This window comes from Paenibacillus gorillae, assembly GCF_000513275.1.
Taxonomy (GTDB): Bacteria; Bacillota; Bacilli; order Paenibacillales; family Paenibacillaceae; genus Pristimantibacillus; species Pristimantibacillus gorillae.
Window position 1 is genome coordinate 1 of sequence record NZ_CBVJ010000116.1, and the last position, 48,011, is coordinate 48,011.

At 51.8% G+C, this 48,011-nt stretch carries 44 protein-coding genes and 3 pseudogenes; 14 read left to right on the forward strand and 33 right to left on the reverse strand.

Translation table 11 applies throughout. From position 1 onward, the window contains the following. The 17 genes and pseudogenes from TY10_RS22020 to TY10_RS22100 form a co-directional block, all read right to left on the reverse strand. Positions 1 to 889: UDP-glucose dehydrogenase family protein (locus TY10_RS22020; RefSeq protein ID WP_042168341.1), on the reverse strand; the 889-nt coding region annotated here is incomplete at its 3' end. Next, complete coding sequence (gene galU / locus TY10_RS22025; protein WP_042168343.1) at positions 890 to 1,792, reverse strand: UTP--glucose-1-phosphate uridylyltransferase GalU; 903 nt, start codon at positions 1,790 to 1,792, stop codon at positions 890 to 892. Next, positions 1,779 to 2,918, reverse strand: a complete 1,140-nt coding sequence (locus TY10_RS22030) for a DegT/DnrJ/EryC1/StrS family aminotransferase (RefSeq protein ID WP_052350708.1) — start codon at positions 2,916 to 2,918, stop codon at positions 1,779 to 1,781. The genes galU and TY10_RS22030 overlap by 14 nt, the downstream gene beginning before the upstream one ends. A gap of 212 nt (positions 2,919 to 3,130) precedes the next feature. Continuing rightward, complete coding sequence (locus tag TY10_RS22035; protein ID WP_238327887.1) at positions 3,131 to 3,808, reverse strand: acetyltransferase; 678 nt, start codon at positions 3,806 to 3,808, stop codon at positions 3,131 to 3,133. Next, a complete protein-coding gene (locus tag TY10_RS31810) occupies positions 3,805 to 4,413 on the reverse strand; it encodes a sugar transferase (protein WP_272945320.1) in 609 nt (202 codons plus the stop codon). The genes TY10_RS22035 and TY10_RS31810 overlap by 4 nt, the downstream gene beginning before the upstream one ends. A gap of 129 nt (positions 4,414 to 4,542) precedes the next feature. After that, a pseudogene (locus TY10_RS31815) lies at positions 4,543 to 5,595 on the reverse strand (glycosyltransferase family 4 protein); the annotation flags it as partial. After that, positions 5,592 to 6,629: an NAD-dependent epimerase gene (locus TY10_RS22045; protein WP_042168347.1), complete on the reverse strand. Its 1,038-nt coding sequence runs from the start codon at positions 6,627 to 6,629 to the stop codon at positions 5,592 to 5,594. The pseudogene TY10_RS31815 and the gene TY10_RS22045, both read right to left, overlap by 4 nt. Beyond that, on the reverse strand, positions 6,626 to 7,861 hold the full coding sequence (locus TY10_RS22050) for a glycosyltransferase family 4 protein (protein ID WP_042168349.1): 1,236 nt from the start codon (positions 7,859 to 7,861) through the stop codon (positions 6,626 to 6,628). The genes TY10_RS22045 and TY10_RS22050 overlap by 4 nt, the downstream gene beginning before the upstream one ends. Then, the gene (locus tag TY10_RS22055; RefSeq protein WP_081735425.1) at positions 7,839 to 8,489 is read right to left on the reverse strand and encodes an acyltransferase; all 651 of its coding nucleotides are present in this window, start codon (positions 8,487 to 8,489) and stop codon (positions 7,839 to 7,841) included. Before TY10_RS22055 ends, TY10_RS22050 begins: the two co-directional genes overlap by 23 nt. Next, positions 8,473 to 9,780: a hypothetical protein gene (locus TY10_RS22060; RefSeq protein WP_052350705.1), complete on the reverse strand. Its 1,308-nt coding sequence runs from the start codon at positions 9,778 to 9,780 to the stop codon at positions 8,473 to 8,475. The genes TY10_RS22055 and TY10_RS22060 overlap by 17 nt, the downstream gene beginning before the upstream one ends. Beyond that, the gene (locus TY10_RS22065; RefSeq protein ID WP_042168350.1) at positions 9,770 to 10,930 is read right to left on the reverse strand and encodes a glycosyltransferase family 1 protein; all 1,161 of its coding nucleotides are present in this window, start codon (positions 10,928 to 10,930) and stop codon (positions 9,770 to 9,772) included. The genes TY10_RS22060 and TY10_RS22065 overlap by 11 nt, the downstream gene beginning before the upstream one ends. Before the next feature lie 5 nt (positions 10,931 to 10,935). Next, a complete protein-coding gene (locus TY10_RS22070) occupies positions 10,936 to 12,333 on the reverse strand; it encodes a flippase (RefSeq protein ID WP_042168351.1) in 1,398 nt (465 codons plus the stop codon). 18 nt (positions 12,334 to 12,351) lie between these two features. After that, positions 12,352 to 14,187, reverse strand: a complete 1,836-nt coding sequence (locus tag TY10_RS22075) for a polysaccharide biosynthesis protein (RefSeq protein ID WP_042168354.1) — start codon at positions 14,185 to 14,187, stop codon at positions 12,352 to 12,354. A gap of 23 nt (positions 14,188 to 14,210) precedes the next feature. Then, positions 14,211 to 14,891, reverse strand: coding sequence for a CpsD/CapB family tyrosine-protein kinase (locus tag TY10_RS22080; protein ID WP_042168357.1), 681 nt, complete (start codon positions 14,889 to 14,891; stop codon positions 14,211 to 14,213). A 9-nt stretch (positions 14,892 to 14,900) separates the two neighbouring features. After that, positions 14,901 to 15,674: a YveK family protein gene (locus tag TY10_RS22085; protein WP_042168359.1), complete on the reverse strand. Its 774-nt coding sequence runs from the start codon at positions 15,672 to 15,674 to the stop codon at positions 14,901 to 14,903. Positions 15,675 to 16,433: 759 nt separating this feature from the next. Continuing rightward, complete coding sequence (locus TY10_RS22095; protein WP_155986016.1) at positions 16,434 to 16,706, reverse strand: hypothetical protein; 273 nt, start codon at positions 16,704 to 16,706, stop codon at positions 16,434 to 16,436. A gap of 127 nt (positions 16,707 to 16,833) precedes the next feature. Next, entirely contained in the window at positions 16,834 to 17,898 is a 1,065-nt protein-coding gene (locus TY10_RS22100; RefSeq protein WP_042168366.1) for a lactonase family protein, read from the reverse strand. Positions 17,899 to 18,159: 261 nt separating this feature from the next. Between TY10_RS22100 and TY10_RS22105 the strand changes: the two genes are divergently transcribed. From TY10_RS22105 to TY10_RS22115, 3 genes are read left to right on the forward strand one after another with little or no spacing between them, the layout of a single operon-like run. Further along, on the forward strand, positions 18,160 to 18,375 hold the full coding sequence (locus tag TY10_RS22105) for a hypothetical protein (protein WP_042168370.1): 216 nt from the start codon (positions 18,160 to 18,162) through the stop codon (positions 18,373 to 18,375). 24 nt (positions 18,376 to 18,399) lie between these two features. Then, positions 18,400 to 19,095 (forward strand): futalosine hydrolase, encoded by a 696-nt coding sequence (locus TY10_RS22110; protein ID WP_042168373.1) that lies wholly within the window; start codon positions 18,400 to 18,402, stop codon positions 19,093 to 19,095. Positions 19,096 to 19,112: 17 nt separating this feature from the next. Continuing rightward, positions 19,113 to 19,952 (forward strand): 1,4-dihydroxy-6-naphtoate synthase, encoded by an 840-nt coding sequence (locus TY10_RS22115; protein ID WP_042168435.1) that lies wholly within the window; start codon positions 19,113 to 19,115, stop codon positions 19,950 to 19,952. Between the two features lie 562 nt (positions 19,953 to 20,514). Here the strand turns inward: TY10_RS22115 and TY10_RS32155 are convergent. The 4 genes and pseudogenes from TY10_RS32155 to TY10_RS22130 all read right to left on the reverse strand — a co-directional run bounded on the left by TY10_RS32155 (position 20,515) and on the right by TY10_RS22130 (position 23,640). Continuing rightward, entirely contained in the window at positions 20,515 to 20,637 is a 123-nt protein-coding gene (locus TY10_RS32155) for a hypothetical protein (RefSeq protein ID WP_272945319.1), read from the reverse strand. Positions 20,638 to 20,824: 187 nt separating this feature from the next. Next, complete coding sequence (locus TY10_RS22120; protein ID WP_042168376.1) at positions 20,825 to 21,655, reverse strand: sugar phosphate isomerase/epimerase family protein; 831 nt, start codon at positions 21,653 to 21,655, stop codon at positions 20,825 to 20,827. 20 nt (positions 21,656 to 21,675) lie between these two features. After that, on the reverse strand, positions 21,676 to 22,560 hold the full coding sequence (locus TY10_RS22125) for a sugar phosphate isomerase/epimerase family protein (RefSeq protein ID WP_042168379.1): 885 nt from the start codon (positions 22,558 to 22,560) through the stop codon (positions 21,676 to 21,678). Positions 22,561 to 22,562: 2 nt separating this feature from the next. Beyond that, positions 22,563 to 23,640 (reverse strand): annotated as a pseudogene (locus tag TY10_RS22130) (Gfo/Idh/MocA family protein). Positions 23,641 to 23,733: 93 nt separating this feature from the next. On the opposite strand from TY10_RS22130, the gene TY10_RS22135 reads away from it, so the two are divergent. After that, complete coding sequence (locus TY10_RS22135) at positions 23,734 to 24,600, forward strand: helix-turn-helix domain-containing protein (protein ID WP_042168380.1); 867 nt, start codon at positions 23,734 to 23,736, stop codon at positions 24,598 to 24,600. Between the two features lie 110 nt (positions 24,601 to 24,710). Here the strand turns inward: TY10_RS22135 and TY10_RS31105 are convergent, their stop codons facing one another. Then, positions 24,711 to 24,872 (reverse strand): hypothetical protein, encoded by a 162-nt coding sequence (locus TY10_RS31105; RefSeq protein ID WP_202903218.1) that lies wholly within the window; start codon positions 24,870 to 24,872, stop codon positions 24,711 to 24,713. A 282-nt stretch (positions 24,873 to 25,154) separates the two neighbouring features. Here TY10_RS31105 and TY10_RS22140 point away from each other — a divergent pair, with 282 nt between their 5' ends. Then, positions 25,155 to 25,982 (forward strand): hypothetical protein, encoded by an 828-nt coding sequence (locus tag TY10_RS22140; RefSeq protein ID WP_042168382.1) that lies wholly within the window; start codon positions 25,155 to 25,157, stop codon positions 25,980 to 25,982. A 59-nt stretch (positions 25,983 to 26,041) separates the two neighbouring features. On the opposite strand, the gene TY10_RS22145 is transcribed toward TY10_RS22140, so the two are convergent. Continuing rightward, a complete protein-coding gene (locus TY10_RS22145) occupies positions 26,042 to 27,250 on the reverse strand; it encodes an RDD family protein (protein WP_052350706.1) in 1,209 nt (402 codons plus the stop codon). 230 nt (positions 27,251 to 27,480) lie between these two features. On the opposite strand from TY10_RS22145, the gene TY10_RS22150 reads away from it, so the two are divergent. Beyond that, a complete protein-coding gene (locus TY10_RS22150) occupies positions 27,481 to 30,207 on the forward strand; it encodes a TPM domain-containing protein (RefSeq protein ID WP_042168384.1) in 2,727 nt (908 codons plus the stop codon). Positions 30,208 to 30,421: 214 nt separating this feature from the next. Then, positions 30,422 to 31,099: a DUF2306 domain-containing protein gene (locus TY10_RS22155; protein WP_052350707.1), complete on the forward strand. Its 678-nt coding sequence runs from the start codon at positions 30,422 to 30,424 to the stop codon at positions 31,097 to 31,099. Between the two features lie 504 nt (positions 31,100 to 31,603). Here TY10_RS22155 and TY10_RS22165 read toward each other — a convergent pair. Beyond that, entirely contained in the window at positions 31,604 to 32,443 is an 840-nt protein-coding gene (locus TY10_RS22165; protein WP_042168388.1) for a protein-glutamine gamma-glutamyltransferase, read from the reverse strand. Between the two features lie 246 nt (positions 32,444 to 32,689). On the opposite strand from TY10_RS22165, the gene TY10_RS22170 reads away from it, so the two are divergent. Then, positions 32,690 to 33,262 carry a MerR family transcriptional regulator gene (locus tag TY10_RS22170; protein WP_042168392.1) on the forward strand — a complete coding sequence of 191 codons (573 nt, stop codon included), beginning with the start codon at positions 32,690 to 32,692 and terminating at the stop codon, positions 33,260 to 33,262. 29 nt (positions 33,263 to 33,291) lie between these two features. Here TY10_RS22170 and TY10_RS22175 read toward each other — a convergent pair whose 3' ends face one another. Further along, positions 33,292 to 36,435, reverse strand: a complete 3,144-nt coding sequence (locus TY10_RS22175) for a choice-of-anchor A family protein (protein ID WP_042168395.1) — start codon at positions 36,433 to 36,435, stop codon at positions 33,292 to 33,294. Positions 36,436 to 36,674: 239 nt separating this feature from the next. Here TY10_RS22175 and TY10_RS22180 point away from each other — a divergent pair, with 239 nt between their 5' ends. Continuing rightward, positions 36,675 to 37,265, forward strand: a complete 591-nt coding sequence (locus TY10_RS22180; protein WP_042168397.1) for an ankyrin repeat domain-containing protein — start codon at positions 36,675 to 36,677, stop codon at positions 37,263 to 37,265. A gap of 77 nt (positions 37,266 to 37,342) precedes the next feature. Here TY10_RS22180 and uxuA read toward each other — a convergent pair whose 3' ends face one another. Both uxuA and TY10_RS22190 read right to left on the reverse strand, forming a co-directional pair. After that, positions 37,343 to 38,410: a mannonate dehydratase gene (uxuA, locus tag TY10_RS22185; RefSeq protein WP_042168399.1), complete on the reverse strand. Its 1,068-nt coding sequence runs from the start codon at positions 38,408 to 38,410 to the stop codon at positions 37,343 to 37,345. Between the two features lie 27 nt (positions 38,411 to 38,437). Next, the gene (locus TY10_RS22190; protein WP_042168402.1) at positions 38,438 to 39,166 is read right to left on the reverse strand and encodes a GntR family transcriptional regulator; all 729 of its coding nucleotides are present in this window, start codon (positions 39,164 to 39,166) and stop codon (positions 38,438 to 38,440) included. 167 nt (positions 39,167 to 39,333) lie between these two features. On the opposite strand from TY10_RS22190, the pseudogene TY10_RS22195 reads away from it, so the two are divergent. Then, a pseudogene (locus TY10_RS22195) lies at positions 39,334 to 40,594 on the forward strand (Rossmann-fold NAD(P)-binding domain-containing protein). Positions 40,595 to 40,601: 7 nt separating this feature from the next. Here the strand turns inward: TY10_RS22195 and TY10_RS22200 are convergent. The 5 genes from TY10_RS22200 to TY10_RS22220 form a co-directional block, all read right to left on the reverse strand. Next, complete coding sequence (locus tag TY10_RS22200; protein WP_042168404.1) at positions 40,602 to 40,796, reverse strand: hypothetical protein; 195 nt, start codon at positions 40,794 to 40,796, stop codon at positions 40,602 to 40,604. Then, the gene (locus TY10_RS22205) at positions 40,786 to 41,280 is read right to left on the reverse strand and encodes a hypothetical protein (protein WP_042168406.1); all 495 of its coding nucleotides are present in this window, start codon (positions 41,278 to 41,280) and stop codon (positions 40,786 to 40,788) included. The genes TY10_RS22200 and TY10_RS22205 overlap by 11 nt, the downstream gene beginning before the upstream one ends. 137 nt (positions 41,281 to 41,417) lie before the next feature. After that, the gene (locus tag TY10_RS22210) at positions 41,418 to 41,744 is read right to left on the reverse strand and encodes a DMT family transporter (RefSeq protein ID WP_042168408.1); all 327 of its coding nucleotides are present in this window, start codon (positions 41,742 to 41,744) and stop codon (positions 41,418 to 41,420) included. Continuing rightward, the gene (locus TY10_RS22215; protein ID WP_042168410.1) at positions 41,741 to 42,298 is read right to left on the reverse strand and encodes a TetR/AcrR family transcriptional regulator; all 558 of its coding nucleotides are present in this window, start codon (positions 42,296 to 42,298) and stop codon (positions 41,741 to 41,743) included. Before TY10_RS22215 ends, TY10_RS22210 begins: the two co-directional genes overlap by 4 nt. 154 nt (positions 42,299 to 42,452) lie before the next feature. After that, positions 42,453 to 43,202, reverse strand: coding sequence for an SDR family NAD(P)-dependent oxidoreductase (locus tag TY10_RS22220; protein WP_042168412.1), 750 nt, complete (start codon positions 43,200 to 43,202; stop codon positions 42,453 to 42,455). Positions 43,203 to 43,323: 121 nt separating this feature from the next. On the opposite strand from TY10_RS22220, the gene TY10_RS22225 reads away from it, so the two are divergent. After that, positions 43,324 to 44,229 (forward strand): LysR family transcriptional regulator, encoded by a 906-nt coding sequence (locus TY10_RS22225; protein ID WP_238327889.1) that lies wholly within the window; start codon positions 43,324 to 43,326, stop codon positions 44,227 to 44,229. A gap of 14 nt (positions 44,230 to 44,243) precedes the next feature. Beyond that, on the forward strand, positions 44,244 to 44,858 hold the full coding sequence (locus tag TY10_RS22230) for a cyclase family protein (RefSeq protein ID WP_042168414.1): 615 nt from the start codon (positions 44,244 to 44,246) through the stop codon (positions 44,856 to 44,858). A 62-nt stretch (positions 44,859 to 44,920) separates the two neighbouring features. Here TY10_RS22230 and TY10_RS22235 read toward each other — a convergent pair whose 3' ends face one another. Then, entirely contained in the window at positions 44,921 to 45,157 is a 237-nt protein-coding gene (locus TY10_RS22235; protein WP_042168417.1) for a DUF6953 family protein, read from the reverse strand. A gap of 106 nt (positions 45,158 to 45,263) precedes the next feature. On the opposite strand from TY10_RS22235, the gene TY10_RS22240 reads away from it, so the two are divergent. Continuing rightward, the gene (locus TY10_RS22240; RefSeq protein ID WP_042168444.1) at positions 45,264 to 45,626 is read left to right on the forward strand and encodes a DUF1304 domain-containing protein; all 363 of its coding nucleotides are present in this window, start codon (positions 45,264 to 45,266) and stop codon (positions 45,624 to 45,626) included. Positions 45,627 to 45,824: 198 nt separating this feature from the next. Then, on the forward strand, positions 45,825 to 47,225 hold the full coding sequence (locus tag TY10_RS22245; RefSeq protein ID WP_042168420.1) for an aldehyde dehydrogenase: 1,401 nt from the start codon (positions 45,825 to 45,827) through the stop codon (positions 47,223 to 47,225). Positions 47,226 to 48,011: the final 786 nt, after the last annotated feature.

The following is a 48,011-nucleotide window of genomic DNA, read 5'->3' on the forward strand; positions in this document are numbered from 1 at the left end:
CGAAACGCTGCTTCTGGTTCGTACGAATGACCGATTTCAGCAAATCAAATTCATAGCCCGCTTTATCCGCGATATGAGCCAGGGCGTACGTATCCTTAGGGAAGCAAGAGCCGCCATAGCCGATGCCGGCTTGCAAGAACTTGCCGCCAATCCGGCTGTCGAGACCCATACCCGCCGCTACATCCTCTACGTCAGCGCCTACCTTTTCGCAAATGTTGGCGATAGCGTTGATGAACGATATTTTGGTAGCGAGGAATGTGTTCGCCGCGTATTTGATCATCTCGGCGCTCTCTAGATCCGTCTTGAACACTTTAGTCTTGAACGGAGCATGCAGTTCCTCGATAACAGACGCCGCCTCCGGATTATCCGAACCGATAATGGCGCGGTCCATGTTCATGCAGTCAGAAAGTGCGGAGCCTTCACGCAAAAACTCCGGATTGGAGACGATATCGAAGCCAATCCACGGATATTTCTTATTCGCCTGCACAACCTCTCGGACAAGCTCGCCTGTACCAACAGGCACAGTGCTTTTGTTCACGATGATTTTATGCCCATTCAGATGCTCGCCGATTTTGCGCGCCGCCGACATGACGTAACGCATATCCGCTTCACCCGTCTCCGACATCGGTGTGCCTACCGCAATATATACGATATCCGAAGCTTCGATCGCCTCGCCGACCTCCGTCGTAAACAGCAGCCGCCCTTGCTCCTTGTTGCGGGTTACCATTTCCTGCAGCCCCGGCTCATAGATTGGAATCTCGTTCCGGTTGAGCAGGTCGATTTTACGCTGATCGACATCGCAGCAGATAACCCGATTGCCGATTTCTGAAAAACAAGCACCCGACACTAGACCGACATACCCTGTTCCGATTACCGTTATTTTCTTCATCTATTTCGCCACCTTATTTAGAATGGGAAAATGTTTCTCATAGACGTTCTGCACATAATTGAGCACATCCGCTTGCAAATCTTCGCGCTGCAGGGCGAAATCGAGCGTCGCTTTAATAAAGCCGAACTTGTCACCCACATCATAACGTACGCCGTCGAAGTTGTAGGCTAAGACGTTACGCAGATCATTCAGCTTCTTGATCGCGTCGGTCAATTGAATTTCATTGCCCGCTCCCGGCGCCTGATGCTCCAAAATATCGAAGATTTCCGGCGTCAGCACGTAACGGCCCATAATCGCATAATTCGACGGTGCCGCTTTACGCGAAGGTTTCTCCACAAGGCCATCCAGGAAAAATACCGAGGGCTCAATCGAGGAGCCGCGCGGCGCGATGATCCCGTATTTGGACACATCGTCGTCGCTCACGCGTTGAACGCCAACGACCGAGGAGGAATAGCGGTTATAGACGCGAATCAGTTGACTGAGGCACGGCTCCTCCGACTGCACGATATCGTCGCCAAGCAGCACAGCAAAAGGCTCATCGCCTACAAAGCTTCGTGCGCACCAGATCGCGTGGCCGAGGCCCTTTGGCTCTTTTTGCCGGATATAATGGATATTGGCCATTTCGGAAATGTGGCGGATCTGGTCAAGCTCCTTCGTTTTCCCTTTTTTGGCCAGCATATCTTCGAGTTCGAACGTTTTGTCAAAATGGTCCTCGATTGCCCGCTTGCCGCGGCCGCTGACGATGAGAATGTCCTCGATGCCGGAAGCGATCGCTTCCTCGATAATGTATTGGATGGTCGGCTTGTCTACAATCGGAAGCATTTCCTTCGGTTGAGCTTTCGTTGCCGGCAAAAACCGGGTGCCGAGACCTGCGGCTGGAATAATCGCTTTACGCACTTTCATGAGACATCCTCCTAGTCGTTTGGTATAAGCTGTCTTGAATTACTTCGATAACCCGATCCTGCTCTGCAATCGTAAGACTGGAGCCGGAAGGCAGGCACACGCCCTGCTGGAACAAACTCTCGGAGACACTGTCCCCGTCCGCGTGCGGATAGTAAGCGTACTGCTGCAGCAACGGCTGCATATGCATCGGCTTCCATACCGGACGCGCCTCGATATTGGCCTTCGACAGGCGATCGATGAGCTCTACAGGTGTCAAACTTGTCTCATCAGCGTTCAGCGTCAAAGTTGTCAGCCACCGGTTCGTCCGGCCAAACTCCGCTTCAGGCATCATTTCCACGCCGTCCAGCTTCGTCAGTGCATGCGCATACCGTTCAAATACAGCGCGGCGGGCGTTCACCCGCTCCTCCAGCACCTTGAGCTGACCACGGCCAACACCGGCTAAAATATTGCTCATCCGATAGTTGAAGCCGACCTCGGTATGCTCGTAATGCAGCGCCTGCTCGCGTGCCTGTGTTGCATAAAAGCGGGCTTTGCCCAGCGCCTCCAGGTCGTCGGATACGAGCATGCCGCCTCCGGAAGTCGTAATGATCTTGTTGCCGTTGAACGAGTAAATGCCGAACTTGCTGAGCGTACCGCTTGCCCGTCCCTTGTAAGTAGCGCCAAGAGACTCGGCAGCATCCTCGATGACCGGAACGTCATAGCGGCTGCAAATTTCATTAATCGCATCCATGTCGGCGCTTTGGCCGTATAAGTTGACAACGATGACCGCTTTCGGCATGCGGCCGATGCGCTGCGCATCCTCGAACGCACGCTGCAACGCGACCGGCGACATATTCCAGCTGTCGCGCTCGGAGTCGATGAATACCGGCTCGCCGCCCTCATATAGAATCGGGTTGACGCTGGCAATGAAGGTCAGCGTCGATACAAAAACGCGATCGCCTCTTTCCACTCCGAGCAGCCGAAGCGCCATATGAATGGCGGCTGTACCCGATGACAGCGCCACAGCACCTCGCGAACCAACATGCTCGGCCAGCTCACGCTCGAATTGATCCACATTGGGACCAAGCGGCGCAATCCAGTTGGTGCGGAACGCTTCCTCCACATATTCGCGTTCCAGCGACCCCATGTGAGGGGGGGATAATAATATCCGTTGATCCACGTCGAAGCAGCTCCTTTTCGGTTGCAGGTGTAAACGGCCCTCTGCCGCAATTGCAGCTATAGTGCGCGTTTCGCATTTCATGTGTATATATAGGGGCAAGAATTACATGCCGATTCCTCTATGTCTCTATTCCACCCTGTAATAACTTAACAAGTCTGTACTGTATCCGGCGCTCCCGCTCATCGAATCGCTTTCGCCGGCACGCCGACCGCGGTTACACCGTCCGGCACATCCCGGACGGCGATGCCGCCTGCGCCGAGCACCGACCAGCTCCCGACTCTTACGCTCGGGATTAACACTGCGCCGCTGCCGACATGTGCGCCCTCTTCCGCGACAGCCGCTCCGGCCATCGTCGCATTGGGCGATACATGGGCGAATGCGCCTACGATCGCATCATGGTCGACAACTGCGCCGGAGTTCACGATGGCATGTGCACCGATTGCTGCACCGGGGCCGATAACGGCTCCCGGCATAACGACGGTGCCGAGGCCAAGCCGGGCATCCTCAGAGACGCATGCCGCCGGATGGATGAGCACGGCATATGCTGCTTCCGGCAGCGCCAGCCGTTCCGCAATAGCACGGCGTGTACGATTATCGCCGATGCCGATAACGACATGTATATCCGGCTCATCGGCCAGAAAATTATGAAGTTCAGCGATCGGGCCGTAAGGCAGCCCGCCGCGCAGCTCCACGGCCGCAAAGCGATCATCAAGCACAGCCGCCAGCCTGTAGGAAGGCGATACCCGCGCGATATCCATCAGCACGCGGCCATGACCGCCAATGCCGACGACGATGAGCGGACGCCGGACCGGCGGCTCCAGCTCCATCCCGCCGTAAAGGCTGTCCCGGTAATTCATGACGCATTCCCCATTTCCCGGCTGCCGGTAAATTTATGGACGGTTGCTTGCCCCTGTTGGGAAATACCGTCTCTCTTTAACACCTTCACGACCGTCTTGACCAGAATTCGCAGGTCAAAACCTAGTGATTGCTTCTCCACATACTCAATATCCAGCTTAAATTTATCTTCCCACGACACCGTATTGCGGCCATTCACCTGCGCCCAGCCGGTAATGCCTGGCCGGACGTCATGACGGCGAGCCTGCTCCTCGGTGTACAGCGTTAAATATTCCATGAGCAGCGGTCTTGGCCCAACGAGGCTCATGTCGCCGCGAATGACATTGAACAGCTGCGGCAACTCGTCCAAGCTCAGCTTGCGCAGCAAGTGTCCGACCTTCGTCATGCGCGCCTCATCGGGAAGCGGCTGGCCGTTCCGGTCGACCGCATCCCGCATCGTGCGGAACTTCAGCACATAGAACGGATTGCCGTATTTGCCCGGCCGCTGCTGCTTGAACAGTACAGGCGAGCCTAGCTTCAAGCGCACCACCAAGCCTACGGCTGCCATGACAGGCAGCAGCAGCAGCGCCGCCGGCACGCTAAGCACTAGATCAAACAACCGCTTCACGAAAGCGTTCAGCTTCACGCCAGCCTTGCGCGACGTCACGGCTCTGCGCGCCGTCTCCCGATACAGCCTCTGAAGCCGCTCGACTACGCGGGCTTCTGTAAACTCAGCATCGATCCGGCGTTGGCCGGCTTCTCCGTAACGCTCGCGCACCGCAGCGTCGCCCATTACTGAAGCCAAAGCCTCGCTCAAAACAGCCGCATTCCGATAAGGAACGAGCAGTCCCGTCTCCTCATGCGCCACTAGCTCCCTGGTGCCGAGCACATCGGTTGCCACAATGGGCTTGCCAAGCGCCATCGCTTCCATGAGCGATCTTGGTATGCCTTCCTTCTCCGAAGTAAGCGTTACGGCGTTGGCCATCACAACCCAAGGAATAATCGAAGGCTGCTGGCCGATGAAGACCACATCCTCCTTCATCCCATTGCTCTCCACATACCTCTGTACAGCTGCTTCCAGCGGCCCTTGGCCGGCAAGCACTGTCACCCAGTTAAGCTTGCCCTCCCGCTTCAGTCCAAGCAGCGATTCCATCAGCAGAAAATGATCCTTCACCGATTCGAATCGTGCAGCCATCAACAGCAGCGGCTTACCTTCGGCAATACCATGCTTGCTGCGCAGCTGCTCCAACATCTCCGGCGTTACGGATAAAGCCCGTCTCTCCAGCCGCTCTTTATCAACGCCGTTGCCTTCGATGTATACCGGCCGCCACGGTGCAAGACGCTTAAGCACCTCTGCATCCTCCGCATTTTGCGAAGCGAGCGCGTGGCAGCAGAGGGCTCCAACCTTCTCCAGCGTACGGTATAGCTGATAAGCCCGCTTAGGCTGTCCTTCATAGAAAGGCAGACCATGGCTCGTATGAATGACCGTTGGCACACGGGCCAGCATTGCTGCTACACGGCCGATAATGCCCGCTTTAGCCGTATGCGTATGTACGATGTCGTAACGCTCCTTGCGGAACAGCCGGTACATCGCCCAGATCGAACGCAAATCTTCAACGGGCTTGATCGAACGCTCCATTGAAATCATCTTCCACTCGAAAGGGTAGGCCTGCATCGCCTGCTCGTCTGCCCCTTCCGGCGACGAGATGAAGGTCACCTGATAGCCTGCCTGCTGCTGAAGCAGACGAAGCTTGTCGCCCATAATTTTGTGGCTGATGCCAGAGGTGCATATATGGGCTACTTTCGTCATTTGCTCGCCGCCTTTTCCAGCTGCTTTGCCTCGCCATAATAAGCGCGATACCACTCGGCGAACCGGGCGATTCCTTCTTCAATCGTCGTGTCCGGCTTGAAGCCGACATCCTTCATCAGCCCGTCGATGTTCGCATACGTCGCAGGCACATCGCCCGGCTGCATCGGTTTATATTGAATGACCGCTTCGCGGCCCAATGATTTCTCGATCGTACGGATAAAATGCATAAGCTCAACCGGCTGGTTGTTGCCGATGTTGTAAACCTTGTAGGGCGCATAGCTTCCGGATGGATCCGGACGGCTGCGGTCCCAGGACGGGTCTGGCTGCGGCACATGGCCGATCAGCCGGTAAATACCTTCTACAATGTCGTCGATATAGGTGAAATCGCGCAGCATCCGGCCTTCGTTGAATACGTCGATCGGCTCGCCCGCCATAATTTTTTTCGTAAAGCTGAAGTAGGCCATATCCGGCCGGCCCCAAGGCCCGTATACGGTGAAAAACCGCAGCCCTGTCGTCGGCAAGCCATAGAGATGGCTGTACGTATGAGCCATCAGCTCATTTGCTTTTTTCGTTGCCGCATACAGGCTGACCGGGTGGTCGACGCTGTCGCTGACGGAGAACGGCATCTTCTCATTCGCACCGTACACCGAGCTGGACGAAGCATAGATCAAGTGCTTAATGCCCGCATGGCGGGATGCTTCAAGCACATGGCCGAATCCTTTCAGATTCGTCTCCAGATAAGCGAATGGATTGGTCAAGCTGTACCGCACTCCGGCTTGCGCCGCCAAATGAACGATAACCTCTACCTTTTCCGTGCGGACAAGCTCAAACAGCTTGTCGTAATCCGCGATATCGAGCTCCACGCCCGTGAAATTCGGGTCTGGCAGCAGCTGCTCGAAACGATCGCGCTTCAGCTGCACCTCATAATAGTCGTTGAAGTTGTCGATGCCGATTACGCGCTGTCCTTCCCGCAAAAGGCGGGAGGATAGATGATAGCCGATAAATCCGGCAGCTCCGGTTACTAAAATCGTCATAGTGCCTCCACCCTCTCATTGGTATAGGTTGTTCTTACCGCTCCGCCGGAGCGGACATATTCGCCAAACGAACGCCAGAATGCCTGACGTTTCGCATCCAGACGAACCTTCGTATAACCGCGTGATTTGCCAAAATTGCGCTCCGCCTGCTCCTTCACCCAAGCGCGGTCTGTTGCAGCCCGCTTCAGCTGTTCCGCCAGCTGGCCGACTTGCCCCGGCCGGTGCAAGCAGCTCTCATGAATCAGCTCAGGGATGCCTCCGGCTGTTGAGCCAAGCACCGGACATCCGCGGCTCATCGCTTCGATCGTTGCCCGCGGCAGCCCTTCCTGATAGCTCGGCTGCAAGTAGATATCGATATTGTCCAGCCATTCGAATACGGCTCCGCCGCTTGGCAGAATGCCTTCGAAGGTAACAGCGCTGCCGATACCGAGCTTGTCAGCCATTGCTTGCCAGCGCGAGGCATCACCGTCACCCAGCACCCGGAACCAGACCCGCGGAAGCTGCGGCTTCGCTTTGGCAATCGCCTTCAGCGCGATGTCGATTCCTTTCGTCCGGCCGTTCAATGAGCCGATTAAGCCAATGGTCAGCGTCGTCGTGTTATTGTAGGATGCAATCCGCTCCAGCCTGCGGGTCAGCACTTCATCACCCGGCTCGGGAATTTCAACGTTTGAGCAGGATTCAGTCATACCGCTTGCGCAAGGATAGCGGTTTTGCAAAAATTGCTCCGTTACATAGAGAGAATAAGGTGCGCTCTTGACCAGCGCTCGTGTCTGAGCAAGCGCCATTGGCGCATACAGCTTGCCCTGCACGTTGCCGTAGTTCCACAATCCGTCCCAAGCACAGGCCACTACTTCTACTGCATACGGCTTGCCCATGCTTTGAGCGACACGGATCGCCTCTGCACCGATTTCGCTCGGAACCCGGGCGATGACGGCATCCGCTTTGCTAATTGCTTCACGCAGCAGTTGGTCAACATAGCCGCGCTTCGTCAATTTATTAACGGGATTGCTTAGAGATGGCAGGACGAGAAAATCGACATTCGCGCCGCTCGACAGCGTTTTGCCGGCCATATCGGCATCCAGCGGCGTTTTTTTGCCGCGGCAGGCAATGGTTAGCTGGTCAAATACGCCGAGATACCGCTCCCATACCGCATAAGGAAGCTTGCCGCCAGAGAAAAACTTGCCGGATTCATTGAAATAAAACGTATGATCATGTGCCCAAAGCAGCTTCATGACTTTCCCTCCTTTTATGATTTGAATTCGCATTAGCTTGTGGATTATCGAGCGGAACGAGTTCGATCCGCTTCACGGCTCGCGCCGGAACACCAGCAGCTACGATGCCTGGTCCGACCGGCTTGTTAACAACCGCCCCTGCCGCAACGACCGAGCGGGGCCCGATCTCAACTCCAGCCAGAATACGTACGCCGCAGCCGATCCAGACATCTCGTCTGATGATGATCGCCGAACCCGTCACCGGATTGTCGCGTATCGGGAGCGAAGGATCGCTCCATGTATGCTGAAAGGAAACGAGCGACGACTGATGTGCAATGGATACTTCATCCTCGATTGTCATTCCGCCGTATGCATCAATGTAGCATTGCTTGTGAATGCTCACATTGGAGCCGATCGACAGCCGCTCCGGATAGCGGAGCTCCACGGACCGTCCGATCAGCACGTTGTCGCCGCAATGCTTGGCAAGCCTGCGCAGCAGGCAGTAGCGGAAGGCGACACCGACCAGCTCCGGGAGCCAGTCACTCAGCACCCACAGCCATTGCAGTAGCGGGCGCGGAAGCGGCCGAAGCAGAAGCTCTACTACGCGCAGCACCGGTCGGAACCTGCCGAATTTATCGCGTCCCCGCATGGTAATCCCCTCCTGTAGAATTCGGTGGAATAGCTTGTTTCCGACCTGACATTGTCGGAATTTTCAGATGTTTCATGCTGAACGAATGGCGGCACCATACGAGCGTATAAGCGCTAATCGTATAGATCACAGGAACGACAGGCAGCTTTTTACGCACCATGTTGTCTCCGATCGTACCGAGACCGTAATCCAGCGATCTTCCCGTTACCGTCGCATAGCCGACCAGGACAAGCACGCAGGCATAGGTGAAAATAACGATAGCCGCCATCAGGTAAAAGCGCCGCGTCTCCTTGAACTTAATGCAATGGAATACGGACATCGCCAGCATGACGGCCATGAACAGCGCCTCCAGCGTCCGAAGGAACAGCTTCGGCTCCCAGTTGCCGAGATTCGAAGGATTCGGACTAATGAACAAGAAGACGGACAGCATTCCGGCATTAATGATCGCCAGCGGGCCAACCTGCAAAACGATCAGCCCGATCGCGCCAATCATGATAATGAGCGATCCCCGCAGCCGCTGTGTATACAGCAAGTAAAAGCTAATTGTATAAATAATGGCGTAATCCCGAAGTCCAGTCGCATAAAGCATAACTAGTACGAATACGATCCACTGCTTGCGAAGCATTAGAATCGTGCCGTATAAACCGAGCAGCACGCAGGTGATATCCTTGGCAAATAGTGAGGACATGTACATCAGCGACGGACTGACCATTAAGCCAAAAACGATGATAATTGCAAAAGAGCGCTGTGATTGCTCCGGATCAAGCTCCGGCTTCGTCGAAGGCGGCAGCACATACTTGAACCACTTATGATTCATCCGATAGGCGGCATTGACAATCAGCAGCAGCAATACTGTATTGAGCAGGATGATTGCCATCGGGTCCTCCAGCTGCAGCCATTTGAAAAACGGCATGTACAGGAGACCAAATATCGGTACCGCCGATATATTCATCCACTGCGTCTCGATATGCTCCATCGCATAGGGCATATAATCGCTTAATGTCTGGAATGTCGTTACCTGCTCGAAATAATGAATTTCATCCGGCCCGGCTAGCGGATCAACAGTCGCCCCGTAGATGAGCTTACCGAGCAGCATCACCGTAAACCCGGTCATCAGCAGCACTGGCGCGTTCGGCCAGCGAAGCAGTGCGAACAGAGGCAGCAGCAAGCCGCTATAGATAACGATCGCAATCGTCTCGTCCATTGCAAATACCCATCTCGCCGTCAAGGCGAGCATTAAAGCATAGGCGAGGACGGTAACCGTACGCAGGTCAATTCGTTCAACCCGCATACATCCGCTCCAGTCTTGCGGCGCTGGCTTGAATGTTGTAGCCGCGCTCGCTAAGCGCATGGGCTCGCTCGTTCCAATCGCCTGCACCGGCGCTTAATCCTTGGCTTGCCGTGGCGGCTAATCCTCCCGCCGCGAGCTCCGCGATGCCATTTGCCCAGCTCTGAGGCGTATCTCCTGCAGGCAGCCGGCTAATCATGCCGAGACCGAGATCGGCCTCACGCGGCACCTCTTCGGATACAAGACAAGGTACGCCAGCCGCTTGCGCTTCGATCAGCACGATGCCAAGACCTTCGTATAGCGACGGCAGCACGAAGCCATCAAGCGCGCCGAGCAATTCCGGGATGTCCTTGCGCAAGCCGAGAAATCGAACCTGACGGTCGATGCCAAGCTCTTCAGCCTTATGCTCCATTTCACCCCGCAGCGGACCGTCACCGACAAGCAACAGCTGTGCTTGCGGCTCCTTCTTCAAGTAAGCAGCGAAGGAATCGAGCAGCAGCGCATGATTCTTCTGCCGGCTGAACCGGCCGATATGGCCGAGCAGCGGCCCTTCCTCATTCGCTCCAAAACGGCGGCGCAGCTCCGAGCGGTCTTCTGGCAGCGCCTCGTACGGCGCCAGCGATATCGCATTAGGGAACACTGCTACCCGCTGATCCTTCCAGCAGCTGCTTCCGAACAGCGATTCGCAAGCAGCCCTGGAGCAGCCCAGCATCATCGTCGCATTCTTGCGGATGAGGCCACGCATATAAGCGCGGTATAGCGTACGGATTGGGGAAGAAGATTTGCTGTCATTCGTGTTGTGGCTGTGACTGATCCGAACCGGTACGCCTAGCTGCGCCGCCAGCTTCAGCACATAACCGCTGAAGCCGAATACATGGCTGTGAACGGCAGCATAAGGTCCATGCTCCTTCATGTTCGCGAGCAGCTGCTTGCGAAACGGGCCGATCCCGTTTTTCGGCGGCGGCTGTACGAATATCGTCCCGCCCAGCGCCCGAATTTCATCGTCGTAGAAAGCCGGCTCGGGAGATTGGACGGCAAAATGAAATTCGAACCGTTCCCGGTCGATGCTCCGGTAGACATTCATCAGCAGCGTTTCGATCCCGCCCGGATGCATTTTTCCGACGATATGCAGCACTTTTATTTTTTGAGTCATTTGCATTACACTCCCGATTCATGATCTTCTCTGGCATCGCCGGACGCGCCCTTCTTCCGAAGGCCAAGTCCCGGCGCCCAAGCCAGCGTCTGAACGCCCGGTTTACGTCGAACGAGCAGAACTGCTCCGATGTTCCATGTCATCATGGAAGCAGTGGCTGCAATAGCCCCGCCTGTCATGCCCATGGAAGGAATCAGCAGGCCGTTGAGCACTGCATTGACGATAGCCGCTACAATGAGCACCTTCGTCAACGCGTTTTGCCCGCCTGTCATCGTAGCGACGATACCGTTCTGGCCGCAGTACGCGTTGAATACTTGACCGAAAACAAGAATGAGCATCGCAGGATAGGCCTGCGTAAATTCAGAACCGAACAGCCCCAGCGTCCAGTGACCGAACAAGCAGAAAAACAAGCCAACTACAGCCGCGAACACGAAGCCGACTCTGCCGGTCGACGTACACACCTTTTGCAGCGTGTCCATGTCGCCCTTTGCATAGGTTTCGGATATGAGCGGCGAAGCCGTCATGTTAACGGCGGTGAGCATAAATGCGACAAGCGTTGCCAGACGTACAGCAACGGAGAAAATGCCGGACTGCGTCTCGCCCTCCATCAGACCGAGCATCAATACGTTCAGCTGTCCAAGAATGAGATAAACGCCGGCATTCGCCATCATGGAGCCGGAGAGCTTCATCCAGCCCCGCGTCTCGTATGCGGGAGCAACTCCCTCGATCTGGGAGCCGATTCGTTTCTTTAGAACAACAGCCCCCACGATATAGGAGACAATGACCGCCAGAACAAAGCAGATCATCGCGAGCCCCGCATCCGCTGTAACGCCAAGCGCCGCAGCAGCGAATACAAAGGCGATCGTCAGCACCGGACGCAATATTTTTTCCGGCATTTGCGCGTATACGACGTCCTTAAGCCCTTGCAGCGCACTTTGCCGCAGCGTAGCGAGCGTCAGCAGCGGAATCGATGCAAAACCCGCCGCGTAAGTAATCGCTTTGGCTGTATCGCCAGCTGCATCCCCTTTTACGGTGACGAAAATCAATCCGCCAACAGCCAGTACAATGGACAGCACAAGCCCGATCTGATTGCTGCGCTTGAGCAATCCCTTGATCAAACCCCACTCTTCCTTGACCCGGTAAGCGGCGACCAGCTTCACGATCGTCGTATCAAAGCCAAGCTTTGCAGGAAAAACCATAAATGTAACAACAGTCGTTACGAACGCGTAAATTCCGTATCCGTCAACGCCGAGCAGCCGCGCCAGCGCAACCTGCATCAGCATCGCCAATGCCATGCCGGCTGAGTTGATCAGGAAGCTTGCGCTTCCTCCTCTGCTAAGCCGTTTGGCGAACGCCGGCTGCGCCGATTTGGCCGCTTGCCCCGCCGTATCGCCCGTAATCATCGTTAATACCCTCCTCCATCAGCCAACTGCCGTCGTTCCCGTATTGCGGTAGGACGGTACCAAATGCTGCAGAACGGCGCGGATTTCATCCGGATGCTGCCCCAGCACCTTTTCCATTTTTCTTATTTCGAAATCAAGCTCGGTCCGGTTAAGCTGCGCCGGACGACCGATAAAAATCCGATTATGCTTCGTTGAGGAAAGCCCTTCTTCATTCGTAAGAAGCTCTTCATACAGCTTCTCTCCCTCACGCATGCCAGTGAAGGCAATGTCGATATCGAGGTTTGGCTCAAAGCCCGAAAGACGGATCAGGTCGACAGCCAGGTCGTAAATTTTGACCGGCTTGCCCATATCGAGGATGAACACCTCTCCGCCCTTGGCGAAGGAACCGGCTTGAATGACGAGCTGAACCGCCTCGGGAATCGTCATAAAGTAACGAACCATTTCCGGATGCGTAACCGTTACCGGCCCGCCCTTCAAGATCTGATCCTTAAAGCGAGGGATAACACTGCCCCGGCTTCCGAGAACATTGCCGAATCGCACGGCGACGAACTTTGTAGCGCTATGCTTGTCCAAGCTTTGAATGAACATCTCGGCAATCCGCTTCGTCGTACCCATAACGCTCGTCGGGTTAACCGCCTTATCGGTGGAGATGAGTACAAACCGTTCGGCCCCGTAGATATCCGCACATTCCGATACATTTTTCGTGCCAAACACATTGTTCTTAATAGCTTCAGCCGGATTTCGCTCCATGAGCGGAACATGCTTATGCGCCGCTGCGTGGAAGATAACCTGCGGACGAAATTTAGCAAACACGGCATCGATCCGGGTGCGGTCCTGCACATCGGCGATGACCGTCTCGATCTGAAGGTCAGGATAGACGCTGCGCATCTCCATCTCAATGTTGTAGATACTGTTCTCTCCATGACCCAGGAGCAGCAGCTTTCTTGGGGAGAACGGCGCGATCTGACGGCAAAGCTCTGAGCCAATCGAACCTCCTGCCCCTGTGACGAGCACCACTTTCTGCTCCACATAACCGGCAATGTGCTCCAGATCTGTACGAATCGGATCACGTCCGAGCAAATCTTCGACACTGACATCCCGCACACGGCCGGAAGCGCCGCGTCCGTCGATCATGTCCTGCAGATCCGGTACGATCCGCAGCTTCACCTTCGTTGTCTTGCAAATGTTGACCAGCGCCGAGATTTGCGTCTTCGATACGGAAGGCATCGCAATAATGATCTCGTCGATCCGGTGGTTCTCTACGATACAGCCGATCTCACCGCGTCCGCCGAATACCGGCAAGCCCAGCACTTGCATCCGGTGCTTGTAAGGATCGTCGTCGATAAAACCGACTGGCGTAACATTAACGCCGTCATTTTGCTGCATCTCCTTCGCGATGAGCGTGCCGCAGCTTCCGGCTCCGATAATGAGTGCCCTGCGGGAGATTGGATGTTTTTTCACACTGTATTTGTCGCAAAAAGCCCGCCAAGCGATACGCGGTCCCGCCATAAGCGCCGCAATGCCGATAAAATGATGCAGCATCAGCAGCGTTTGTGCATGACCTTGGAGCACCCATGCCGCCGCGAACGGGATAAGCGCGGCAACCAATGCCGTTTGCATAATGCACTTCAATTCAGCAATGCCGGTATACTGCCAGATGCGGCGGTGCAGCCGGTGCCGGGTCACGCTCCAAAAACCGATTGCCGCCGAAGCAGCCCCATAGAGGAGCCAGCCCGACGCTCCTCCCAGTGCCTCAGAAGCCGCTGGCTCCATAGCATAGGCGATAGCCAAGCTTAGTAATATTGCTGCCAAATCCCAGCCAATAATGACTTTCGTCCGATAAGCAACCCGCATGATCGAATTTCCTCCTTCTGGATTTACCGTTCTACGTATTCGTAATAAGGACCCGCTTCACTTTGCGTCGTTTGATTCAGGGCGACACCGACAATTCGTGCCTGTACAAACTGCAGCGCGTTGCGGGCCTTTATAGCATGCTGTCTCTTGCCGCTGCGCGCATTAATAACGAGCAGTACACCGTCGCAGCGCGTCGATACGATTTGAGCATCGCTCACTGCGAGTACAGGCGGCGTATCGATCAGCACAATATCGTATTGCTCCTTGAGCTTGTCCAAGACGCTATCCATTCTCGCCGATCCAAGCAGTTCAGACGGATTCGGCGGCACCGGGCCTGCCGTCAGCACATCCAATCCTGCAATCCGGCTCTGCTGAATCGCATTGCCAAGCAAATCTTGTCCCGAGAGCACCTGAGACAAGCCGCTCCGGTTGCTAAGCTGCAGCGTATAATGCGCAGTAGGCTTTCGCAGATCGGCATCAACGAGCACGACTTTACGGCCGGAATGTGCGTACGCCACTGCAAGGTTCATAATGGTCGTGGACTTTCCTTCCTTGGGACTCGCCGATGTCACCATAAGCAGTTGAAGCTGACGGTCGGCTTCCGCATATTGCAGATTGGTGCGAAGCGTCCGGTAAGCCTCGGAGATCGGCGACATCGGATTAGCGTCTGTAACGATGGGGCGAAGCTCTTGATTACGTGACATGCGTCCAACTCATCCTCCTTTTGATTCCGTAACCGCCTTTGGGTTTGAAGCGGTATCGGCCGAGACTGCCGCGGCCGGCTGTTTCGGCTTTAAATCGCTTTGCCTGATATTCGGTATTGTAGAAAGCGTCGGCAATCCAAGATGCCTCTCTACAGAAGCTTCATTCCGCAAGTTGTCATCGAAATATTCGATAAGCAATACGAGCATGATGCCTAGCATAAGAGATACGACGAACCCGATCGCAATATTCAGCTTCTTCTCCGGCTTGACCGGTGTCGGCTGCTTGCCCGGGTCGGCCGTGTGCAAAATATAAACGTTGTCAACCTGCATGATCAGCGGAATTTGCTGCTGGAACACGTACGATACGCTGTTGACGATGTTCGCCGCCCGCTTGTAGTCCGTGTCCAAATAGGACACCGTCACAACCTGCGTACCATTTACGGAGCTGAACTGGATATTCCGCATCAGCTGCTCCGACGTCAGATCAAGCTCTGGATGCTTCTCCAGCACAATATCCATAATAGAAGGCGTGCGGATGATCTCCTTATACGTGTTAATCAGACTCAGATTGGTGTTGATCATGTTCAAATCGAGTTTGAACGCGCCTGCTTGCCCAACTGTCGAGTTGACGATCAGCTTCGTGTAGGCTTGATAGACCGGTTTCTTGATCCATACGCTATAGGCTCCCGCCGTCGCTGTGCCGATGACGACTACAAGGACGACGATCCAAAGCTTTTTCCGAATGAGCGATAAAAGTTGCTTCAAGTCTAATTGGCTGCTCAAAACGACACGAACCTCCATCCTTCTCCAACAATTCGTTTTATTCGCTTTGATTATGTCACAATCCGATTATTTACAAGGAGGGATTAAGGTAATATTTTCAAATAGGTTGCTGCTATCATTTTCAAACTCGTATAACATGCTTATTTTCCTAAAAATACGGGAACTAATCGTAAACATTTAGTAAAATGATTTCGATTTTCAGTATAAATTCATGTATTTATATGGAATTCAATGTTTTAATTCACCAAACGGAAGGGGTCTTCTATACTCCTATTGGATTAGTATATTTTAGAATCGGGATCGGTCTGTTTTCCGCATAGCTACCCGCTTTCTGAGTGCTAAGGTATAGGAGTGGGCTGCCCGGCTCGTGCAGTTGTAAGAGGAGGTTAAAGGGACTTTCGCCATGGCGATACCCAGCCTTTGGGATTTGTCCCTGACTTTATTCATATGGGAGAAATTCGATGTCCGTTTTTCAATACGGGATTTCTGACCGGCGGACTAGGTATTGCTGCCTTTTTATGGCCTAAAATTACCATTTTTTCCGTGAAAAAGCTTTTTCGAGACATCCAAATGACCGCATTAGAGGTTAATATTATTTAATCTTTCTCTCATTATGGATATGCACAAGGTGAAACCCCTGAATATTCCATTTTCATAAGCGTTTTCATGAATGAGGTTTGTAAAGGGGGATAGTCCGAGGGTAGGACGAATACCCGATATGAAACGAAAAAAGGACAGAGGCATTGTCCTCCACCCTTTTTATAGGCCGGTCCCGGTTTTAAGGAGTGAAACTGCCGTGCCCTCCGGATGCGTCTGTAATTTACTTCTTTCCATTGATATTTCAAGCATTTTCCGGTCTCTGGGGACAGCTCTAAACCCCGCTTCATTCACATGAAACAGCGCCAGCCATTTCACCCAAAATCTTCTGTATATGTCTTCCAGCATATAGGTATACGCTGCCAAAAGACCTCCAGCACTTTGCAAATAGGGACTGATGCGTCTAACCGATCCGGCTTTCTTACCTATCATCATCCACCATCCTTTAGCTTTCATTTTGTCAAAAGGACGGCATAAAAAAATCGCCCTGCGGAAGGAAGAATGCCTCCTCCTGCAGAACGATTCGATTCATTCATCTGGACTATTCTAGACCCAGTCTGACTCAGAGGTACGCAGCCTGCACACACACCGGTCCCGGCAGCTCAATGGAATAGCCGGTATAGACCGGCAAACCGGATGACTCCATGCGGAACACTACCACATTATCGGTGTCTTTATTAGCAGCCAGCAAATAACGGCCGCCCGGCAAAATCGCAAAGTGGCGCGGATGCTTGCCTTCTGTCGATACATGGCCAACCAGCTTCAGTGTGCCTGTCTCCCCGTCTGCCGCGAACACCACGATACTGTCATGACCGCGATTGGAACCGTATAAAAACTTGCCGTCTGCCGACATCGTAATTTCAGCGCAGCCGTTCGGACCCTCGTAATGGGCCGGCAGCGTCGATACCGTCTCCACTGCTTCGAGGCGACCTCCCTCGGCATCATAGCGGAAAGCGACGATCGTTGAATCCAGCTCGTTAATGACATAGCCGAATTGACCGTTCGGATGGAACACGAAATGACGCGGACCTGCGCCTGCTTCAACCGCAGTCTCGCCATGGAACTCCAGCTTGCGGCTTTCCTTATTAATTGTATAAACACGAATACGGTCGATGCCGAGGTCCGGAACGAATACGAACCGGCCGTCCGGACTAAAGAACAAGCTGTGCGGATGCGGCGCTTCGCCTTCATGCTGCTGAATGTCGAGCAGCTCGCCGATCTCTCCATTTTCCTCAAGCGAGACAAGGCTGACTCTGCCGCCGTGGTAGCTGGCAAGCAGCACATATTCGCTGTTAGCATCCCTTTGAATATGACAAGAAGGCGCTGTAATCGCCAGCTTGCGGTTTAATTGACGCAGTGAGCCTCCGCCGTTGCCGTCGATCCCGATCTCAAACGATACGGCATCGCCGCCTTTTCCGCCTTCAGCCGTAACGCCCTCTGCGATTGCATATAGCCTCCGGTTTTCCGTATCGACATTCAAGAACGTCGGATTGCGAAGCCCTGCGGCTTCGTCCTTCAACGACAATGTCCCATTCTCTTCATCAAATGCGTACATATACACGCCGCTTGCGGAAGCCTCCGCATAAGAACCTATAAAGACAAACATCTGCTTCGTATGTAATGACATGTCTGATTCCCTCCATATCTCGTTGGCTCATCTATGTCCTATTGTACCCGCTGCCCGTCTATAAACCAAGTCTGTGTTACAACTGGGCTGCTGGTGCTTGGAGACGGTCAAAACTGCGTTACTCCTGTGAGTTTGAAGGTCCTCCGCTTATGGCCTCGTTGCCGGAAAGTTAAGGAACTGTCAGCAGCATTGAAAAATGTGTCATAATACGACACAATAAATAGATAGAATTGCATTCTTTATTAATGAAGGAGGCCTCTCGTGGCATTAAACCGAAGATTGACTACCGACCGGGATTTCGAGGAGGCCGTGCAGCGCGAAATTCGCGTTCGCGTGTTCCAAGATGATTATATCGTGACCAGCAGCGGCATCATTATCCGGTTCGATGAAGAGACCGCCGTCGTACAGTCCAGTGTAAGCGAGATTGCATACCACGACCGACGGACTTGCGAGTTTTTTGAAGTACGTAAAAAATAGGAGTGCAAGGAGCTATAGACAATCATGTCTCTGAACGCCTCACATGTAAATATGAATACCACTCAGCCTAAAATATTGATTATGACAGCCGTTGCGGCTGAACGCGATGCTGTTCTGCGCGGATTGCAAGGCGACACCCGCTTCGAGGTACGAGAAGCCGGCGTTGGACCTGTTGCAGCAGCTGTCAGTGCTGCAACAACACTCGCGCTGGCTGGTGAAGGCGCGTACCGCCTCGTCATTTGCGCGGGCATCGCCGGCGGATTCGTTGGCCGTGCTGCCATTGGCTCAGTCGTCGTGGCGGACGAGCTCATTGCCGCCGACCTCGGCGCCGAGACGCCGGAGGGGTTCCGGCGCGTCGACGAGCTTGGCTTCGGCAGTGCACATATTGCCGCTGACGCTAAGCTTGGGGCTCGCCTGATCGAAGCGCTGCGCTTAGCCGGACTTACCGCTGTACAAGCTCCCGTCCTCACGCTTTCCACCGTGACCGGAACGGCAGCAACAGCGGAGGAGCTGGCTGCGCGTGTTCCAAATGCAGCGGCGGAAGCGATGGAAGGTTTCGGTATCGCCGCCGCTGCACAAAGCCATGGGCTTCCGGTACTGGAAATCCGCGCGATCTCCAATGCTATTGGTCCACGTGACCGGGACGCATGGCGTATCAAAGAGGCGCTGCAATCGCTGGAAGCAGCAAGCGCCGTATTAATGGAGGTAATCGAATCATGACGACTGCAAGCGACAGCTTGAAAATCGCTTTTTCCCCTTGTCCCAACGACACTTTCGTCTTCCATGCCTGGGTGCACGGCCTTCTGCCTGATGCGCCAAAGCTGGAGGTTACGTACGCAGATATCGATATTACGAATCGGCTTGCATCCGACGGAAGCAATAAGCTCGATGTGCTGAAAATTTCATATGCCGCCTTGCCCTGGGTGCTCGACGACTATGCACTGATCCCTTGCGGCGGCGCGCTTGGCCGGGGCTGCGGTCCACTGGTTCTGACGAACGGCGGTTCCTCCGATCCGGCTTCATTGAAGGGACGCCGCGTCGCTGTGCCAAGCGACCGCTCCACCGCTTACTTGCTGTTCAGACTATGGGCAGCCCAGCTTGTTCCCGGCGGGGTTGGCGAGATCGTCGTCATGCCGTTCCACGAAATCATGCCCGCTGTTCGTGACGGCCGCATCGATGCCGGACTCGTCATCCACGAGGCCCGCTTCACTTACCCGAACTATGGCTTAACGATGCTCGCCGATCTCGGCAGCTGGTGGGAGTCGGATACCGGACTCCCGATTCCGCTCGGCGCGATTATCGCGCGCCGCTCGCTTGACCTAGCGGCTATTAGCCGCTGGACGCAAGCTTCGGTCGAGCATGCCTGGAAGCATCCGCAGCTGTCGCAAGCGTATGTCATGCAGCATGCGCAGGAGATGGACCCGCAGGTCGCGCAAGCGCATATCGACCTATACGTGAATGACTTCACTGGAAGTCTAGGCGGCAGCGGCTATGCCGCCGTCACCTCCCTGCTGACACGCGCAGCCGAGGAAGGGCTCGTTCCCGCCATCGATCCGGCTAAATTGCTGCTTCCTTAGCTTGAAGGGCTGTGCCATCTTAGTGGCACAGCCTTTTCCATGCCCATGGCCTACAGTTGCGTTTGCACCAACGCCCCTCATGTGCGCATCCGAAACAACAATGTTACTTAACTAACTTAACCATCCCTGTCCCTTCCTACTATTAAAATCAAACTTTGTGCGCACCCCATACTCTGGAACGAACCAGCTTCGCTATTTAGCGAAGACAAGTTCGCTGCGCTACCTGTTGCAAGCATGCCTTTCAACTACAGCGAAGCTAGCTTCGCTACTCGTGAACCTAGATTCACCAACTGCGAAATTCAGTTCGCTATAGCTCAAACCCCGCCGCTCCAGCCACCCATTAGCGAATTTAGCTTCGTTAATTAGCGAATCAGCTTCGCTGAACAACAATGTTACTTAACTAACTAATCATCACGCCATTTCATCTGAGGCCCGCCGCCTCATCCATCATCCGTAATCGCCCAGTCCCCAGAGGAATGCAACCACGCGAAAAAGCCGTCATCCCGAATCAATCGATTCAAGATGACGGCTTGTTGATCTATTAGTGATACAGTGCTCCGGCTTATACGTCGGAGTCGTCCCATTTCTTCGAATAGGCTTTTTTCGTTACCCACAACGTCATCCAAGTGAGCACAGCAACAATAATAATAGCAAAAATCCATACACCAGCTGGTACACTGCCCATGCATGACCCTCCTTTGCCTTTTTCATTATCATACCGGACATTAGAGGTGCGTACTCGCTTTAATTATTAACATTTTGCAACTTTTCTGGCATAACCCTAATGGTTCCCAGCGGCACATAGCTCACAAAAACACGCTCAGCCAATGACTTAATTGTAGTATGCTTCATTAACTAGCTTGGCATACAATCTACAGCAGTTGCTCTAATGTCGCCAACGCGCGCTTTGAGGCCGCTTGTTGCTCCTCATCACCTTCGTACTCCACGGTATACCAGCCATCATAGCCGATTTCCTTCAACTGTCCGATAATAAAGGGCAAATCAACAACACCTTCGCCCGTAACGCGTCCGGCATAAGGCTGTCCACTCAAAGAGCGGTAGAACGAACCATTATAGTCCTGTTCCACTTGTACAAAATCCTTCACATGCACATGCCTAACCAGTGATTTCAACTCTTGAACCGCATTGCTGGGGTCCTCATCAACGAGCAGAAAATTGCCAGCATCAAAAGTAGAGCGCAAATTAGGCGAATTTACATCCTGTATAATTGCAGCAACCTGCTCAGCTTTGCCAGCGAGCAAGCCGTGATTTTCTAGGCATAGCACGATACCTTGCTCTTCCGCATACGCCGAAGCTTCCTTTAGACCATCAATAATCCAGGACCGTACCTCGTCGAAAACAAGCCCGTCCCGCAAGTCGCCTGCAAATACGCGCACGACACCCGCTCCCAGCAATACGGCGTTATCAATGCTTAACTTGATGTCAGCCAATTGAGCCTGCCGTTTCTCTGGATCAGCGTCGGCAAAATTGTTAGAAGCGCCAAAACAAGCCAGCTTAAGGCCAGTACGGGCCAAAGCATCCTTCACTTCCTCCGGGTCCCGTTCCGGATTCCAGTAGAAGCTGAGCAGCTCCACACCCTGTGCATCCGTCGTTGCCGCAAATTCGATAAACTGCGCATTTGTCCATCCCTCGTTATAGTAGGAATGGCAGCTCCATGCGCTTAGCGCGATTTTTGCTCCCATGGTGATCCTCCCGCATGCCCCTATTTAAAAGAATGAAGAAACTGTACCGCTTTGCGAATATCCGTCTCCGGCTGCTCTCCCACTTCACGTTCGATCGTCAAGTAGCCTGTATAACCGATCTCTTTCAGTGCCGTCAGATAAGCCGGAAAATCTACGCCGCCCTCGCCGAGCGGAACCTCCCGGAAAAATTCGCCTCGCGTTACCATTTCCGATATCGTGTCGTGATCCATCTCGCCATAACCCAAGTAGCCGTAGACCGCTCGCGGATCGACATCGGCAAGCTTAATGCCATCCTTGGCATGCGTATGAACGATATAGTCCTTCAGCAAGTAGACGCCCTGTACCGGATCATCTCCTGTAACCATAACCATATTCGCCGGATCGAAGTTCACTGACACCCCGTTCGTAGACAGGGAATCGAGGAATTGCTTCAATCTTGCCGCTGGCTCTGGTCCCGTCTCTATCGCAAAATAGGCGCCTTTATCGCTCGCATAATTGCTCAACTCCTCGCAAGCTTCCTGCATCGCCGCATAAATCTCCGAGCTGCTGTCCTCCGGAATGATACCGATATGCGTCGTTACAATCGTTGTACCGAGATCGAGCGCCAGATCAAGAATACGTTTGGACTTTTCAACCTTCTCCACGTTGGCCTTCCGGTCTTGAAAGCCATGACCGCCAAGATCACCGCAGAGGGCCGATATCGTTAAGCCAAGCGATCCAATGTAGTCCTTCAATTCCTTGCGTGCTTCCGCCGTAAGATTATCCGGGTCCATCTCGCCGCTTACCGCATAGATCTGAACGCCATCTGCGCCAACCTCTTTCGCTTTCTGCAGACCGCCTCGCAGACCTGCACCAAAGCTTTCTACGATTACGCCAACCGGATTGCTTATTTTCACCTCAGTCATCGTTATCCTTCCTCCCCAGCGCTCAGTACGATCTCGCGGCCTTCTGCTGCCGATTGATACACCGCATTCAAAATCCGCATCACTTCCAGACCGTCTTCAACCGGACTGACCGGCACCGCTTCGCCTTTGCAGCAAGCGACAAAATGAGCAATCTCGTTATTGAAAGCCGACTGAAATTGGAAAGTGAGATGATCGATTTGCGGCTCTATATTCACAATCGTATTGAACTGTTCGCTCACGATGACAAGCTCCGGCTCCAGCTCCGCGCCGCCTTTTGTGCCGAAAATTTTCGCCGATGATTCATCTTTGGAAGCATGAAGCGTAAAGCTGACGTCGACATACAAGCTTGCCCCGTTCTCGAATCGGATAAGAGCATTGGCCAAATCCTCAACATCGTTTTTTATCCGCATCATAATCGGCCGCTTGATAGAAGGAAAGACCCTCCACATGAGAACGGTTGCCGAGTTGACGATACGTATTGCCGCTGACCGACTTCACCTTCGGCTTGCCCATCAAATACCAGCATACATCAATCATATGTACGCCAAGGTCGATGAGCGGGCCGCCGCCGGAACGCTCCTTGTCTGAGAACCAGCCGCCCGGATTGCCGAGCCTACGTATAATCGACGCCTTCGCGTAATAAATATCGCCAAATGCGCCGGCTTCTCTATATTTATTCAATAGCTTCACCTGATCGCTGTAACGGCGAACGAATCCTACAAGCAGCAGCTTACCCGTCCGTTTGACGGCAGCCTCTACCTGCTGAGCCTGTTCAACTGTCTGCGACAACGGCTTTTCGCATAGTACATGCTTGCCTGCTTCCAGAGCCGCTACGGCAATTTCCGCATGCGTGTTATTCCATGTGCAGATGCTTACGGCATCTATCGCCGGATCGGCAAGCAATTGTTTGTAATCGGTATAAATGTGAGGAATGCCGAAGCGTTCCGCCTTCTCTTGCGCGCGCCCTTCGTTAAGATCGGCAATCGCTGCCAATTCTACTTCGGGATGAATGGAATATGCCTGTAAATGTGTACTGGAAATGGAACCTGCGCCTATAACGCCAACCTTTAATGTAGTCATCGTTTTCTTCGCCTCCATGCTTCATATAACTAATCATTGCATCCTTAGCCATTCAAACTTAACATGATTATATAAAGGAAAGGAATGAACAACATGGTTAAGTTCATGGATTATATGATCAGCACGGAACCGATACGGGTAATCGATCTGACCCTCGATCCGGCTAAGCTTTCTGTTCGTTCACTCGTCATCCGCAATGTCGGCCATTTACCGGGAAGAACCATGTTTCGCCATGAAGCGGTATTCCATCATTGGGCCATCGTATATATAGCAGGAGGCTCCGGGAGCTTTCAAATGAGCGGAGGTTCTCCCCAGCGGGTCAAAGCCGGAAGTCTATTTTTCTTCCAGCCCGGTGTCGTCTATAACTATGGCCCTGATGAGGGCGGGTACTGGGACGAGTTTTATTTTACAGTTAAGGGGAGCCGCATTGAAGAATGGATTCGGGACTGGACTATCCCCGTCCGATCGGTTGTCTACCCGGGAGTAGACGCATCGCAGCAAAACCGGATTGACCGGATTTTCGCCTTGATGGAGAGCGGGCAGCCGGCTAATGCCGACCGGGCGGCGTTACTGCTCGAGGCGACCGTTTTCGAATGGATACAACGCCAGCAGCCTTCACCAGCCAATGTCAAAAACGCGCGTCTCGCCCAGCTTCTAGAAGACTTATCGCAGTCGCTGCATGAGCCCTTCGATGCCAAAGCTTTTGCCGAGCGCCATCATTGGTCGCTCTCGACACTTCGACGCACCGTCAGTGAATATACAGGCTTCGCGCTGCATGAATATGTGCATAGGCTCAAAATCGCCGAAGCGAAAAACCGGCTGCTTAATACCGATCAGCCTGTGAAGGAAATTGCCGCTTCACTCGGCTATAGCGATGTGTTCTATTTCTCGCGGCTGTTCAAGAAGCTGTCCGGTGAAGCGCCCAAGCTGTTCCGCGAGCAGCGGCAGTCGCAGCGCTAACGAGAACAGACTGTATCCGCAAAAAAAAAGCCCTTCAAGCCTCATCGTCAGTCTCCCACGGGGGATGGCTCGATGGCGGGTTGAAGGGCCTAGCTTACTGCTCTAACCGTTTAGGACTTAGACTGAGGAGAAGCTTCCGTTTCGCATGCCTCTTCGGCAGCCGACTGGAACTCCTCTTCATTGCTTTGCGCCAGCTTATCTCCGAATTGGTCTAACCGGTCCGGGCTGCTTGCCGGCCCATCGTTATCGGGCTTGTTGTTTCTGCCTGACATTAGAACACACCTCCTTCATGAAAAATTCAACTTCCTTGGCTATCATTGCACGCTGCTTCTTCCGTTATGCATCCGTTGTGTGCCGGCATAAACACTAAGCTCCCCTGCCATTCCATTGAGAAAAAGCTTGACTATTATTTGGATAATCTTGTATATTGATAGCGATTCAACCAATTTAATCGGCTAACACTGGGAAGCACCCGTAAGAGAGAGGCGCAATGCGCCTTCCTTTTGCAGGTGCATTTTTTGCATGTTCAGCCGTAAACCAAGGAGGTTAAGACCATGTTGTTGAGAAAAACGAAGCTTGTCATCATCATGCTGGCGCTGTCTTTTGCCGCCGCCGTCTCGCTGCCCATGCCTGCCGCCAACGCCGCCCCATTCGAGTTCACCGTTACCGCCAAAACTGCCTACGACAAAATGATTGCGGCAGCTCCTGCCGCAACAGCAACAAAGCTGGCCAAACAGTACAGCGACTTGCAGACATCGCAAAAATCCGACATCGAATGGGATAAAAAAATTAACGATCTCCATTATCGAAATGAGGAGAATATGCTGGCTGCCCGCGCCAAAGTGAAAGAAATCGATGTCGCCAAGCACGCCAAACTTTCTGAAGCGATTGTTCAAGCCCGCAAAAAATACGAGCCGCTCTTCAATATGCACGAAACGTTGAAGAAACAGCTCGCAATGGCGAAATCCGCCAAAAACAAGATGATGGTGTCTATTCTGCAGCCTCAAGTGGATACGGCCAAAACCGCAGTCACTATAGCAAAGGAGGATATTAAACAGAAGGAATCAGCGTTGAAAAAAGCGAAAGCAGAAACGGTAGCGACCAAGAAACAAATTAACGCCACCTTATCCAGCGCCGATACGCTGAAAATTAAAATTAAGGCAGCGAAAGGAACGATCAGCAGCTTGAAAAAGTCATTTTCGACGGAGGGGACTTTACTGAATCAAGCTGTTCGCAAAGGAGATGCGGCAGCCTCCTCCACTTCGTTCACACGCATGCTGTCCTGGCAGCAGCAAATCATCGAGCAAAAACAGAATATTTACAGCTATGAGCAGCAGATTAATGCGGTAATCGCCAAAGCCAATGGACAAATCCCGAAATAACTCTATAAAAAAAGCAGGCAGCGGTTATTGAGCCGCTGCCTGCTTGAACAGTTGACGCACTACAGAGAGTAGGCCGTTTCTGTGAAGCTTCCTATTATGTTCTCAAGTTCAAACTGAACAGCATCAAATTTATCAACATCGGATAATGCGATGAACTGATGAACAGCTGTCTCTGTCTGAATAACAACCACCAAATATACGTACTCGTAGGTCTCAATTTGAGTCTGGATAATGAATTTCTGCGCGTCATATCCGTTTACTGTGACTGCCTCTGGCTCCTCAACGATTGTCGTATCGTCGTACATCATCAAGTTTTCCATAAAGGTTTGTGCATAATCACTTAGCAGATCCGAATCCGCTTCGCCCGGCTCTATATTCTGGGAGATGACCATAAGCGAATTGTTCTCGAAGTCAACCAATGATAGATTAACCTCATTACCCTCTTCAGACGCCGCACTCTCTTCCCAATAAGAAGGAGTCGTCACTTTAAATGTAGCGTCCTGGCTGGTCCACTCGATATCCCCTGTAGATTGCTCCTCTGATTCAATACCTTCGCTGAACTCCGATTGAAAATCACTTAGCAAGTTTCTGTCGCTGTCGTTGCTTGCCTTGACCAGACTGACAATGCCTAATATCCCGCCAATGAGGCCAATCAGAGCAATGACCGTAAATACCGGTGCCAGCACCACGTTATTTCCTCGTTTGTCCGGTTCTAAATCCCGAACTTTGACGACATAGGTTTTGGCCGCCATATCGCCAAGCCGCTGCTTATTTCGTGTAGCAAGCACCGTAATACCCGCCGGCAAACCTCCCGCCAGAAACGGGTTGGTGTCAATGATTCGTACAGAAGATCGAATTAGGCCTTTAACAAAGCCGGGAGTACCCCCTTCTCCATTCACAACCCGAATTCTAACCAGCATTTTACCAAGCGTATAACCGGTGAGTCCCTCTAGTAAAATATAATAGGCAAACACCAAGAGGGGATAAGCAACAACGATCAGCAGAATTGCGCCTAAATTATCACTTCTGATGTAAGAGCCCAGCATTCCGTAGAATGAAAGCAAAATCAAGAGCAATAGAATAGAATCGATTATGGTAGCGCCCCATCGGCGAAAAAAAATAGAGCTGGAATACGTGGCAGACAATGCCTGCATCGGAGGCTCCGGCGCTTGGTTGAAATAATGTGGCGGCGGGCTTAGCGGCGCACCGTTACTTGATTGTGCCCCGTTCCATGGCTGCATTCCATTATTAACATCATCATGACTCAAAAATCGCACCCTCTTTTTACATATTATCTCAATATTAAAACACCCCTTCCTTAAAGCGTCAATTAGTAGAGACACTTCCTCTCCCAAGCGCACCCTTCGACAGCCGCTGTCGAAGGGTGTTTTTTGAGTATATAGTGCTAATGTCGCAATTCCGCTATACTAGAGAGACGAATAGAAAATGCTGGAATAGAATGATTTCCGTGCGTTAAGGAGGACTTTCATTGAGACTAATGCGAATAGCCGTGTTCCTCGTTCTTTGTATGCTGCTTGGGACAAGCACGATCTTTGCGGCTGAACTGCCTAAAAATCTAGGCCATGTACAGGACCGTGCCCAATATTTTCAGGAGAAGGATAAAAAGGTGCTGCGGGCAGAAGCCGTTAGCGGCAGCTTACACTACTATATTCTTACCATTCCGACGCTAGGCGGCGAGGATTCTGCAAAGTACGCCACCTCCGTCTATAAAAGCTGGAAATTGACAAAAAACGACGTGTTAATCGTAATCGCTGACAAAGAGCGGCGCGTAGAGGTTAACTTCAACAATAGCGAGCTTCAGAAAAAGCTCGATAAGCTGCCCGCCGACTATGACGGCGACGGAAATAAAAACGAAAAGAAGCTGGTAGAATTCGTCGATAAGCATTTCATTCCCTCCGCCAAGGAAGGCGACTTTGTAGGTGCTGTACGTCAATTAATGACCTCTATGAATAAGCTGATGCCGGCGGCGGCGGCTAAACCTACCGAGAAACCTGCTGCTGCCGGAGCGCAAAGCCCGGTAAAAACCGATGGTACAAAAAAACCGGAAAAGACCGAGAAACCGGAGAAAACAGAATCGTCTGGTGAGCCTGTTAACGTAGCACCATTTTTCATAGGCGTGTTGATATTCTTCCTTTTCATAGCATTCATAATAGCAGCAATTATAGTACTGAAGCGTTTGTTCAGCGGCTTGAAGCTGAAGAAGAAACTTGCGGAAGTTCGTGAGCAGATTGCGATGCAGTCCGTTGAGCTGGCGCAGGCGCTAGATGCGCTTACGCCGCTTGCGGAGATGAGCCAGGGCCGAACTGGAGCTGTGGTCAAGGACCAAGAAAAGCAGCTAACAACGCTTCTGCTGGAAACAGAAAACATCGGCAAAGAAATGGACGCCAACTCCATTATGGTTTTGAATACGAAGATGCTCTTTTACAACCTTCTGCTCTATACGGAATACATGGTAGAAAACGAAAAGAAAATGGCAGTCGTTACACGCAAGGCCAATGAGCTAGCCGATGCCGAGAAGAAGCTCGGACCGTTCGCCAGCCGGATCGCCGGCAACTTGAATCGGATCGAAATCGGCATAAATGATATGGCTCAAAAGCTGGGCAGCCAGCTGCTGCCGCTTCGCCAGTCGCTAGAGGATGCCAAGAACGTACTTGCCAAAGCAACAGAGCAATCCGCTTTCGATGTTCTCTCAGGGACGGAATGGGCCTTGAAAGCCGAGCGTACCTGCAATGCCCTGCAATCAGAATACGATGAACTGGTAGAGCTGCACGGCCAATTGATCGGATTCCCTGAGCTCGAACGTAACTGCCGGGAAAGTGTCAAGGAAATCATTCAATTTCATAATTTGCATGCATTCGAAGAGGAGACGCTCTCTCTGATCGATCGCAGCAATACGCTATCAGAGCAGATGCTGACTGAATTGAAGCAAGGCCAAGTCTCATCCGCACGCTCCTTGTGGGAACAGTGTCAGAAGCTCCTTCGTGAAGCCGTGACCAGCGTTACTAAGCTGAGTGAGCTGAGAAGAAGCAATATGGACAAGGCCGACGCTTTGGATCACAAGCTTAAACAACTCATCGTTACACGCGATAAATTAAACGACGAGCTGCTGCAATTATCTCACCGCTATGTAAAATCACTGTGGGCAGATATGAAGGATGAATACGACCAATGGTTAACTGATCTTACTGCGGCAACCAAAGATCTGGATATTGCGAAAGCCCAAACCGGAGATCGGGAGCAAAACTTCGAGTCTGCCAAAAATATTTTCGATGACTTATCCGAAGATTTCGAGACATTCGAAGCTGCTGCAGCCTCTATGCTGGAGACGATCGAGCAATGGGATAAGGCCAATTATGGGCTGCGCAACCAATTCGATGCCGATCTTTCCCTCTACAACCAAGCCATCGAGCATTGTAGGGCAAACCGTATTTTTCTGACGCCAGAGTTCTTGCAGGAGGCAGAGAGCGTCATTCGCACGCAATCGGAGACATTCCAGAATGCAGCAACCAGCAGCCCATGCAACTTGATGCTGCTCGAACAATACGGTGACAGCTTCCACGAAGCGGTTGCATCAATCTGTACGATGATTCAGCGGATCGAACAAAACAAATATACAGCCGTTCAAAAGCTTACCATGCTGGACACCTCCTTTAAGCAGCAATTGGTGTTGGCCAAAGGAATGCTGTACAAACGGAAGATTAAGCAATCTTATAATGAATTGAAAACCGCCGCAGAACGCTGCATTCAGACCGGCATGTATGAAGAAGCGCTAGAGTGGCTCAAACAATTGGAGGAGTTCGTCCTCTCCCTTGGCAGCGCCAATCGTATCCAAAGCCAGCTGCATGCGAATGCGCAAATGCAGCAGCAGCAGCGAATCCAAGCGACTCGAACCGTTGTATACCACCAAACAACAAATGAGGAACGGGAAGAACGACCTCGTCCTAAACCTCCGAAACCAAAATCCGGCTCTTCCTGGTTTAGCAGCAGTAGCAACAGCAGCAGCTCACGGCAACCAGACAAGAAGCCAGAAACAAAAAATAGCAGCGGCGGCTCTAGCTGGGGCAGCAGCAATAGCAACTCTTCCGGCGGATCTTCATTCGGCGGCGGCAGCAGCAAAGGCTCCTCGTCAGGCGGATCTTCATTCAGCGGAGGAAGCAATAAGAACAACGGCGGCGGGAATTCTTCCGGCGGCTCCAACTGGTAATCAATATTTTAGGGAATTAGAGAATGGCGGTACTGGGGATCTGATCCCCAGTACCGCTATTTTTGGCTTTCTAGCAAGTTTGTTGTGCGAACATGGCCCCAACTTAAGACGGGTATTTTCATCCGCCGCAAGTCTATTTCAAGTGCTGCTGCTCCAATGATACAATGGAAATAATAAAGTAAACTTATTCCAAATATTCAAAGGAGATGCCTCCATGAAATTGAGCGGCAAAATATTTCGATTATGGGCGTTTGGGGCACTCGTTTTTTTCTCCCTGGCGATCGGTGCTTACGCACTTATGTTTTATAGTTCGCCGGAAGGTCTGCGAGAGCAGTTATTTGTTACGGAAAAGGGGGCAATGCCCGCCATTTGGTACGGAATCCTGTGGGCGCATGCCGTGTCCGCCGGAATCGCCTTGGCGATAGGCTGGCTTCAATTCGTGAAGCGGCTTCGCCATAGGATGCCTTCGCTTCATCGGGCCATTGGCTATTTATACTCGGCGGCGATAGCAATCGGCGGTCTTACGGGCCTTTATCTCGCCTTTTATTCAAATGGAGGCTGGAGCGCCCGCATCGGCTTCAGTGTCCTGTCCATCCTCTGGCTCTACACGTTGTACCGGAGCCTGGAGAGCATCATCGTCAATCGCGATGCCGCCAAGCATGGCCGCTGGATGACTTATAACTATGCGCTTTCCTGCGCTGCAATTTCCCTTCGCCTCTATACAACGTTGGCAGCAATCATTTTCGGAATTAGCGATACGAACGAGAGCTTTGTAGTAATTGCCTGGCTCGCATGGGTGCCTAATCTGCTGCTCGCCCGGTACATTCTGGGCAAGGGCGGGAGAACGAATAAAAGGCCTTATAATAATCAAACAAAGGGCGTTATTTTCTAACAAAAAATCGGCGAGCATCCAGCTCGCCGATTTTTATGTTCTGCCGCTAAGGTCTGCGCGCCGGCGACCGATGTATGACCGAGTACCACGTGCCGCGACGGCACCACGCGCCAGGAGGCGCGAACCATGTTAACGAGCACACGGTGCTTAACGAAGCTGGTTCGCTATTTTGCGAAGCAGATTTCGCTATACGGGCGTTCAATCCGGCTAAAATACGAAAAGCGAAGCAAGTTTCGCTTTTCATGAACTTTGGTTCACGAGTTGCGAAATTTGCTTCTCTATTACAAGCTGCCTCCCGCGCTGCAGTCTGGGCAGCGAAGTTACCTTCTCTATTTAGCGAAACTGCTTCGTTCTGACGAATACTTTTCAATTTCGGCTTGAGTACAGGCTTCACCCCCATGCCCGTTTCACAAAGCGTTAGCAAAATCGGGCTCTGCATGCACCCTCATACTGCTCCCCAGTCAGTCTGTAGAGCTGACTAGCTCACCCTCACACCCATTACGGCTACCGCGCACCTTTCTGCGAACCGATAACTGCAATGATTGGCACCTCTTGCCGGGAAGCTTTTTTCTCTCTGGCTCTCCTGTTCAGCTCGGCATGCAAACGTACAGAAAGCCTGCGCAAATATTCAAAGTTCGGAAACACGACGAGATCCGACAAATATGCCGGTGTAGTGCTCCCTGGTTCCCGGGCCTTGTTCAGCGCTGTGATCATATCTTCCCCTGTCTCGATACCGACGCCATGTCCGAAGAATAGATTGCCGTTCAGCTTAACGACGTTCTCCCCTTGCCATTCCGGCGTATTCACATTATGATCCGGATTTTTGAAATAAAGGACATCGCCGGGGAATGATTCTTTGCTGTCATGTGTCGAGATGAGCCATAGATCGCTGTCGTGATTCCAATCGCGCAAATAAAGGTTGGTGAAATACAAGTTGAACGCGTCGTCGCCAATGACGTCAAGAATGGCTTTATACCAGGTAATTACGATGGCAGTGGCGCATTCGAATGCGTATTGCTTTCCATTGGTGAAAATATCGCGAATGGCATCCGACGGCCGAACTCCGTTATTCAATTGGAAGCCGCCGCTGCTAGTCCGCGTCCAATATTGGCTGTTGCTGCGTGACTTCTCAAAAATCGCAAACGAAGCATCACTGTCGTGAAGCGCTTTGGCCGCATTAACGATGCTTTGCCGCATAGCCAGCTCGAATCGCAACGCCTCCGGCGAATCAAAACGATAGACGACCGGGCTCATCTGCTTGTCGCGAACAATCTCCTTCTCCAGCGCCGATAAAGGCATTTGTTGGATCGCCTGCTCCGTGTTGACGCCTGAAATGACAATCAAAGCTTCCCCTCCTCATGCTCTAAGGTTCATTAGGTTATTGTACGTACACAACCGCCTATCGGTGTGGGCGCATAATTCCCCGATAAAACTCACCCCTTCTTACGAACGTCTGCTCATTCATGACTCCGCCGCTATTAGCAAATAACCACTTCTTTTAGCGATTGAACACTACCTTTGTCAGACCGGAAGGGACTTCCGCAGTCAGAGCGAATACCTGATATATTCCGAACCGTGAGGTGATCATTCATGACGTTGCTGAAAACGAAAGAAGCTGCTCAGCAGCTTGCTGTCAGCGAAACGACCGTCAGACGTTGGGTCTCCCTGTTCCCGTCCGCTTTTCCGAAAGATATGTTTGGCCATTATATTTTTGATGATGCAGCTCTGGATAAGTTGAAACGCATTAAATCCGAACTGGAGGAAGGCACTGGCCTGCTGGATATCAAGCTGCCGATCAGCGGAGAGCCCCTCCTGCTGTCTCCCCAATTGCAACCAGCCTATTTTGCAGCTGCTTCGTCGGCTCCGCCAGTTACAGAAGAACCCGAACCGCTGCTCATCCGGCTTGGACAGCTGGAAGCATCCCTTTCCCATAAAGCAGATGAGGTTGTCACTTTCCAGCTGCTGCACCACCGGCAAGAGATGGAAGAAATACGCCAGACCCTCGCCCAGCTCTCGGCAAGCGTCGAGACACTGTATGCCGCACTTCAAAATGCAGCTGTCTCCAGACCTCCTTCCGAGTATCTTCCGGATCTTCCCATTGCAGCAACCGGCAGTCGTGCTAAGAAAAAACGCATGCTTCGGACGATTTTCCCATTCCTATGATTGGTATCTGGAAGAAACGGAGCCGTCACCTACTCCTCCTCTTCCTCAATCGTTAGAATCAGCTGGTTCGAATCGGAGACACCCCGCAATTGTCTGGAGGTCGACGGAAAGAAAAATGTCGCAGACACCTGAGCTGGCAGCAGACCGTTGCCTGGTTCTGCCTTCAGTATGACTCCGTACGTAATTACGATTGAGTTTCCTGGAGCCAGCTCTCCAAGCGGTACGCCTGCGGAAAATTCATTAGCGGGGAGCGGTACGCCGTTCCTTGTCAAGCTTCCCGGCAATGCGGAGGTCAACGGAGGCAGCAGTTCAAGTAAAGTTATGCCTGTCGCTTCCGTTAAGGAAGGATTCTTGACCGTCACGGAAAACACGATTGTATCTCCTGCCATCGCTGCCGAACGATTAGCGCTTAATTGTACGGCCAGACCAAATACCGTATAAGCTGCAACACTGCTGTCCAGGCTGAGCTGATCCGAGGTCAGCTTAACACGGTCGGTCACAACGCTGCCCGGCGCTGCCTGCACAACAACCCTTACATTTCCTCGCAAATCAGATCCCTCTACAAAACGATTCAGCCGAACGGATCGAAGCAGCAACGAGTCCCGGATGAAGACGTTGGTCAAATCAATATTCCCCGTATTGCGTATCAAGACGACATAATTTACGGCTTCTCCTTGAATGACTTCGGCAGGTGCCACTGATAACTCCAAGCTTGCATTCGGCGACGCCAGCACCACCACATCGGCGGATAAGCTCATCGCTTCCGTCTGTGCACTGTTTACCGATAGCGAACCTTTAATGATCGTACCCGGCGCTGTATCCGGAAGTACGGCAAATATCCCCTCCAAGCGATAACTCTGACCCGGCAGCAGCTGCTGCAGCAGTCCATTGTATTGAAAAAGAGGAGATTTCAATTGAATATTTCTTACGGTGACACCCGATATATTCGTTAAAATAGCGGTAAAAACAACCAATTCGTTAGGAGCAGCCAATGAACGATTAGCAAATCCGGTCAAACTTAGCATAGCTTGTGCCGGAACACGTCCTGGCTCTGGCTGTGGTTCTGGTTCTGGCTCCGGCCCTGGTTCTGGTCCTGGCTGCGGCTGTGGCAATGACACTGTCGTAATGATCACTGATGCATCATCCATGATCGTACCGAGTGTAGCGCTCTGCGCGACGACGGTATTGCTGATAATCGTGTCTGGCGGCGTCTCCTTTGGAATAAAATAGCTTGCTGTGACAACTGCTGTTTCACCAATTTGAATTGGCGGAACGGTTTGGTTGAGTCCAACGAGCGAGTCTGTCAGCGTAATATCCGTCAAAACCGTATTACCTGTATTAATTAGTGTTATGGTGTATTTGATTATTTCGCCGGGACTCGCAAATTCCCTGTCAACATCTTTGGCAATGAGCAGTCCAGGACTACTCCCTATCCTTACCGTATTAGATGCTTGCTCGACGCCATATGCCGATCGCAACGTTGCCGTGTTGTCGATCGTGCTCCCTGCCGGCGCCCCAGCAGAAACTTTAAATAATTGCGTGTAGGTGACGACAGAGTCTGGAGGCAGCGTATCGATCGATTTATTCAAACCCAGCATTCCGTCGATAATTTGCAGATTGTTAGCCGTCGTACTAATAGAGTCGTTAGAAATCCGAATCGCATACGTAATGACATCCCCAGGCAATGCCTCATCCATATTGCTCCTTTTACTCAAGCTGACTGCAGGATTCTCAGTCACAAGTACTGTCGCAGAAGCTTGGAGATACCCCGGAAACAGAAGGTTGGCAGCCATCAGCCTTCCTGTACTGGTAATGATCATACCCGGCTTCGCATTCTGCGGGATAATATACGTCTGTGACAATAGTTCTCCAGAGAAAACTGTGCCTAGCACTTTGGATACGCGCAGCGAATTGTCGGTAACTGTCGCATCCGTTAACGGTGCATTCCCATTATTGACTAACAAATAACGGAATACGACTTCCTCTCCGGGAAGAGCTGTCTTCTTATTCACCGTTTCAATGAAGGATACGTCTATGGGCAACGCCTCAATAACAATCCGTGATGAGGCCGATTGCTCCGCCGTTTGATCGCTTTTTACAGTGACGGTGTTGTCATATTGCTCCCCCGCTCTCCCCTCTCTAATGACCGCATTGAATTTACTAACGTATATTTGTGCTGGGGCTAATGTCGCCACAATTTGCTGAACGCCAAGCAGACTATCATTAATCGTAATATTGGTTATTGGAACAATCCCGGTATTGCGCAGAACGACCTGATATACGAAAGGAGTACCCGGTACCCCTGCAAACTGCGCTACGCCTTGCGCGGTTTTTGTCACCGATAGCGAAGGCAGGTCGCAATGATCCGGCAAACTGCCCATGAAAGGATAAGAAGCTTCCATCAGACTATTCGTATTGCCATCGTAGGACAATGCAATCAACTGGCCGTTCAACTGGCCTGAGCCCATAGCCGTTATAGCTGCTAACGGTGCCAGCACCGACCCCGTGATAATTAAGCTGCGGTGTAAAAAAACAGCAGCCTCCGGTGCATTCCAAAGAATACGGCTGCCAGGCGCAATAGAATCGCTATCGCCTGGCAGCGTAATGCTGTAGCTGCCAAAACCGATATCATTACCGAGTAAGTTGATCAATGCGAATGAGCCGCTTGGAATGTTAATCGTGACGTTGTTCGCTCCTGCAAGCGATAGTCCGCTTCCATCGATATTGCCGGCATCGAACGTAAACACATTCAGCGCCGGATCCTGTCCTGTTAGAACCAGGCCACCAAATTGATTCACTGCTGTACCATTGACCGGCAGCGCCGCCCATGCGGCAGAAGAGCATTCCAGAAAAGATTGCACTTCTGCAAAATCAATTCTTTCGTCAACAAGAGGCTGACCGGTCACTCCATTCCGGTTGTTCATCGTATATTGCATCACTTCCGAGGCTGGAGCGGCAATCGTATTGCCGTTATTGGTTCCCCTAATAATGCTGATATCGCCATCTATTATTAATTGCGCATCCGTTGTCGAGACAGGCAAGGCTGTTCCTACGGAATAGTCCCGATAGCTAACCCTTCCACCAGCCGCTACTCTCCCTTGGGAGGCGGCATTCACCTGCATATGATCTCCGAACAAAAAAACATTAAATGCATTGGCTGCGCCAAAATTCATACATGTATCAGCCTCCCGCTCCCGATGATCCTCTTCTCATATATAGTGGCGAGAACGGTCAAATATCCCCGAAAACGGACATTACCAGTAAAATAGATAGTCTAGCAGGCCAGCATTATCAGACAAGCTATATGCGCAGCATATGGATAAGCAATGAAATCCGTATTTTTGCCTATGAGCACTTCATGCTATTATGGCGTTATTACAGGCACGAATAAGAAGAAATGGAGGATGCTCAGATGACAAATCTGATTAGAGCGGCCGAAGCGGGACGGACGGACGAGGTGCTTCGTGAATTGGAACGGGGTGCCGACCTCAACGGACGGGATTCCAGGGGACGGACGCCGATTATGGCGGCTGTGCACGGCAACAAACCGGAGACAGTCCGGGCGTTAATCGAAGCCGGAGCGGATATCAATCTGCAGGATAATCGCAAGGACAACCCTTTTCTATATGCAGGCGCCGAAGGTCTTTCGGAAATATTGCAGATTCTGATCGAAGCCGGGGCAGATCCTGCGATGACGAACCGGTTCGGCGGTACGGCTCTCATTCCGGCGGCGGATCGCGGACATGTAGATATCGTCCGGATGCTGCTTGCAGACTCCGGGGTCTCCATTAATCATGTCAATAATTTAGGCTGGACGGCATTGCTTGAGGCGGTCATTCTAGGTGACGGCGGCCAACGGCACACCGAAATTGTACAGCTGCTCATCGACAATGGCGCAGACGTAAATATCGCCGACCACGACGGCACGACACCGCTCCAGCACGCGAAGAAACGCGGCTATCAAGCGATGATTGCCGCACTCGAAGCAGCTGGGGGCAAGTAAAGCCGGCGCGCCAGCCGCTTTTATGCGGAAAACAGATCAGGCAACGGCTGGCGGCTCACAGGGCCGGATAACTAATCTTATCTTTTTTTCACACGTTCAAGCGCATCCCATACGCCCCACAAATACATAATGCCAAGCGCCCGGTCATACAGCCCGTAGCCCGGACGGCACTGCTCGTCCCAAATATGCCGGCCATGATCCGGGCGTGCGAAGCCGGTATAGCCGTTCTCATGATAAGCCCGGACCACATCGGCAATATCGACCGTCCCATCGCCAGAACGATGTGAGGTTTCAATAAAATCGCCATTCTCGTATACCTTCACGTTGCGGATGTGGGCAAATGGAATTCGGCCAGCAAACTCGCGAACCATCGCAGCCACGTCATTGCCCGGATTAGCACCCAGTGAACCGCTGCACAGCGTGACACCGTTGTAAGGACTGTCCACCAGACCAAGCAGACGATGAATATTATCCCGGCTGGTAACAATGCGGGGAAGTCCGAATACGGAGTAGGGAGGATCGTCCGGATGAATAGCCATCTTGATATCATGGGCTTCGGCTACCGGAATGATTTGCTCCAGAAAGTATTGCAAATGGTTGAACAGATCTTCCTCGCTCACATTCTTATACGCCTCGAACAATGGCGCAATACGCTGCAAACGCTCAGGCTCCCAGCCCGGCATTGTGAAGGCGGAGTTCTCATTGATATTGCGTACGAGATCCTCAGCGGCCATACTTTCGATCTTGGCTTTATCGAAAAACAACGCCGTCGAGCCATCTTCCATTTCCTTGAACAAATCCGTTCGAATCCAGTCGAAGATCGGCATGAAATTGTAGCAAATGACTTTCACGCCTACCTTAGCCAGCTTCTCGATCGTCCGCTTATAGTTCTCAATATACAAATCACGCGATGGCAATCCCAGCTTAATATCTTCATGCACGTTAACGCTTTCAACGACCTTCAAATGAAAGCCATGCTTATCAGCCAGACGCTTATAGTCCAGAATCTTGTCCATCGGCCATTCTTCCCCGGCAGGAACGTCATGCAGCGACCATACAAGCCCCTCGACGCCAGGAATTTGTTTAATCTGCTTTAACGTCACCGAATCGTTGCCTTCCCCGTACCAACGAAACACCATTTTCATCTTCTATATCCTCCTCTGCGTTAGTAGCTAGGTTATAAAATAATGCGGATACCTGTCTCTCAGCTCCGGCAGCTCATTGTCGATCTTGCCGATATGCGGCTGCAGCCGTGACGCAGCCAATTCGGAATTCCCCTGGCGAAGCGCATCCAGCAGCTGCGCATGTTCTTCCACCACTTTGTCCATATGCCCTAGCTGCTCAATTGCCAAGTAACGGGCACGGTTCAAGTGTGCGCGCATCTGGTATACGACCTGAAGCAGCGTAGCATTGCCCGCCGCCTCCAGCACGATGCGATGAAACGCCTCATCGAGTTGGAGAAACAAAGCGGCATCGCCTGCTTCCCCAGCCGCTCTCTGCTCTTCCAGCAGCTTCGACAACGCGGCATCCGCAGACTTAATCGCTTCATAATCCCGCCATTGAACGGCAGCCAATCGAAAGGCGCCGAGCTCCAATTGCTCGCGAATAAATCGCGCCTCGCTTACTTTACGTTCCGATATGAGCGCTATACGCGTCCCCCGTTGCGGCAGTACATCCAGCAGCTGCTCACTGACGAGCAGGCGGATAGCCTCCCGCACCGGCGTTCGGCTGACGCCAAGCGCTTCGGCAAGCTCATTCTCATAGATCATGCTGCCCGGCACCAGCTTCATCGTAACGATCTGATCGCGAATCGATTCGAATATCTGATCGCCAAGCGACTTACGCTGCTCCTGCGGCGGCAAGGACGGCATGGATGGCATGGATAGTTTGATCGTCGACATCACCTTACGCCTCCTTCGAATTTTCTCTATCTCTAATTTACTTGTATTCTTGTATACAAGTCAAGATAATAAAAAATCGGTGAGGATTGGACGTATTACAGCCGTAATTCATACAAGCCCTATTCTATTTTCCCGCATAAATTAATAGAGAAAGGAGGTGATCCGCTATGAAACAACAACCAATCTCCCTCTCTCTATTCGGCAGCAGCGGCGGCGTAGCCAAATCCGTCCTTGCCCTTCTCAACCAAGCCGTACAAGCAGTAGACGATCCGTTGTACCGGTTCTTGAAGCAAGGTAAGCTGTATCTCGTCGATTGGAAGCAGAAGGATATCAGCTACTTCAAGGCCTTCTGCCCGATGCTGACGGACAAGCTGAAGCTGGTCCAGCTCGATCTGACAGACTCGGATGCCGTTAGGCAGCATCTCTCAGTGACTGAAACGTCCCTGGTTATCGATGTATCCTGGGCGGATTCTGTCGATATGCTGAATCTTTGCAATGAACTGGGCATCGCTTACGTCAATACCGCGCTCGAAATCGCATCCGTTGATGCCAAAGAGCAGCTAGAGGGCTTTACGCTGTTGGAGCGGTATCATATTTTTGAAGAAAAACGACTCAGCTTTACGAATACGAAAGCGATCATATGCTCTGGCATGAATCCCGGCGTCGTACAGTGGATGGCGCATGAACTGTTGAAGGAAAAGTCCAGGCGAGCTGCCTCTCGCTTGCTATATCGTCGAGACAGATTCCACGTTTTTCAAAGACACTTCACTCGTTTCTCCCCGCACGATCTATTCGTCCTGGTCAACTGAATGCTTCTTGGACGAGGCGATCTACAATTATCCCATGTTCGTTCAGCAACGCACCCCGCTTGTCCTTTATAACGATGTGTACGAGCTCGAATTCAAAGTGACCTTAGGCGACATCGAGTTTCACGGCTGTTTAATGCCGCATGAAGAAGTGCTAACGATGGGACGGCTGTACGATATGGAGTTCGGGTTTATTTACCGGGTGAACGACCATACGACAAGTGTGATCCGTGATAATCTGCACTGCTCGGGCGAGCTCTGGGACTGGAATCATGTCGTCTTCGATCCCAATGAAGCCGAGCTTGTCGGACAAGACCTTGTCGGCGTACTGCTTGTCTACCCGGATAGGGAGCGATTCATGTACAACGTGATGGACAACGCTGCCGTGTTTGCGAAATACGGCACGAACGCCACTTATTTTCAAGTAGCCTGCGGCGTCTACGGCGCTGTATGCTCCCTGCTTCTCGACCAGGTTCCGAATGGTGCTCATTATGTGGACGATATTTTGCAGTTCACTCGTTACGGCGAGTATGTCTCCCGCTATATGAAACCATTCATTAACGGCAGTAACGACCGCACAGACGGGCTTCTGCTGCAGCGCATGCGGCCGTTTCAACCTTAACCAAGCTCTATTCACGCCCGCTTTCCGGTTCTTCCAATTCCTGCGGCAGTTGTATGCTGCCGATCAGGAGGCCGGAATCGGACAGAGCACTATCATCGAGCAGGACTTTCGGTTTCGCCAACCGGTCAGCCGGCCGTTGACGGTGAGGGCGGCAACGTCTCGTATGACAGATGCTCACGAACAACCGCACATTATGTCCCATAGAATACGACTCTCGCGGTGGAGCCTACCGGCATCAATTCATTTACATACGACTGAATGACTCTTCTGGCTTGCTCCTCAATAGAAGCGCAGCTGTAAGCGTCCAAATGAACGGTGCCTGTACGAAGATCATAACGTTTATAGGAGACCACCACCCCTGAAAACAAGCCGTTCAGTTCGGCAAACACACCAGCCTGATCCAAGCTGCCGTTCATAGCTGCCTTCCTGAGCCGATCCGGCACTTCAATTGGAGCGACGCCATCCTCTACTGCAGAGGAATACGGCTTCACCGTAAAGCAAACGTCCTGCGGCAAATGATCCGAAGCGAACCGTAGCAGGTCGGCTGTATCTTTTTCCGATAAACCTAAATGCTCATCCCACGCATAAATAACAGCTTTATGACTGCCTGTGCTATGAATCCTTATATACCGAACATGCGGAAAACGCTGCTTGATGACATGCTCCATCCACAAACGAGTTCCCATGATAACACCTCCAATTGATAGCGCTTACAAATATCATATGGTGCCCCCTCCAAACTATTCCGGCTGTGCTAAAATCGTGCGGGCGGCATAAAAAAAGAGCAGTCTCAGCCCTCTGGCTTCGCTGCTCTTTCATCCCATTAATGGGCTGTGCCCTTCATATTCAACACGACTACGCCTGCAATAATCAATACAATCCCGATTGCCGTCGACAAGCTCGCCGTCTCTTTCCAGATAACAATGCCGATTACCGCTGTAATGGCCGTACCAACACCAGACCATATCGCATAGGCAACACCAAGCGGAATTTGCTGCAGCGATAGCGACAGCGAATAAAAGGCGATAGCAAATCCGATTGCCGTTCCAATACTCGGATAAAGCTTCGTAAAACCGTTCGACGCCTTCAGCATCGATGTTGCTGCAATTTCACTGGCAATGGCGAGTGCCAGAAATAAGTATGCCTTCATGCGCCTTCCCCTTCTTGCATCCCAATTCCATGCATTAAAATATCGACGATCTGCTTCACTGCAAGATCCAGCGCCAGGCCGCCTTTCGTTTCCATAAAGTAATAAAAAGTACTGTCGTACATATCGATAAACAAATCGATATCGAATGTTCGCAAGCTGCCTTCTTCCACGCCCTGCGCAATAAGCTGCCGAATCTGATCCCAGCCTTCCTTGAGAAAACGATCCATCGCGGTCCATTGCTCCGGGTAAAGATTTCGCAAATCCTGCATCGAGCGCATGTCATAGAACGCATAACCGGTCGGCATATTAACTAGCGTATGGTAAAGCTTCTCCCAAGTCGACAGCGTTTGATCCTGCATTATCGAGGCTTCAAGAGCTCTCATATCCTCGATTGACGCTTCAACGAGCCGGGCGACAATTTGTTCCTTGGAGGAAAAGTTCTGGTACAGTGTCTTTGTGCTAATGCCGGCCCTAGCGGCGACCTCTCGTATGGAAAATTTCAAGCCGCGCTGCAATACCTCATGCTGAACAGCTTCCATAATTCGCTCTTTCATCCCTATGCACTCCTCAGCCATGATAAAACCATGGAAAACATTTTGTTTTAATTGTTTTCCGTGCACTCAGTATACCATAGGAATAACTCGGCGGTCAAAAGCAAAAGGACATCCCGGGAGGATATCCACCCGAAATGTCCTGAACTATACCCTATTATTTAAAAGAAGCATAACCCTGATCGACCATTACGACGCTGCCTGTAATAGCTTCCGCTTCCGGAAGAGAAACGAGATAGACCGATTTAGCCACCGCTTCCGGCTTCGTCAGCTCTCCGCCCATTACTTTTGCCCGCATGCTATCGAGCATGCCGTTATCTTTGTAGCCTTGAATAATCGGCGTATCCACTGCGCCCGGTGCAACCGCTACGACGCGAATGCCATGCGGCGCAAGCTCCAAAGCGGCCGATTTGCTCATCATGATTACCGCGCCTTTCGTAGCGTGATAAGCAAACGTACCTGGCGATGCCAAGACACCGAAAACGGATGCCGTATTAATAATAACGCCGTTAATGCCGAGCTCCTTCATTTTACGTCCCGCTGCAATAATGCCGTAAGCAACGCCATGCTGGTTAATGGCGATTGTTTTATGATACAAGTCCATGCTCTGATTCAGTACGGGGCCTGCTCCGCCAATGCCTGCATTGTTGAACATGACATCGATTCGTCCGTAGACCTCTACCGTACGCTCAACCAGCGCCTCAACTGCCGCCTGATCCGAGACGTCGACCTGGATAAACGTTGCTTCGCCGCCAGCCTCGGTAATCCGTTCAACCGTTTCTTGACCGCCCGCTTCGTTAAAATCGGCAACGACGACACGATCTCCCTTGCTTGCGAACAGCAAGCTCGCCTCTCTGCCAATACCGCTAGCTCCTCCTGTAATAACCGCAACCCGTTTTGTATTCATCTATAAGAACCTCCTCTGTTATGAAGAAAAAAATATTTACAACCCTATTGTAATCCCGCCCTAACATTAAGTATATTTATACTTAGTTAGGTGTAACTTAAGCAGAACTGAACTAAGGGACGTGAATATTATTCATTTGGAGCAGCTGGAGTTCATCGTCGAAGTTGCGAAGACGGGCTCGCTTACCCAAGCCGCGAAGAACAGCCATGTCACGCTGTCCGCTGTCAGCCAGTCGCTCTCCAACCTGGAGGCAGAGCTCGGCATAACCCTGTTTACCCGGTCCCGCAATGGAGCGACAGCTACGGTAGAAGGACAAGCCATTGTAGATAAAGCGGTCGAAGTGCTGCAAAAGCTGCAGGAATTGAAGCAGGAGGCCCAGTTGTTCACTGGTATTCAACAGGGTGAGCTGCGTATGGCCGCTATTCCGGGTCCATTGTCATTGCTTATTCATACGATTATCGGCTTCAAAAGGGATTATCCACATATCGAGATGGAAATGACGGAAAAGAGCACCCGTGAGATTATGGATGATGTGCTGCAGCATCGGGCAGATATCGGCCTCATTATTTTGTACGAGGATATGCTCAGCAAGCACAGCAATCTGTCCTTCGGCAAGTTGCTGGAGGGACGGATGGTCGTTGGTGTGAGCAAGCAATCGCCGCTTGCGCTGCGCAAATCGATTACGCCTCAACAATTAATGCAGCATCCGATCGTATTGTACAAGGACGATTATTTGAAGTTTTTCATCGGGCAGCTGGAACAGGAGTACGGGCCGTTTCAAGTTGTTTTCCATACGAACAACCTTGTTGCTATTCAAAAATCCGTCGTCGAAAACTTAGCGGTCACAGTAGGCTTGGACTTCTCCTTCAATACGCACTCGATAGGCTCGGATATCGTCCTGCTTCAGCTCGATATGCCGGACAACAGGCCCTTTCAGCTGGGCTGGATCAGCTCAGGAGAGTCGACGCTGTCAGCAGCGTCACAGTTATTTATTAAGCGGCTTAATCATGAGCTGAAGGAAGGATAGGTGGACATTTAGAGATGCTGATTGATCTGTCTCATCCCATTCGTAACGGTATGCCCATCTATCCCGGCGATACGGAAACGAAGCTGGAGCATGCCAAGCAATTCAAGAAGGATGGCTACAACAACCATCTGCTGACGATCAATATGCATGCCGGCACCCACATTGACGGCCCGATGCATCTGCTCGACATCGATAAACGTATCAACGAGTTTCCGGTGGACAGATTTATAGGCCGGGGTTGTCTGCTAGATGTACGGGGCCAGAGCGTCATTGATGCAAGGCCGGAATACGAGGCGATGATTGAGCCGAATGATATCGTTATTGTACTCACCGGACATGGCAAGCAATACGGGAGTCCGGGTTATTTTGACCATTACCCGGTTCTGACGGAGAGCTTCGCCAAACTTATGGTACGCAAGCAAGTGAAGATGGTCGGCTTGGATACGCCTTCTCCCGATCAGTATCCGTTTGAGGTGCATCAAATTTTGTTCCGGGAACAGATTTTTCTAATCGAAAATTTAGCCAATGCGGAACAACTGCTGGACGCCGGCCCGTTCGAAGTTATCGCGCTGCCGCTCCATATCGATGCGGATTCATCCGTTGCCAGAGTGATCGCTCGTTCGCTATGATGATAGTGAAAAGGACCGGTTCCAAGGCTGCGAGCCCTAGTACCGATCCCTTCATCCTTACCTTACGTCCATGCCCAGAAAAAGCCGTCCCGGTCCCAAGCTATTCTTCCTTTATGCAGCTTGCGGAACGCCTTCTTCACTTCCTTTGACAGTGAAGGGTTACCCTTCTCATTAACGAAGACGAAGGATTCTCCGAAGTGAGCTTTGACGTAGTCGATGGCGTCACTCTGATGGAGATTTCCCTTCGACCTGATTTCTTCTACCATCCATTCGGCAATCTGCTGTTCCGTTATTTCCATGGCTGAATCGCCTCCTTATTGACCCTTAAGAAGATTAAGCATAATGCAAGGCCCATTAAATAGCAACGACGTTAATTGTTCCATCCACTACCATTCGAAAAGAGGGATTTCATTGCTGCCAATGATTTTAGTCGCTATTGTCGCTATTGAGCATCTTTACATTTTATATCTCGAAATGTTCCGCTGGACGGCTCCACGCACGCTTCGCACCTTTGGACTCACCGCCGAACAAGCGGAAATGTCCAAGTCGCTAGCCGCGAATCAAGGCCTGTACAACGGCTTTCTTGCTGCCGGTCTCATCTGGGGCTTGCTGTATCCGAATGCGGATATCGGCAGACATATCGAGATTTTTTTCCTGGGCTGCGTGCTGGTTGCCGCTCTATTCGGCGGATTAACCGCCAAAAAATCCATACTGCTCGTCCAAGGCCTGCCTGCATTAATCGCCCTAGCTTGTGTATTGTGGCTGTAAGTTAGCCATAGTGTGAGAGCCTTCTGGCTCCCTGAAGAACAGCACTCTGCCAGTTAGACAAAACTAACAAGCGGAGTGCTTTTTTCTTTTATCACCCTTCGTCTATACAATTACAGCGACAAATAATGGTTCCTACTTGTCAAAGCACTCCATTTCGCTCACAATAAAATTAGAAAATAATGACAAGGAGGGCTGCTGATGACCGCCACCGCAACGATAGACGCGGATAGTGTTGGGCAAGCGATAGAGGAGCATAAGCGGTATTTTTCCGCCGGAACCACACAAGATGTGAAATTTCGGATCGCACAGCTTCTTAAGCTTCGCGACGCTATTCGAAAGTTTGAGCCGCAGCTTACGGAAGCGCTTTACCAAGACTTGCGTAAAGGTGATTTCGAAGCCTATGCCACTGAAATTGGTTTTGCGCTGGACAGCATCCGGCACACCGCTAAACAGCTGAAGCGCTGGGCGAGGCCCCGCAAAGTTAAAACGCCGCTTGTACTTATGCCCTCAACCAGCTCTATCCGCTCGGAGCCTTATGGCACGGTCTTAATTATTAGCCCTTTTAATTATCCCTTCCAGCTTTGCATGGAACCGTTGATCGGTGCGATCGCCGCAGGCAATTGTGCACTGCTGAAGCCTTCGGAATTGACGCCGAATGTCTCTGCAGTCATCGCCCGCTTGATCGGGGAAACGTTCGATCCCGCTTATATTCGTGTCGTGGAAGGTGAGAAGGAGGTAACCTCCCTCCTCATCCATGCTCCCTTTGATCTGATCTTTTTTACCGGAAGTACCGCTGTCGGCAAGATCGTCATGGCTGCTGCAGCGAAGAACCTCGTACCGGTCATTCTGGAGCTGGGAGGCAAAAGCCCCGTTATCGTGGACGCCTCCGCCAATCTGGATCTGGCAGCCAAGCGGATCGCTTGGGGCAAATTTATGAATACGGGTCAGACCTGTATCGCCCCGGATTATATTCTCGCGCATGCTGATATTAAGGAGCAGCTAGTCGTCAAGCTGAAAGAAACGATTTCCGGCTTTTACGGAGCGAATGCTGCTGCTAGCCGCGATTACGGCCGGATCGTCAATACGAGAAGATTTGATCAGCTGGCGGCTATACTGGAACAGGATCGGGCTGGCATTCGCTATGGAGGTACTGTCGATAGGGATGATCTTTATATTGAGCCTACGCTGCTAGATTCCGCATGCTGGAAAGACGCTGCCATGGCAGAAGAGATTTTCGGTCCGATTTTGCCGATTATGGAATATCAGGATCTGGACGAGGCGATTAATGGCATTAATGCGCGGCCTAAGCCGCTTGCCCTGTACGTGTTCACGGAGAACCGAAGCGTGGAGCGAGAGGTGCTGAGTCGCATTTCGTTCGGGGGAGGCTGCGTCAACGATACCATTTCCCATATTATCAATCCCTACCTGCCTTTTGGCGGCATTGGGAACTCGGGTGTCGGAGCCTACCACGGCAAGCATGGCTTCGACCAGTTTTCCCATCAGAAAAGCATCCTGAAAAAAAGCACGCTGCTGGACATCACCATCCTGTTCCCGCCTTACAACGACAGACTAAAGCTGATCAAAAAGCTGCTGAAATAAATAGAAGGAAATAGATAAAGTGCAAACAAAGGAATCCCTCAGCTGCTCTGGCTGGGGGATTCCTTTGTTTAGGCTGTTTGGGCTGTTTGGGATGTTTGGGATGTTTGGGATGTTTGGGCTATTTAGGCTGTTTAGGCTGTTTGGGATGTTTGGGATGTTTGGGATGTTTGGGATGTTTGGGATGTTTGGAGCTTATGTGTCGTGTCGTGCTGGCATGTAACTTCGGGTCCGACTATGTATCTCTGACGAAAAGTAACATTGGGTTTACTAGTTTAGCCCTGCTGGGGAGTTACATCAGACTTGGAATTCGCCCCTGCTGGCAACTTACTTCGGGCTAACTCGTGCATCCCTGCTCATAAGTAACTTCGAACCTCATCCGTCTCCCGTTAGCGAACCAGCTTCGCTATTTAACGAATCAAACCTCGCTCTCGAGGGCCAGTCCAACATCGACCAGCATGATAGCGAGCCTAGCTTCGCTACTCATGAACCTAGGTTCACGGATAGCGAAATTTAGTTCGCTGTAGCTAGTCCGATGCTCTCGTTACATCTCTACAGCGAATCTGCCTTCGTTATATTGCGAAGGCGCTTCGCTAATTCTTGCGCACGGCACTTAGCTACTTCCGATGTGTCCGTCCACTACGCATTATTAAAGGTTACTTTACGCACGGAAGGTTCCTTTTTGCTGGGATCTAAGTTAGAACACGACAGTCCCGCTCTACTTGGCAAGTAATTTCGAAATTTACTGTTCATCTATGCTGATAAGTAACTTCGAGCTCCTCCGTTCAT

Excerpts from the sequence above, each read along its gene's own strand:
- galU (WP_042168343.1), bottom strand. The coding sequence starts at position 1,792 with ATGAAAGTGCGTAAAGCGATTATTCCAGCCGCAGGTCTCGGCACCCGG.
- TY10_RS22030 (WP_052350708.1), bottom strand. The coding sequence starts at position 2,918 with ATGGGGTCGCTGGAACGCGAATATGTGGAGGAAGCGTTCCGCACCAAC.
- TY10_RS22035 (WP_238327887.1), bottom strand. The coding sequence starts at position 3,808 with ATGAATTACCGGGACAGCCTTTACGGCGGGATGGAGCTGGAGCCGCCG.
- TY10_RS22045 (WP_042168347.1), bottom strand. The coding sequence starts at position 6,629 with ATGACGATTTTAGTAACCGGAGCTGCCGGATTTATCGGCTATCATCTA.
- TY10_RS22050 (WP_042168349.1), bottom strand. The coding sequence starts at position 7,861 with ATGAAGCTGCTTTGGGCACATGATCATACGTTTTATTTCAATGAATCC.
- TY10_RS22055 (WP_081735425.1), bottom strand. The coding sequence starts at position 8,489 with ATGCGGGGACGCGATAAATTCGGCAGGTTCCGACCGGTGCTGCGCGTA.
- TY10_RS22060 (WP_052350705.1), bottom strand. The coding sequence starts at position 9,780 with ATGCGGGTTGAACGAATTGACCTGCGTACGGTTACCGTCCTCGCCTAT.
- TY10_RS22065 (WP_042168350.1), bottom strand. The coding sequence starts at position 10,930 with ATGACTCAAAAAATAAAAGTGCTGCATATCGTCGGAAAAATGCATCCG.
- TY10_RS22070 (WP_042168351.1), bottom strand. The coding sequence starts at position 12,333 with ATGATTACGGGCGATACGGCGGGGCAAGCGGCCAAATCGGCGCAGCCG.
- TY10_RS22075 (WP_042168354.1), bottom strand. The coding sequence starts at position 14,187 with ATGCGGGTTGCTTATCGGACGAAAGTCATTATTGGCTGGGATTTGGCA.
- TY10_RS22080 (WP_042168357.1), bottom strand. The coding sequence starts at position 14,891 with ATGTCACGTAATCAAGAGCTTCGCCCCATCGTTACAGACGCTAATCCG.
- TY10_RS22095 (WP_155986016.1), bottom strand. The coding sequence starts at position 16,706 with ATGATGATAGGTAAGAAAGCCGGATCGGTTAGACGCATCAGTCCCTAT.
- TY10_RS22100 (WP_042168366.1), bottom strand. The coding sequence starts at position 17,898 with ATGTCATTACATACGAAGCAGATGTTTGTCTTTATAGGTTCTTATGCG.
- TY10_RS22110 (WP_042168373.1), top strand. The coding sequence starts at position 18,400 with ATGTCTCTGAACGCCTCACATGTAAATATGAATACCACTCAGCCTAAA.
- TY10_RS32155 (WP_272945319.1), bottom strand. The coding sequence starts at position 20,637 with ATGGGCAGTGTACCAGCTGGTGTATGGATTTTTGCTATTATTATTGTT.
- TY10_RS22120 (WP_042168376.1), bottom strand. The coding sequence starts at position 21,655 with ATGGGAGCAAAAATCGCGCTAAGCGCATGGAGCTGCCATTCCTACTAT.
- TY10_RS22125 (WP_042168379.1), bottom strand. The coding sequence starts at position 22,560 with ATGACTGAGGTGAAAATAAGCAATCCGGTTGGCGTAATCGTAGAAAGC.
- TY10_RS22135 (WP_042168380.1), top strand. The coding sequence starts at position 23,734 with ATGGTTAAGTTCATGGATTATATGATCAGCACGGAACCGATACGGGTA.
- TY10_RS31105 (WP_202903218.1), bottom strand. The coding sequence starts at position 24,872 with ATGTCAGGCAGAAACAACAAGCCCGATAACGATGGGCCGGCAAGCAGC.
- TY10_RS22140 (WP_042168382.1), top strand. The coding sequence starts at position 25,155 with ATGTTGTTGAGAAAAACGAAGCTTGTCATCATCATGCTGGCGCTGTCT.
- TY10_RS22150 (WP_042168384.1), top strand. The coding sequence starts at position 27,481 with ATGCGAATAGCCGTGTTCCTCGTTCTTTGTATGCTGCTTGGGACAAGC.
- TY10_RS22155 (WP_052350707.1), top strand. The coding sequence starts at position 30,422 with ATGAAATTGAGCGGCAAAATATTTCGATTATGGGCGTTTGGGGCACTC.
- TY10_RS22170 (WP_042168392.1), top strand. The coding sequence starts at position 32,690 with ATGACGTTGCTGAAAACGAAAGAAGCTGCTCAGCAGCTTGCTGTCAGC.
- TY10_RS22175 (WP_042168395.1), bottom strand. The coding sequence starts at position 36,435 with ATGAATTTTGGCGCAGCCAATGCATTTAATGTTTTTTTGTTCGGAGAT.
- TY10_RS22180 (WP_042168397.1), top strand. The coding sequence starts at position 36,675 with ATGACAAATCTGATTAGAGCGGCCGAAGCGGGACGGACGGACGAGGTG.
- uxuA (WP_042168399.1), bottom strand. The coding sequence starts at position 38,410 with ATGAAAATGGTGTTTCGTTGGTACGGGGAAGGCAACGATTCGGTGACG.
- TY10_RS22190 (WP_042168402.1), bottom strand. The coding sequence starts at position 39,166 with ATGTCGACGATCAAACTATCCATGCCATCCATGCCGTCCTTGCCGCCG.
- TY10_RS22200 (WP_042168404.1), bottom strand. The coding sequence starts at position 40,796 with ATGGGACATAATGTGCGGTTGTTCGTGAGCATCTGTCATACGAGACGT.
- TY10_RS22205 (WP_042168406.1), bottom strand. The coding sequence starts at position 41,280 with ATGGGAACTCGTTTGTGGATGGAGCATGTCATCAAGCAGCGTTTTCCG.
- TY10_RS22210 (WP_042168408.1), bottom strand. The coding sequence starts at position 41,744 with ATGAAGGCATACTTATTTCTGGCACTCGCCATTGCCAGTGAAATTGCA.
- TY10_RS22215 (WP_042168410.1), bottom strand. The coding sequence starts at position 42,298 with ATGAAAGAGCGAATTATGGAAGCTGTTCAGCATGAGGTATTGCAGCGC.
- TY10_RS22220 (WP_042168412.1), bottom strand. The coding sequence starts at position 43,202 with ATGAATACAAAACGGGTTGCGGTTATTACAGGAGGAGCTAGCGGTATT.
- TY10_RS22230 (WP_042168414.1), top strand. The coding sequence starts at position 44,244 with ATGCTGATTGATCTGTCTCATCCCATTCGTAACGGTATGCCCATCTAT.
- TY10_RS22235 (WP_042168417.1), bottom strand. The coding sequence starts at position 45,157 with ATGGAAATAACGGAACAGCAGATTGCCGAATGGATGGTAGAAGAAATC.
- TY10_RS22245 (WP_042168420.1), top strand. The coding sequence starts at position 45,825 with ATGACCGCCACCGCAACGATAGACGCGGATAGTGTTGGGCAAGCGATA.